This is a genomic window from Chryseobacterium arachidis (assembly GCF_900129245.1).
Lineage (GTDB): Bacteria > Bacteroidota > Bacteroidia > Flavobacteriales > Weeksellaceae > Chryseobacterium > Chryseobacterium arachidis.
Window position 1 is genome coordinate 57,672 of record NZ_FQUT01000005.1, and the last position, 57,671, is coordinate 115,342.

Sequence of the window (57,671 nt, forward strand, 5' to 3'; positions counted from 1 at the left end):
ACATTGCTTTCAAAATATGAGAATGCCCTGAAATAAATAACTTCGAAGCTTTTTCAGCAATTTCCTGTTTTGCCAGCGGTGTATATTTTCCGGGATAGCCACCGATATGAATCATCAAAACTTCTACATTCTCGCAAAAAAAACGATTGACTTCAGGAAATTCAGAACGGATTTTTGCGTTGTCGATATTTCCGTAAACTCCTCTTAACGGTTTTATTTTTTCAAGTTGTTCAATCACTTCCATGCTTCCGAAATCTCCGCCATGCCAAATTTCATCGGCTTGGTTTGCATATTCTAAAATTCTATCATCAATATAAGAATGAGAATCGGAAAGGAGTAGGATTTTGGTCATAATTTTTTATGTTTTGCAAATTTAGGAAGATTTAGTTTTTTATCATCATCATCTAATATTTATTAAATTTGAAAAAATTAAAAATATGAAGAAGAAGTTTTCTTTTTTCCTTTTTCTTTTAACGGTGGGCATCGCAAATGCCCAGGTTGAAGAAAAAAAACTGGACGAATTGGTTCAGAGTACTTTAAAAACTTTCGACGTTCCTGGAATGTCTGTCGGAATTATCAAAGATGGAAAAGTTATTTATTCAAAAGGGTTTGGAGTACGTTCTTTAGCATCTAAACAGCCGATGGATGACAATACTTTGGTCGGAATTGCATCCAATTCAAAAGGTTTTACCTGTACGGCGCTGGCCATTTTAGCAGACGAAGGGAAATTGAACTGGGATGATAAGGTTTCAAAATATATTCCTGAATTTCAAATGTATGATCCGTATGTTTCTCAAAATGTAACGATTAAAGATTTGGTGACCCACAGAGCCGGATTAGGTTTAGGACAGGGAGATCTGATGTTTTTTCCGGAAGGTGGAAATTTAACGGTGAATGATATTGTTCATAATGTAAGATATCTAAAGCCAGAAAATCCTTTCAGAACGACTTTGGATTATAATAATATCATGTTTATTGTTGCTGGAGAAGTAATTCACAGAATTTCAGGTTTGAGCTGGGCAGAATTTATCGAACAGAGAATTATGAAACCTGTTGGGATGACTTCAAGTTTTGGAAGCTATAACAGAGCAAAAGCCATTGCCAATAAAATCGACGCTCACGCTCCGGTTGACGGAAAAGCCATTGCTGTTCCTCACGACTGGAATGAAACAGGCAATGCAGCCGGAGGAATTATGAGTAACATCAAAGATATGACCACTTGGGCGGAATGTCTGATGAATAATTTCACGACAAAAGACGGAAAAAAATTAGTGTCAGATAAAAATGTTCAGCAGCTTTGGAATTTGCAGATTCCAAGTGGTGTGGCGGCGAAAAGTCCTTATGATACGAGTTTTTACGGATATGGATTGGGTTGGTTTTTAAGTGATGTTAAAGGTCACAAGCAAATTCAGCATACCGGCGGATTGATCGGAACAGTGACGCAGTTTACTTTAATTCCCGATATGAAATTAGGAATTGTAGTTTTAACAAATCAGCAATCGGGAGCAGCGTTTAACACGATTACCAATACAGTGAAAGATTCTTATTTGGGTATTGCAGACAGAAACTGGCTGAAAACTTACGGTGACCGGATGAAAAAAATGGAAGAGGGCTTTGATAAACAAAAAAAAGATGCTTTTGCTAAATCGGAAGCTTTTAAAAAAGAGAAAAATCTTCAGCCAAAAGCGGAACAGTTTGTCGGAACTTATACTGATCAATGGTTTGGGGATGTAGAAATTGTTCAACAAGGAAATATCTACAGAATTTCATGTAAAAATTCTCCAAGATTGAAAGGTGAATTATTGCCTTTTTCCAATAATTCTTTCATCATCAAATGGGACGACAGAAGCTATGATGCTGATGCCTACATTATTTTTGATTACGATGAAACAGGAAAAGCTCAATCGGCAAAACTAAAACCAATTTCTGACGTGACGGATTTCAGTTTTGATTTTGATGATCTGGATTTAAGAAAAAAGTAATAGATTTAAGATTATTGGATATAACGATTATCAAGTGAGACGGGTTTAGCCCGTCTTTTCTTTTTTGAATAAAGGAGAAGGTTTTAGCCAAAATCTACAGAATCCACAATTAACCATTAGGTTTAAAATTAACCTTTCATTTTATCAATTTTAAATCTTCTTCTGCTCTCGTAACTTCAGAATTCAAATGATGTTTTTCAAAGAAATTTTTTAATTCATTCAATCGCTTTTTATTATCATAATGCAGGCTTGAATTTAATTTTTGCTGACAAAGCGAACAAGCCCTTGCAAAATGATAATCTGTTTCAGAAAGATGATTGCTGCCGTTCATCACGCAATTTGCATTCAGGCAATGACTAATTCCGAACATGTGTCCAATCTCATGAGAGCCAACTTTCAAAAGTCTTTCTAAACTCCGGTTAAAATTAGCTTTTGTTACATTTCCATTGGAAAATCTGTACATCGAAGTGACACCAACACCGATTTTATATGATGCTAATCCGAAAATATAATTCCAGTCAGATCTTGGAAAAAGGTCTTTTTCTGTAATTCCCATTAAAACAAGGGCGTCTTTAGGTTTTCTTTTAATCAGAATACTGTCTAAAACGTAGCCTGCCAGAATTTGTTCATTTTCGTCCTTTATTCTTCTAATATCTTTCGGAAAAATAGTATTTGGTAAAGCCGGAAGAATTTTTGTTTCCAGTTGAAAGTAAATTTTGAAATAATTTCCAGCCAATTCAACCTGTTTTTTTTGTAAGATATTAAACTCTCCGATAGGTTGTAGATAAATTGTATTTTTTCCAATCTCAGGATGTATCTTTTTTGATTTTTGAAAGCCTTCGAAAGTCTGAAACTTTTCGTTTCTGTTATATCTCCACTCATGTGGCTCAGGATCGGAAAGTTTAACATCATTTGATGCAATTGCTTCAAAATAATTTTTTTCCTTTTTCTGACAGGAAAAAAGAAATATAAAGGCTAAGAAATAAAAGATTTTTGAAATGAAGTTAAATCTTCCCCGGATCATAAAAGAAAAGCAGTTTCTTTTTTGCTCCTTCAAATTCCGACCAGGAATTACAGTCGATTTCAAAACCGGCAACACCACAGGTGGGAAAGTGGAAAATATCTTCGGAAATAGAATTCGCAAAATTGGAAATACCGTTGTTATGGGAAAAGAAAGCGACCGAACTTACATTGTCGTCAAGATCGTAAATTACCGATTCAAAATTACTTTCCGAGGGGTTATAAAGCTTCTCATTCGTTGTAATCGTAAGATGATAGGCCTGATTGAAAATTTTACAGGTATTCAGGGCACGAACCGCAGGGCTCGATACAAAATAATCTATCGCAACATTATTATTTTTCATAAATCGTGACATGTGCATGGCTTCCGCTAAACCTTTGTCTGCCAATGGTCTGTCGAAGTCCTCCGTTTCTTCCGGCCAGTCACTTTTTGCATGTCTTACGAGGATGAGTTTCTTCATATTATAGCTTTTGGAAGATTAAAATTATAAAAAAAATAACGGAATAAAACATGATTTATAAAAAAAACTGTGGATTGAATAAAATCATTAAAATTTACTAAATTTGCAAACTTATGGGACAGGTACTTGCAATAGACTATGGAAAGGCACGTTGTGGCATCGCAGCCACCGATGATATGCAGATTATTGCAAGCGGTCTGGATACCGTTCAGACTCCGGTTTTGGTAGAATTTCTGAAAAAATATTTTACTGAAAATAAGGTAGACGAAGTGGTAATAGGGCTTCCCGTAGATTTGAAAGGAAATATCTCTGAGGTTGAAACAGATATTTTAAAGTTTATAGAAATTTTTGAGAAAGAATTTCCGACTGTTAAAGTGAATCGTTTTGATGAAAGATTTACTTCCAAAATGGCTTCGTTTTTTATTTCCCAAAGCGGGAAAAGCAAAAAACAGAGACAGGAAAAAGGATTGATAGATAAAGTAAGTGCAACGATAATATTGCAGAATTTTTTAGAACAAAGAACAAGATGATTTTACCGATAAGAGCCTTTGGGGATCCTGTTTTGAGAAAAGTAGGTAAGGATATAGACAAAGATTATCCCGAATTACAGGAATTGATTGAGAACATGTTCGAAACAATGAATAGCGCAAACGGAATCGGGTTGGCAGCACCGCAGATTGGTCTGGATATCCGCCTGTTTGTGATAGATGTATCTCCTCTTGCTGAAGATGAAGATTATGAGGATATTAAGGATGAATTGGCAGAATTTAGAAAAGTTTTCATTAACGCTAAAATTCTGGAAGAATCCGGAGAAGAATGGAAGTTCAACGAAGGATGTCTTTCTATTCCTGATGTAAGAGAAGATGTGAAGAGAAAGGGAACAATTCTGATTGAATATTACGACGAAAATTTTGTAAAACATACAGAAACTTTTTCCGATATTAGAGCCCGCGTAATTCAGCATGAATATGATCATATTGAAGGCGTTTTGTTTACCGACCATTTAAGCGCTCTGAAGAAGAAGCTGGTTAAAGGAAAACTGACAAAAATTACACAGGGAGATGTAAGTATTGGGTACAAGATGAGATTTCCAAAATAGTTAAAAGAAGGATTAAAAAATAAAAATATTAAAGCGCAAAAAGCTCACCGCTGCTTGCAGAATTTACAAAAAATAAAATTATGCTGTTAGAAAAAATAATTTCAATTTCCGGAAAACCGGGGCTTTTCAAATTAGTTTCTCAATTAAGAAACGGATTCATTATTGAAGATGTTACAACCAAGAAAAAAGTAAGCATTGGTAATTCCAGCCAGGTTAGCTTATTGGATAATATTGCGATGTTTACGTTTGATAAAGAAGTTCCATTGTTCGAAGTTTTTGAAAATATTGCTAAGAACAACGATTACAAAGAAGCTATTCCTCATAAATCAAGCGATGCTGAGTTGAAAGAATTTATGACAGCTTCTCTTCCAAATTACGATACAGAAAGAGTATATGCTTCTGATATCAAGAAACTGGCACAATGGTATAATATTCTTCAGAAAGCAGGATATATCACTCCCGATAGCTTTGTAAAAGCTGAGCCTGAAACTATAGAAGGCGAACCGGCTGAAGTAGTGGCAGAAGAAAAACCGGCTCCAAAGAAAGCGGCTGCTCCAAAAGCGGAAAAACCTGCAACCCCTAAAGTAAAAGCGACTTCAGCTCCGAAATCGGCTCCAAAAACAACACAATCTAAAAAAGGATAATTCATTCCTTTGAATGTAAATACCAAACCTTGTCAGAAATGACGAGGTTTTTTGTTTTTCATGATTAAAATGATCTGGGAAATAGAGCATTAGAAAAATTAAAATTTAGTCTATTAAGAAATTCCCACTGTTCGAAGCGCAAGACAAAAGTTAAATCAAATGTTGAATTTGCACAAGTTTTGGAAATTTTAGGACTGAATTTTAATTTTTAGCATTCAGACTTCCGGTCTTGAAATAACATTCGCCGACTTTTACGGAGGCAATTTTTCGTTCTTTGTTTCAAGACAAAAGAACATTCAAAAAGATTTACCTTAAATTTGTATCACTTTGAATTCTCAAACTATGAATACCAAACAGGAAAAACTGGAAGCTTTCGGAAGATTATTAGACATCATGGATGATTTGCGGGAAAAATGTCCGTGGGATCAGAAGCAGACCTTGGAATCGCTTCGTCATTTGACACTGGAAGAGACCTACGAACTTTCGGATGCCATCTTGCAGAACGATTTGCAGGAAATTAAGAAAGAATTGGGTGATGTTTTACTGCATTTGGTTTTTTATGCGAAAATTGGTTCAGAAAAAGAAAGCTTTGATATTGCGGATGTCATTAATTCTTTAAATGAGAAATTAATTTTCCGCCATCCTCATATTTACGGAGATACAACCGTGAAAGATGAAGAAGAAGTAAAGCAGAATTGGGAAAAATTAAAATTAAAAGAAGGAAATAAATCCATTTTGGGCGGAGTTCCGAAAAGCTTACCGAGTTTGGTAAAAGCCTACAGAATTCAGGATAAAGTAAAGGGAATCGGGTTTGAATTTCACGATGCGGAAGATGCCTGGAAAAAAGTGGATGAGGAAATTAAGGAGTTTCATGCAGAAACAGATTTAGATAAAAAAGAGCAGGAATTGGGCGATGTATTTTTCTCATTAATCAATTATGCAAGAATCTCTGGAATTAATCCGGATTCAGCTTTGGAAAGAACCAATTTAAAATTCATTTCAAGATTTCAGAAAATGGAACAGCTTGCGACTGAAGCAGATTTAAAATTAGGTGAAATGACTTTGGAAGAAATGGATATCTTGTGGGAAAAAGCTAAGAAAGTTTTAAATGAAAATAAATAATCCGACACAAAACAGATTTCAATATTTATTGGAATTCAAACAGACGGAAAGGAAATGGCATTTTCCTTTTCTTGCTGCGTTGTGCATCGGAAGTTGTCTTTTCATCGGATATTTTTTAGGAAAACCTAATTACGGAGCGCTTTCCAGTCTGGGAGCTTTAACGATTTTATATTTCACATCAGCTCCGATTACACAGAGAATGATCCATTTAGCAATTTGTGCATTTGGAATTATTTTCTCGTTTACAATAAGTTCATTTTTTGGATTTAATATTTATTTTGCCGCTTTTTCTGTTGGAATTATCTCATTTTTAGCCCATTTTATTTCATCATATTTTAAAATTCCGCCGCCGGGAAATTTCTTTTTCATCATGGTTGCGGCGATGGCAAGTACCTATGAATTTGATTTAGAATTAATTCCAACCAGAGTCGGACTTGTTGCGATGGGCGCAATTTTGTCGTGCTCATTAGCGTTCTTATATTCGGTTTTTATCGAAAAAAGTAAAGTGGTAACCGTTCCTAGAAGAGCTTTTAGCAAAAGAAGATATACGAAATTTGTCGAAAGTACAATCATCGGATTTTTTATGGCATTGACATTAATTATCGGTCATCTTCTACAATTTGAAAATACCTATTGGATTTCCATTGCTGCTGTTGCCATTATTCAGGGACGGAATTTCGAACATGTAAGACAAAGAAATATGCACAGAATTTTAGGAACATTTATCGGGATTGGCTTTGCGTGGCTGATTCTTTTATTTGAACCGGAAAAAATTGTCATGATCATTATTATCACGATTTTACAATTCTTTGTAGAATTACTGGTTGTAAGAAATTACGGTTTTGCTGTCGTTTTCATTACCCCATTAACATTGCTTCTGGCAGAAACAGGAAGTGAAATTCATCATAATGTAGAAAATCTGATGCATGCAAGATTGATTGACACCATTATCGGAAGTTTAATCGGTTTGGCGGCAGGATTTTTCCTTCACCATCAGCAGATTATTAATAACTTAGAGAAGAATATCAGATTCTCTTATTTTCAGTTTAAAAAATTAAAAAAATAGATATGTTGCGCATTGTTATTTTATCGGGATTTTTATTGTTGAGTTGTAATCCGAAAGCTCAGGATTCGCCTAAAACAGATGATCTAAAAGTGGAGTTTTCTTTGCCTAAAAAGCTAAAGGAAGTATCCGGGATTGCGATGTCTAAAGATAAAAAAACGATCTGGTCAATTGAAGATCAGGGAAATAAAAATGTAGTCTACGGTCTGGATCTTCAGGGAAATCAGACAACGGATGTATTGGTAAATAATGCGGATAATAATGATTGGGAAGATATTACAGCAGATTCTCAGGGAAATATTTACATCGGAGATTTCGGAAATAACGAAAACGACAGGCAGAACCTTTCTATTTTAAAATTGGATTTAAAAGATGCTTCTCAAAAAACAACGAATGTCATTCAGACTACAACATTTCATTACGAAGGACAAGCGGAATTTCCTCCAAAAAAATCAAATTGGCTGTACGATTGTGAGGCTTTCGTAGAAATGGACGGAAATTTTTATCTGTTTACCAAAAACAGAAGCAAAGGTTTCGACGGAACTTTCCTGGTTTTCCAGGTTCCAAATAAAGAAGGAGATTTTCAGGCAAAATTAATAGGGAAGTTAAAGCTTTCAGGCGGCTTTAGTGATGCAGCGATTACTTCGGCGGCAATTAACAGTACAAAAGATAAAATCGTACTGCTCAATCATAAAAATATTCAGATTCTGACGGGCTTTTCACCGAATGATTTCAGTAAAGCAAAAATTCAGACCCAATCATTAAACCACAATTCTCAAAAAGAAGCTGTTGTTTTCCTTGATGATAAAACGCTCTTGATTGCTGATGAAAAGGATAAAAAAACAGGAGGAAATATTTACCGTTTTCCTTTACAATAAAGTGAAATCCGCAGAAGATCTCTGCGGATTTTTGTATGCATTTGATATTTCATTGTATTTAGAATGTCATTCCCACACCTCCGGAAATTCTTCCGCCATCTGAGCCCTGGAAGTAGTTTAATCTCGCTGAGAACATTTCTACAATGCTTAGCCAGAATCCTGCTCCGACAGACTGATGCCATTTTCTCGAATCCTCATGATCATTCCAGACTCTCCCAATGTCATAGCCGATTAAAATTCCCATGTTGGCAGGAATAATATTATTTTTCACCCTTCCAAAGTCCCAACGGATTTCTGAGTTGTTGGTAAAATAAGATCTTCCGGAAAATCTTTCGTTCCTGAAGGCCCTCATTCCATTGTTACCCCCGATGGCCGCAGCCTGATAGAACTCAAAATTGTTATTGCTGATCCATCTTGCATTACTGGAATTGGCGAATACAAAATTTCCTCTTTTATCGATTCTGTGATCCAAGGAAAGTGTTCCGCTCAGGGTCCAGAAGTTTCTGTCGAAATCTGAAAGATTGGTTTTCCAGTCGGCATTTACTTTAAATTCCATTCCCAAGGTAGGAAAGGCAGTATTATCTAAATTTTTGTAGCTGAAGGTATAGTTTGCCCCACCAAACTGCTGGTTATTAAAGACTTCAGGCCTTACATCAGATGATAGATCAACAAATCGATCTCCATTCCTCTCAACTTTATTATTTTCGAAAGTTAACTGGAACTGATTAAAGAGGTTCGTCCAGCTTTTCTTGGAAATAGACGGAGCAAAATTGAACCTTGAAATTCTTGCCCTGTTGAATTCTCTCTCCATCGTTTCTCTGTCGTATACACTTTCATTGGAAAGTCCGAAGAAGTTTTCTGTAAAGCGAGGCGTCGTAAATCCTGCATCAATATTAAAGTCCCAGCCGGAAATGGCTTTCTTGAAAATACCTTTATAAATGGCATTGAAACCACCGGTTGCCGTATAAAAATTAACCTTCAGGCTGTGTTTCTGCGTAAACGGTGAGCGGATGAAATTATTCAGGGTGTAGTTGGTAAGAACCCCTAAAATAACACCATCGTCAGGATTATAATCTATATTAGGATATCCTGCAAAGAAATTATATTTCGGATGTTTGTAATTATAGGTATTGATATCGTAATCATCTGAAATATTTTTAGTCGCTCCTTTGGTATTGTATGTATTTTTCTGTGATTTAAAATCATAGATTTTTACTTTACTGCCATTGGCCACGTTATAGGTATCGTGGTTGTAGCCACCTACCAGGCGGATATTCATTTTCGGTCTTCCGTCTCCAGACACTTCGTAGATGTCGTCATCTTCCAGACCGTAGATCCAAAGTTCTTTTGTTTTGGAGTCGTCATACGTTTTTTCGAAAACGAGTTGTGGATTTTCTTTGTTTTTATCTAATTGATATTGCTTTACATTAACAGTATTTCCTGTTTTTGTTATAACAAATTTATCAGGATTTACAGTTCCTGCCAGCGGAACTTTTTTCTGTAAAACATCATAATATTGGGAAGCATAAGTTTCCAGTTTTGTTTTTCTCAGCTTCAGCTTTCGTTGAATATCGGCTAAAGTTTCATCTTTTACTTCCTTAGGCAAATTGCTGAAAGCTTCGTCAATATCTTTATCCGTCAGATGTTCCTGAATATATTTTGCCTGGGCAATCCATTCTTCGTGGGTGGATCCTTTCAGGAAAATTAAGTCTAATGGATAAGGTTCCATTGCCAGCCATTTTACGCTTTTAATATCATCTTTAAAAGTTTTCATATGGCGGATTGCCGGGATATTCATAATGATCTTGAAAGCTGCCCCGTCATATTTGCTGAAAGCCTGATCTCTGTCTCGGGGAATCGGCTTGTAGACTACTTTGTCATCTTCCTGATATTCTGCCCATTTCCATTGGTCGGAATGTCTGTCCCAATCGCCAATAAGCATATCAAAAATTCTTGCTCTGATATAAGTTTCCTGATCTACCGAATATTTATAATTTTTACTGAAATTTTTCAATACATCATCCGTTGAAACAATATCTTTTGCATTACCAATGGAGGCTAGTGTTTTCGGGTCTGAAGAAAAACGCTCTTCCACCATATACATTTCATCACCATAGCTCATGTTATAGGCTCCCAAAGCCTGTTGTTTGGGGATATAAAACAATCTCGGATTGCTGTGGATAAGATTAAGCTTATCTGCCATATTTCCTACAGCAAAAGGGGTAAAAGGATGGTTGGTGGTATAAAAATCAAGAAGGAACTTCTCCGGGAATGTATTGTTTAGCTCATTTCCGAAAGTATTTTTTTTGAAAGCCATATTGTTGAGAAAGCGTACAGCACTTTTCTTCACGCCTCTCATTACAAATTCCTGTCCGTCCTGAGCTTTCAGCCTTAAGCTGTTCGATTGGTTTCCTCCGCCTTCACGGAAAGGAGTATAGCCTCCATCCAGTGTAGAAATATTGGCAGTAGGAGCTTCAATCTGCATTCCGTAATATTTCCTGTAGTGTTCTCCCCACAACCATCTGTAAATATTTCCTTTTTTAGTTAGTTTTTCGGGATAAATAGTGGATGATACGGTTGAAGGAAAAGAATTAGGATAATTATTCACAAATTCTTTTGGTTTTTCAGTTACCTGAATATGGGAAATCTTTTCTAGCTGATTATTTTTTGCTGAAAAATATTCGACGTCCGAACTTTGATCTTTTCTGATATTTAAAACGGCAAAACCGCTTCCGCCATAAGAAAAATCTGTTCTTTCACCGATTGTGGCAGGTTCCACTTTAGAGCCGGAACCGCTGATGATCTGTCTTATATTTCTTTCTTTGTGATATTGAAGGTTATGGTCGTGCCCGGAAACAAAAATAATATTTTCTTTTTCCTGAACAATACTTTTCAACCTGTTGGCCAAATCTGCATAATGTTGGTTATTGATATCTTCAGGATTGGCTCCGGAGGAACTTCTCAATACATTGGCAACGGTGGCTATTCCGGGAAGAGGAACTTTGCCGTTGAACGGAAAAAGATGAGATTTTGCAGATGTAAATCCCGCATGACTTGCCGTACTGATAACGGGATGATGCAGGGCTACAATAATCTGTTTGTCCTGGTTTTTATTAACCAGATCTTTAAATTCAGTATAAAGATCTTCTCTGGTTTTAATGTCGCAGTTTTTATTGATTCCCGGATATTTATCCCAGTTTACCAAAGCCCATTCGGTATCAATAACAATAAGTTTGATGTCTTTTGTAAGGCTGATATCGTCTATTGGGCAGGAGTTTTTCGGAAGAAAAGCTTTTTTGTCATTCAGATAATTCTTTACAAAATCTTCCTGAGATTTTAAGCCTTCTAAACCATTGTACCAATCATGATTGCCCGGTATTACCAAAGTTTTCCCTTTGAAATTTTTTACAATAGAGAGCTGATTTTCCAGTTTTTGTTTTGCTAAAAGGTAATCCTTATCAGATTCTTTTGGCATTCCGGAGGGATAGATATTATCTCCCAGAAAGATGAGCATCGAGTTCTTGTCTGCAGATTCCAGCTGGTTTTTCAAAAGATTAAGCGTATTCTGAGATTGTGCTTCATCTGCATTTCCGGCATCACCCACTAAGAAAATTTTAAAATCATTTTCAGAATGTATATCAGAATTATTCAGTTCAGATAAGTTTTTACCCTTTTTTACGTTATATGTTGCGCAGGAATAGAGAACTCCGGCAGACAATGCTACTCTGAGGACAACAGAAGTATTTTTTAGGTGAGTTTTCAAGGATAAATTCATAAATTTACATTAACAAAATTTCGGTGATGAATATTTTACAAAAAGCCAAAGATTATGTCGAAATCTTATTCAAAGATAAGTTATCTTCAGTATATTTTTATCATAATTTTATACATACTACATATACGGTAAATAAAGCCGAGGAAATTATGAGAAACACTCCTGTTTCCGCAGAGGATCAGGAAAAGGTACAGCTTGCTCTTTGGTTTCATGATACAGGATACATAGAATGTGCCAAAGACCATGAGGAAAAAGGAGTGGAGGTACTGAGAGATTTTCTTCAGAAAGAAGGCTATCAGGAAAATTATATTGATGAGGTTGCCAAGCTTATTCTCGCGACTAAAATTACCTATGAACCTCAGAATCTTTTGGAGCAGATTGTAAAAGATGCGGATTGCAGCCATTTTGCAAGCCACGATTACAACGATATTTCCGATGCGTTAAGAAAAGAATGGGAACTTACTAATGTGCGGTGCTTCTCTAATGATGAATGGAATGCCGGAAACCTCGACATGCTGAAGAATAAACATAAATTCTACACAGATTTTGCCAAACAGAACTGGCAGCCTCTGAAGGAAAAAAATATAAAAAAAATCGAAAAGAAATTAGAAAAAGACGAAGGCAAAAAAGAGCCGTCGGAAAATAAAAAAGAGAAGGAAAAGTCGGACAGAAGTGTTGATACTTTATTCAGAGTTACGCTGAGCAATCATACGAGACTGAGTGATATTGCGGACAGCAAGGCTAATATTCTTCTTTCCGTTAATGCAATTATCATTTCGGTCTGTCTTTCTGTTTTGGTTCCGAAATTAGATACTCCGAAGAATTCTCATTTGATTATTCCGAGCTTTATTCTGTTGTTATCGGCTGTTTTAACGATCATCTTCGCTATTTTATCCACAAAACCGAACGTTACCAAAGCAAGATTTACAGAACAGGATATTGCCGACAGAAAAGTGAATCTTCTGTTTTTCGGAAACTTTAATAAAATGATATTTGATGATTATCAAAGTGCCATGAATATCTTAATTAAAGACCGGGATTATATTTATGATTCTATGGTGAAAGATCTTTATTACTTGGGAAAAGTGCTGGATAGGAAGTACAGGCTTCTTTCAGTGACATACCAGATTTTTATGGCCGGAATTGTGATTTCCGTGCTGTCATTCGGGTATGCTTTTCTTTCGCTTTAAGAAACTGTTTTTTAGAAAATGATTATAAGGCAACGCACCAATTGGCTGAGAATGCTCTTTATCTGGAGAGGTTCCGTATTGAAGAAGATTATTGTTCAGTTAAGTATTATTACGTTGTTTTCCTTATTAATTTACTTTTTTAAAGGAAGAATATTCGACTATAAAGTTCATCTTAATCCTACAATTTTTACATTGCTGGGGCTTGCTTTAGCCATTTTTATGGGATTTTGCAATTCTGCAAGCTATGACCGATTTTGGGAGGGAAGAAAATTGTGGGGACTTTTGGTGATTGAGACAAGATCATTAACGAGGCAGATTTTCTCTTACATACACGGACCCTCAAAGGAAGAAAAGCAAAAAATAGTAAAATTAATTTCCGCATTTGGCTGGGCGTTAAATGATCAGTTGAGAGATAAAACTGGCAACGAACATCTTTCAAGACTGCTTTCTCCTGAGCAATTGGAAAAAGTAAAAGGCAAAAAATTTATTCCCAGTATTATTTTAGGTTTCATTGCAGATTGGATTCAAGAACAGCACAAAAAGGGAAATATCGATACCATTGTCATGACTCAGCTCGATCATCAGCTGAATCAGTTTTCTGCTATTTCCGGGGGGTGCGAAAGAATTTATAATACGCCATTGCCTTTTGCCTACAGTGTGCTGTTGCACAGAACAGTTTATCTGTATTGTTTTTGGCTTCCTTTTGGATTGGTAGACTCTTTGGGTTGGATGATGCCTTTGATAGTTCTTCTGATCAGCTATACATTCATTGCATTGGATGCGATAATTCAGGAAATCGGGGAACCTTTCGGCGAAGAGGAAAATGATCTGGCTCTCAACAGCATCTGCAGAACTATCGAATATTCAATTTTTGAGCAGGCTGAAATTCCGCAGGACGAATTGAAGAAGCCAAGCACTTTTTTTATCGATTAATCATTAGCAATCGAAATTCTTAATGCCAGAAGCCCTGTAATTCCTTGGAGATCTTCTACTCTTAAAAATTCAGTATCATTTTTCAGGACACCTTTTTTCTGTAGCTTATTAATGTATTCAAGATATTCTTTCTGGTTTTCCATACCAAAATAAACAATGGTGATTTTTCCCGGACAGGTAATTCTTTCTGTTGAATCTTTTACATGAGCCTTATCCAGACGTTTTTTTATTATTTCATAATAAGAATTGTAAGCTCCGTCTACATCAAACCTTTTTTCATCCATTCGGAAACGGATATCTATCTTTTCGTTATAGACAAAAATTAACGATGCTATTTCCAAAGCAATTGGAAGGTCTTTTTTGAAATTCTGAAATTCCCGTTCCACATTGCACATTGTCTTCAGCTGCCAATATCTAAGCTTATGAACAACTTTTGAATGGTAATGCAGATCCGGAGCAATATTCTGACCGGTGTAAAGATTATGTTCCACACCATCCGACTTGAATCTTTCGTAATAATGCGGGAAAATCTGCTGAGCCTGGATCTGGCTTTCATCCAGCATATCCGCAATTTTACGGTTCAGTAAAGTGATGGAATCATCAAGACTTTTTCTGTTGCCATAAAAAAGGTCACTTTGTGGGAAAACCTGTATAAAATAATCTTTAATTTTTGCTTTTACCTCGCTGGAAGACTTTATTTCAAGCTTAGCCTGCAAAAAAGGATGGATTTCATCTCTTAATAATCTTTGGAAACGCTGTTCGCTGTCAGCTTTAATTTCATTATTCAGCTCATTTTCAAAAATATCCAGTGCCAGTATATATTTTTCAGATTCAGATGTAATCAGTGAAAAAATCCCGTGAAGACAGTCAATCTGCAGATTAAGATCTTCAAGCATAAGATTGTAACGTTTTTCCGATGACGAACGGATATCTGAAAAACCGAAAAGCGGTGTCAGCGTTTTAAACGAAATCTCTTTAAGCGTATATATTTTTTTGGTTAGGGAAGCATTAAAATACCTCTCTGCCTCACTTCTGAACTTCCAGACTACACTGTCGTGGATTGTGGTGTATTCTCTCTGGATGATGGCCTCTATCTGATAATTTTTTTCAAAACTGAAACGGTTCAAAGAAAAGAGAATCATATCCGAAAAAAACTCCATTCTTTTAAGCTTCAAACCATTGAAACTATTCTGAATAGGAGAGGTAAATTCCATAATTGCCAATAGTTCATTATCTTTCATGATCGGAATGACCATAAAACTACTGATTCCGTTACTTTTCAGGATTCTGAAAGAAGGGATGGATTTAACATGATAATCCAAATTATCCACATTGGAAATAACGATAGGCTTTGGATTGTGGTTCAGGCTGTCAAATGTTATTTTTCGTGTTTCTTCATCAAAAGTATTGATCCAGAAATCTAAAATATGATTGGTGAAAACGTTTTCATAAATGGGAAGCTTTTCTAAACGCTGATCTTTTTTGTTGTACAGCATCAGTCCGAAACTAAGCTGAGGAACATCGAAATAAGATTTGAAAATTTCTACCAGATTTTCGTCTGGCGAAAGGTTTTCAGGATCAATCTGAATCATGCTGGATTTGAGATCGGAGAGGGCAACTTCTGTAGTGCAGTCTACCAGAGAAATAATACTGAATCCCTTCATAATCCAAGATTTTGAAGGAAAATATTTTTTCCAGAGGCTGTAATCGTCGAGGTTTTCCAGCAGCATATCAATTACTTCCTCGGATGGTATTTTGGCCTCTTCCGTAGGAAAGATTTCTGTAAAATCTGAATTGACTGTAATTTTATAATGCTTCATGATCCCCTGATGATTGGGAATATCATAATAAAACGGCATTAAACTTTTGATATCCCTTTTAAAATAGCTTTGTAAAATCAGGCAGCAGCAGAATACATAAAATTCGTCGTCATCAATATTTCTAAGCTCTATTTCAAAATCCTGTCCGGCATCTTTCAGAATCTTTTTGAATCTTTCGGTAAAGTTGAACGTAATGTTGAAAAGCGGGATTCCGGCAGCTTTTATTTCGTTATTGGTAAGACCTGTAGGAAAAAGATCGGCCAACAAAAGTTTGATGATATCTTCATATTTTTCCAGTAAAGAAAAGTCCTGAAATCCGTCTTTCAGTTCCTGAAAATTCCTGGTTTTCTCGATCAAAGATTCGGCATAATTGGCACGGTATTCCAAACGGTCGTTGTATCGGATGTGTTCTAACACATCCAGATATTTTTTGAAAGAAACATATACCTGAAATGGAGCGTCTTTTTTGTAAAGATTTGCCAAAAGATGAAATTTAGAGTAAAGTTATGAAAAAACTATAAATTTTTTGTTTTGTATTTACAATAGTTTTTGGCATGATGGCTTATTTGGTGGGGAAAATTATATTGTAGTGAAATTTACTTTGTAATAATCAGTTCTTTATTATGCTTTTGTGTGGATGTATTCTGTTACATCTTTTTTAAGTTTGAACAGGTTCGAGATTAAGATTGGTTTCATTGTTCTTTTAAGTTAAACAATAATTACCTATTCAACTTCATCTCCATACAATATAAGCTTGTTTAGAAAATCACGATTCCAGTTTTCTGTATAAATGTTCTGAAGTTCTGATGACCATCCTGATGTATCCTTTTTTTCATTACCAAAATAACATGAAGAATAATATTTCCCTGTGATAAAATTAAACGACTTAATATATTTGTTTTTATTTTCTTTCGAATAACTGAGATCATACCCAATAACTTGTATTTTCTTATTTTTAGGATTGAATCTGATTTTAATTTTTTCAATTAAATCTTTCTTTTCTCCGGAAATATTAGGTTTTGTAATTTGATTTGCATAATCTATCCGGAGTTCTATAGTTTTATCTTTATCTATGGGATCGTTTAAGAAATAATCTGATTTAATATTATTATATAAAATGCTATTATTTAATACTGGTATTTCAATTATTTTATTTAATGATGATAGTTGTACAGAAAGTATAAAGTTTGAAAGATCATCACTTTTTTTCGATTGAATTTTCACTTCATCTTGTGTGTTATCATCATCAAAATATAATGATTTTGGAGGTTCATACAATGTATCGATAGTGGATTTTGAAGAATTGCTAACTGTATTTTTTTTTTTGACAAGAGATATTAATGGTAAATAGGCATATTATTAATATTTTGTTCATAATCAGTTTTTATATGATTAAAGTTTTGTAGTTTTTTTTAATTTCAGTTTTTAATCCTACTTTTATGTATATATCCCTCTTTGCCTTCATTTATTTTTACTAAAAACCAATCTTCAGAGAAATATGCTCCGTTATTTTGACAACAAATTTCTTAAAAATTCTTTATCAACATTTTCAAACTGAATTGTTCCAAAATCTTTTTTAGTGTTAATTTTTTCCCAATCTTTTGAGCTGTTATCATCATCGAACATTGCTGTAATGCCATATTTATGCAAGTATAATTGTTCTTCTTTAGCATCATAAATAAATGTGGTGTATTCATTTTTTGTAGGATTACCTTCTGTGATATTGTCTTCAAAGGTGATATAATTGTTTTTTGTTACAATTTTCTTTAAACCAATTCCTGTAGAATTAGAGTTTGGAGGAGTTAATAGTTTTTCATTTTTAAATATTATTTTGTTATTTGAGTTTTTGTTTGAAATAGCAATAATAATTGAATAATATTCATTTCCCTTATTCTGTATTATTTGTATTTTATCCTGAATTCCATCCTGATTTATATCGGCGTTTTTTTCTTGTATGATTTCTCCATTACTTTCCTTCAACAAATTATTCTTTCTATCATTCAATAATTGAACTGTTTTATATCGCTTTAGTTCATAATTATTTTTGTTTTCATTTTGTGATATAGAGATTGCTAATGTTTGATTTTTAAAATTCACCTCAAACTTTTTTTCTTCCTTATTTTTTTCTGCATTTTTTACCTCATAATAAATGCTATCATAATATTTCAATGTATTGTTATTGTAATAAAAAATATAGAAAACTGAACCATAATAATCATCACCTTCGACTAAAATTATATGATCATTTGTTCTTTTGAAATTCCAAATATTAATTGAAGCACTTTCTAATACAAGATTTGTATCATAAATATTATGATCAATAGATAGATCGTAGGTGAAATTTTCTGCTTGTACTAATTGGAAGATATTTTCCTTGTATAAATATTTAAAATTATTTTCATCTTTTGAAATTTGTTTTTGTAGGATAAACTCACTGTTTTCATTTTGTGAATATGAGAGTGTGGTTTTACCTTGCAACTCCGCTTTGTTTTCTTGACCATTACAAGAAAACAAAAGTAAAATACTTACACCATAAAATATTTTTTTTACTAATTCCATTCTTTTTCTTTTATTTTATTTTGATATTCGATTTCGGCTTTTGATAGCTCATCTTCTGTTTTGAATTTAAAATATACTGAAGGATTACATTTTCCATTCAGTCCTGAAGCAGAGCCCACATTTGATACCTCAAAATGAAGGTGCGGATTTCTTGTAGTAAAATGTTTACCTTTCCAGCCAGAAACTCCGGTTAACCCTATAACACTATCATGTTCTACAATATCTCCTTCTTTGAAAAAATTGTTTTTGCTTAAATGCCAGAATGTAAGATAGATAGTTCCATTTTCGTCAAAACCCCTTTCCAAAATCTCTCCTTTGTCTTTATATTTAGGCTTATACGAACTGTTTTTTAATGATTTAAAAGTCTTTAAATCTATAACTTCTAAAACAACAACATGACCTGCCATTGAAGATGAAGTATATATCTTATGTACTTTACTTTTTAAACATGCATAAACTTTTGTTCCCGGGACAGCAAGTAAATCATTTCCTGTATGATTCTCACTTTTATCTCGTATTTTTTCACCAAAGGAACCATGCCACGGTTTATGTCCCCCACCTTGTGAATACATGCAAAGCATTGGATTGTCAATTGGATTTCTCCATTTTCCACTTGGTTTTATGTCTTCATTTTGAACTTTAGAACACAAGTTTACTTTAAAAACTGAATAGGTTTTGTTAAAGTTTTCTCTTCTTTCTGCATATGTAGGAGTTCCTTCATTTACTATTTTAGTAATGCTATCAACAATCTCTTTTCCTCCTTTATCGGATTTTAATTGTAAATCTTTCCAGTACCAAAAAGCCATGGAAGAGAGGACACTTTCTTTATGCTTTAGTAAGTTATCCGGATTGTTGACAATATCAAAATTATATCCTTTTTTAATAAGCCTCTTATTAACTTCGGTATAGTTTGTTCTTCCGGTTACTTGAATAATCCCCTTCCCCATAAATTTCCAACCATCACCCTCTTGTATATTTCCTAATCTATATTTTGGATCTCTGTTTTTGTCAGCATATACACGATTGGCAATTTCTTTGCTATTTGCAGCTTGTATACCTTTATCATTGTAACTATTTAGGTCTTTTCTACCATAAAGATTGGCTTCATTATGATGTGTCTTAAAATAATCAAAAGGACTTGCACTCCATGTTCCTGATTTATACTGACCTCCGTTAACTAAATCTTTTACCCAACCTGACCCTTTTGTAAAGTCTCCGTCTTTTAATCTTCGGGCACTGTAATTAAAGCTTTCAGGTTCACTCAATTTCAAATTTGTTCCTACCTCTTCAAGAACTTGAGCAAAGAAATGTGCTTTTCTCAAACAAGTATTAATTTCAAATTTTAGGTTCCCATCATTAAATGCTGTTAGTAAAGCTTTTTTATTATCTTCACTTGCAGAAGTAAAAATTTTATCTACTTCTTCTTTCGTAAGACTTTCACATCTCGGGCATTTCCCATCCTCCTTTTTCCCTTCACTTTTCCCCACACTCGTCGCAGTCCTTGTTTTTTCAACATCATCCCCAATTTTCCCAACTCCTTGGGCAATAATGTCGGTAGCTTTTTCAATGAATCCTGCAGACTTCTTTTTCTTTTCGGCTTTTTGCTGTGGCTGTTGCGGCCGCTGCTGTTGTCCTTCTGTCACAGAAACGGGTGTTTTATTAGTTACCTCTTTTAGTTGGTATGTTGCCGTTACAAAAAACTTTTTTGTAACATTATTATTTCCTGAAAAAAAGCTCATCCACGTTTGTGGTGTTGCATATTCTGCAAGATTAAATTTTATTTTGGCTATTCCGTTTTTGTCAACTTTAGCTGTTTTAGGCTTCTGATATTTTTTTTCTTCTGTCACTCCTTCTTCCCAAAGGTAGAAAGTTATTTCTTTTCCAACTAAATTGGATGTTCGGGCTTCTGCACTCAGACTTTCGTTGAATCTGGCTTTATTTACATCTTCATTATCTCTGTTTAATAAAATTACCCTTCCAATTACAGGTTCTTTTTTTGTTCTTGGCACAACTACTAAGTTCGTGGTCAATTTTTTCTCAATCTGATTAAGAAAATTCTTACTTTCTGTATGCACTTCTATTTTAAACGGAATACCCACCACTTTTTCACCAAATGTATAAGAAACTTTCTCCCCATATTTTATGTTTCCTGAAACCTGTTTCCATTTGTTATTTACCTGTTTATATAAAGTCCAGAAGTATTTTTCATCATCTTTTTTCCCGAATAAAGGATTGCCAAATTTATAAATGAAATCTGATAGTTCATAGTAGGTTTTTTCTTCTGCTTTGGGATTTGTAGTTCCTTTTATAGTTTCCATAATTCCATGTTTTTATTATTCAACTTCAAAAGGATCTTCTCCGTTTATTTCTTCTTTAAACTCCTCAAAATCCACCACAGGATTATACACTTGCTGTTCCTTAGAATCAGCATTGTTGACATTGCTTTTACCTAATTCTGATTGCTGCCCATGCTTTAGAATTGTAATTTTTCCACCGGTGCTGCACATCAATTCGGATATTTCTGTAACACAGCTTTTTCCCATCACTTGTACCTTGTCATAAGTTTTCGTCCATTTTCCGGCTGCTGCATAAGCACATGGGAGGTAACCGCCTGAACTTGGCTTGAGCTTACATTGTCCGAAAGGTTGAGCAGGAGGATCAAATTGTAAATCATCTTCTGTTACGGCGAGATAAGCGGCTTCTCCGTCTGCGTCATTCCAATAATGTTTTTGATGGCTGGTTACTTTAAATTTTGGAAATTTAAACCCTTGATTGCATTGAACCACTCCTTTTTGGATGACGAAATATTTTCTGTCATGTTCAGTTGAAGAATTTTCATTGTTTTTCTGCTTTTCCTGATCTGAAGAATTATCGGTTTCTTTTTCATTGTTTTCCTGAGAGTCATTGTTATACTCAGTTTCTTCTTCATAATTATCATTCATACAATCCTCTTCATCCTCTGATCCAGAATCCTCTAAAAAAAACTGAGGATCATCAGGAATTAAAATAGAAGTTCCGGAAGGTATTTCGTTGAAAATAACTTCACTTTCAGAACAATTCAGATTATGAAAAGTTCTGAGGTAGTTTTCATCTTTAATACTAAACTTTTTTGCAATGCTGGCGAAACTGTCGGTTGGTTGTGTTTGGTAGGCTTTCATCTTAATTTTGTGTTAAGTGTAGTCGGTGTTTTTGAAATAATTCGTTTTGGTGCCAAATACTGACAGAAGATTTTACTTCATGCAGTTGTTTTGTCGTTTTATTTGTAAAATATTCTATATGAATTTCAGCATGGATATTCTCTTCAAAATCTTCATCTTCAATTGGAATTCCTTTCAGTAATTCTCTGAGGCTACATTTTTCTGATAATGTTCCGAATATTTTTGTTTCCACGAAATAAGAGTCATCAAAATTTTGCTCTGCGTTAAAACTAAATTCTAAAGGAAATGAATTGCTGTATATAAAGAATCTTTCCCTCCAGTCGGCCTTTTTATGAAACCATTCCAGATTTATAAATAAAGTTTGATATAATAAGCCGGATTGCATCTGTCTGAAAAAATAATTTTCATCAGATAATTTTTCAACAAAAAAATCAATATAGCTTTTTGAAATATCTCCTATAAAAAAATCTTCGAGTTCGGGTCTCTTTTTGCTAAATTGTTCAACTAAATTATGATGATGAAAACAAGATTCTAATCTTCCGTTCTGTGAAAGTTTGTAAGATATAGGGTAGATCTTATTCATGCAGGCTAAAGAAAGCGATGAAACTTTATCATCATGAACTGCTCCGTTTTTGGTGAAATTTTCTACTACTGTTTCTGCAATAAAACCATCTTTACTATTCTGAATATTGAGGTTAACAGAATAATTAAAGTTTAAACTTTCTTTATAAGATTCTTCAAAAATTTCCGAAACAAGATATTTTGAAGCATGAAAATCTGGAAAATATTCTTTTGATGGAAGCATTTTCTCTTTTCGGATTTCCTGTTGTTCTTTTGAAATATAAAAAGTGGGAATCAATATAAATTCAACTCCGTGAAGATTTCCAAACCAGAGTTTCTCCATCTTTCCACAGTTTTGATTGTGAAATTGCTTCAGTTCTTCTTCAGTTATCCTTAGACGGGAGGCTAAGGATGCGAGATTATCTTGAGGCCGTACTTTGTGCTTTACGAAATTTGGTATCATTTGTGTGTTTTGTTTTGATAAAGCTAAGAAGTTTTCATTAAATATTTTGTAGTAATTCTACGACAAGTGATAAGATTTTAGTATAAAAAAACCTCCCAAATAATCGGGAGGTTTAGATTGTATATTTCAGTTTAGAATTATAATCCGAAAACGCCTGCAAATAAATCCGGAGCAACTCCTAAGATGATTACTGCAGCGATCACAAAAACACCAACAATATTATAAGTTAATGTCACTTTTTCTGAAGATTTGAATGAACTTTCTTTGAAGAAGAACATCGAAATGATCAGTCTTAAATAATAAGCAATAGAAACTGCAGATCCTAAAACCGCTACCAACACCAAGAAAACTCCGTGTGTTGAGTTCATTGCCTGAGAGAATAAAGCAAATTTTCCCATGAAACCAGCCGTTAACGGAACTCCTGCCATTGAAAGCATTGAAATTGCCGCAACCGTTGCCAATAAAGGTTCTGTTTTTGCCAATCCTTTGAAAGCTCCGAAAGACGTTTCTCTTTTTAGTTTTTCAACATAGATCAAACACATGAAAACTCCTACTGTGGATAAAGCGTAAGCGAATAAATAGAACGCTAAATTATAAGTAGAAAGGCTTGTCATTCCGAAGAACACCAACCCAATGTATCCTGCGTGAGAAACTGATGAGTACGCTAACATTCTTTTTGCATTCGTCTGAGCAAGACCCATAACGTTTGCCAAAAGTAACGTAATAATTAAGAATACTCCGAAAACATTGATCCAGTCTTCTGTAACACCACCAAATCCAATCGTCATTAATCTGAATAGGGCAAAGAATCCTGAGATCTTTACAACACTCGCCATGAAAGCGGTGATCAATGAAGGTGCTCCATAATAAACATCAGGACTCCACATGTGGAAAGGCGCTAATGCTACTTTGAATGCCAATGCACAAAGGATCAATAAAACTCCTAAGATGAACATGATATCTTTAGGGTTCGAAACTCCGAAATCCTGGATTTTATATAAATCAAAACTTCCAACACTTCCGTAGATAAATGCAATACCGAACAACAAGAAACCTGTTGCGAATGCACCCATTAAGAAATATTTTATGGAAGCTTCGTTTGATCTTAAATCAGTTTTGTTCGCTCCCGCCATTACATATAAAGGAATAGAAAGGATTTCAACTCCTAAGAATAACGTTACTAAGTTTTGATATCCGAAAAGGATAATTCCACCGCACAATGCGAAAAGCATTAATGCATATAATTCAGATTGGTGGCTTCTGTGATTGCTGAATGCAAAACCTCCCAAAAAGAATAATAATAATGTCGTTACGATTGATATTTTTGTGAATAACGCAGTATTGGCTGTGTAGTCGTACATGTGTCTGTACTGTGCGAAGAAAGCACATTCCGGCATGAAACTTACCCATAATGCGATGATTAATCCCAAAATCCCAATGTATCTTGCGAATTTCCCTTGTTCAAAAACTCCTGAAAATAACGCAACAACTGCCGTTAGGAAAACAATAATTAAAACACTCATTTCTTAAAATATCAAATTAGCTTACCATTGATTGGTAGATAAACTTCAACGAACTATTCACCATTTCGATTATCGGTTGTGGGAAAATACCAAATATAATCACAAAAACCGCGATACTTGCCAGTACAGAAAACTCTACTGAAGATAAATCTTTTGCTGTGCTTAAAACAGCATCATCTCCTTGTCCAAACATTGCTTTTCCGTAGAATCTCAATAAATATACAGCAGCAAGAATTACCGTAAGACCAGCGATTACCGCTGCCAATCCGTTAAAATCATATACAGATTTCAACAAAATAAATTCTCCGATGAATCCATTAGTCAATGGAACTCCCATTGAACCTAATATAATGATCAGGAATAATACGGCGAACTTAGGAGCAACTTTCGCCAAACCTCCCATTTGTCTGATGTCTCTTGATTTAAATCTCTTGTATAAAATATCACAACAGTAGAATAAACCTACCACGTTGATACCGTGAGCAAAAGTCTGTACCAAAGCTCCTTCAGCACCTTCGATGTTGAAAGTTCCTCTTAAAGAAATTACGGCTGAAGCAAAAATACCTGCTACCATCAATCCCACGTGAGAGAAAGAAGAATACGCAATGATTCTCTTTATATCCGATTGAATGATAGCAATTAAAGCCCCGTGTACAATTCCTACAATTGCAAGAATAATTACAATCTGTCCCGAAATTCCTGCAATTGGAAGGGGAGTGATGGGTAATAAATAACGAAGAACTCCATAAACCGCCATTTTAAGCATGATACCCGATAAAAGCATCGATCCTTGAGTCGGCGAATAGGTATATGTATCAGGCTGCCAAGTATGGAAAGGAAATACCGGCAATTTCACTGCAAATGCAAAGAAAATAAACCAGAATACCACAGTCTGTTGTGTTTCGTTTAATTGAGCATTATAAAGATCTGTCAGTGCAAAAGATGCAGAATGATTGTAAACATAAATCAGTCCAGCTAACATGAATAATGATCCAACGAATGTATAGACAAAGAATTTCGTAGTGAATTCAAATCTTTTATTTTCCTGACCCCAAAGTCCGGCAATGAACCAGATCGGAATCAAAGTTACTTCCCAGAAAATATAGAACAACAATCCGTCAAGCGAAGTGAAAACTCCTACCAATCCGAATTGCATCAGCAAAATCAAACCGTAGAAAGTATTTCTGTAGCTTACATTTTCATTAAAAGAAGATAAAATAATGATTGGCGCTAAAATATTAGTCAACAATAAAAGAAGCAAACTCATCCCATCGATACCGAAGTGAAGAGAGCTCTTCATAAATTGTGACCAAGGGTAATTGATCTCGTGCTGTAGTACGCTGTTTACCGTCGGAGTAAAGTCAAAGTCCGCTGTAATATAAAACGTTACAAGCATTTGTACCAATGCAATTCCCAGTGCCAAATATTTGCTGGAACTACTCTTCCAGGCAAAAACTAATCCCGAACCTACTAGAGGTAATAGTAATAATGTTAATAATAAACAAGACATTATTATTGTAATATAAAGTTAACAATCAGTATAATTCCCACAGCTAAAGACATGATCAGAATGTAATTCTCTACATTTCCGTTCTGAATACGCTTCATCGCTTTTCCGCTGTCTTCGGCACCTTCGCCTACGAAGTCTACAAAACGATCAAGAATACCTTTATCAAACATCTTTCCTCCGCGTCCTAATCCTTCAACAGTTTTTACAATTAATGCATTGTAAAGTTCGTCAACATATAATTTTTTAGCAGACAGCTTTTCCCATCCGGTGTATTGCTCTTCAGGAAGTGCTTGTTTTTTCTTGTTCACATAAGTATTTTTAACGATGAACCAAACACAAAAGAACATTAAAACTGTAGCTCCTAAAAGTATCATTTCAGTACCAAACGGAACACCTGAAAGGGTAGCTTCCATTTGCTTAAAGCTTTCCTCAGTAAGAACCGGCTTCAGCCATTCCATTAATTTTGCATAATGACCGTGACCGATGAAGTGAGGAAGGTTAATTAATCCTCCTACAACAGAAAGAATAGCCAATACGATCAATGGTAAGGTCATATTTGACGGGCTTTCGTGTAAGTGGTGTTTTTGATCTTCAGTACCTCTGAACTCTCCGTGGAAAGTTAAATAGTACAATCTGAACATATAGGTTGCAGTAATAGCCGCTAAAATGAATAATAATACCCAATAGATTGGATTTTTAGCGAAAGCTGCTACTAGAATTTCGTCTTTAGAGATCATCCCTGATAATAAAGGGAATCCTGAGATAGCTAATGTTCCGATCAGGAAAGTTGCGTGAGTAATTGGAATATATTTTTTCAAACCTCCCATGAAACGCATATCCTGCTCGTTGCTCATGGCGTGGATCACAGAACCTGCTCCCAAGAACAATAATGCTTTGAAGAAAGCGTGTGTCATTACGTGGAACATCGCTGTTGTATAAGCGCCAAGACCTAAAGCAATGAACATAAATCCAAGTTGTGAAACTGTAGAATATGCCAATACCTTTTTGATGTCGTTCTGACGCAGTGCGTAGAATCCTGCCAAAGCAGCGGTTAAGAATCCGATGAATAAAATTCCTCCCTGAACTGTTGGGGCTAAAGTAAATAAGAAGTTGGATCTTACTACTAAATAGATACCCGCCGTTACCATCGTTGCCGCGTGAATTAACGCAGAAACAGGAGTTGGACCGGCCATCGCGTCCGGTAACCAAGTATATAATGGAACCTGAGCCGATTTACCCGTTGCACCGATAAATAAACTCGCTGTAATAAAGATAATTACTGTTCCGTCTAATTCAAATTTTCCTGCGTTTTGCGCTACAGAAACATAATCTAATGAATTTGTCTGTGCTGCAATCATGAAAATACCGATCAATAACGCAAGGTCACCGATTCTGTTCATGATGAATGCTTTTCTCGCTGCTTTACCGTATTCTTCGTTGGTGTACCAGAATCCGATCAGTAAATAAGAACATAATCCTACACCTTCCCATCCAATGAATAAGATCAGGTAGTTACATCCCATTACCAATAATAACATGGAGAAGATGAATAGATTTAAATAAGTAAAAAACTTATAGAAACCTTTATCGTGGCTCATGTATCCGATAGAGTACAGGTGAATTAAAGATCCGATTCCTGTGATAATCATTACCATCATTAATGAAAGCTGATCGATCTGGAACCCGAAATCAATCTGAACTCCGTTTACTGTGAACCATTTGAAAGCCTTTACGATAACAGCAGGACTTTCAGAATCGAAATTCATGAAAAGACTTACTGCAATACAGAAAGATCCGAAAACCATTGCCGTAGCCAAGCTACCCACAACAATTTTAGGAAGATTTTTGCCGAAAAGCCCGTTAATAAGAAAACCTAAAAGTGGTAAAAGTACTATTGCATATATTAAATTCTCCATTCTTATCCTCTTAATTTATTAAATATACTTACATCAACAGAACGGGTATTTCTATATAGCATAGCAATAATTGCCAAACCAACCGCTACTTCCGCAGCAGCAACCACCATAATGAAGAAAACTAAAAGTTGTCCGTCTCCGTTACCTTTGTACGCAGAAAATGCAGCCAATAAAAGGTTCGTAGAATTTAGCATAAGCTCAACACAACCCAAAATAACAATAGCATTTTTTCTCAACAATACACCCAACACTCCTAAACTGAACAATACAGAAGAAAGAATGATGAAATAATTCAGAGGGATGCTTTGTATAAATGTATTTACTTCTCCCATAATTTTATAAATCTTTTTTACCGATTAATACCGCACCTACAATACCTGCCAAAATAAGGATGGATGCAAGCTCAAACGGTAAAACATATTCATTAAACAAAAGTCTACCCAGATTTTTCGTCAAACCAACGCCTTTGTCTACATTTTCAACAACAACGTGGTTTTGCTGAACACCTCTGAATACGCCCAAAATTCCTGTTAATAAAAGACCTGCTGTAAAAACTCCAATAAATTTTAAAGTATTGTTCTTCTTACTTTCGTCTTGTTTATTAAGGTTAAGCATCATCAGGATATAAAGGAATAATACCATGATCGCTCCGGCGTAAACAATAATCTGGATAATCGCCAGGAATTGTGCATTCAGAAGGATGTACATACCTGCGATAGAAAACATTGTAACAATTAATGACAAAATAGCATATAAAGGATTTCTGGCAAATACGAAATAAACCGCACTTGCCACTGCTAAAAACGCCACCAAGAAAAATAAAAACTGATCCATTATTTTACCGCATTTTTTTGTTTCTCGGATTGTCTTTCAGTGATATCAATCCTTTCATTTATTTTTTCAACCAATTTATCTTTTCCATAGATGAAAGAACCTCTGTTGGTTTCCACGTCTACCAATCTGTCTGTAAGATAGATCGCAGATTTAGGACAAGCTTCTTCACACATACCGCAGAAAATACATCTCAGCATATTGATTTCATATACCGATGCGTATTTTTCTTCTCTGTAAAGATTTCTTTCTTCCTTGGTTCTTTCGGCAGCAGTCATTGTAATTGCTTCTGCAGGACACGCCACCGCACAAAGTCCGCAAGCTGTACATCTTTCTCTGCCTTCCTCGTCTCTTTTCAAAACGTGCTGACCTCTCCAGATATCTGCTCTCGGTTTCTGTACTTCCGGATACGAATATACTGCGGGAGCACCTTTCAATACGGTTCTTACAGCATGCTTAAATGTAATCCCCATTCCTGTAAAAATCGCAGGTAAGTAGATTTTTTCAGCAAGGGTCATTTCTTTGTTAGAAACAACTTTTGATCTGTTCGTAAGTTTCATTTTCTTTTATTATTAAATGTTAGAAGATGGAAGCTGGAAGATGGAAGTTTATCGCATCATCGCATTTTCACATCAGCTCATTTTCAAATTTTCAAATTATTCTAGTTTGCAAACGCTAAAATTACAGCTCCTGTAATTAATAAGTTTACCAATGCCATTGGAATTAACGTTTTCCAACCTAAGTGCATTAATTGGTCATATCTAAATCTTGGAAGCGTCCATCTGATCCACATGAAGATCAAAATTCCGATCACTGTTTTAGCTAAAAATGCTACTATACTCAAGATTCCTGCAGTGTTTTCACCCCAGTTTTGAGTTACCCATTCAATTCCAGGATAGTTGTAACCTCCGAAGAAAAGAACCACCATGAAAGCGTTAGAGATAAACATATTCACGTATTCACCGAACATATATAAACCTAATTTCATGGATGAGTATTCTGTAGAATATCCGGTTACCAATTCAGATTCACACTCAGGTAAATCGAAAGGGTGTCTGTTGGTTTCTGCTAAAGCTGCTACAAAGAAAACAAGAAAAGCAATCGGCTGGTAGAAAATATTCCAGTTAAGACCAGAAACCCATGGAATGAATCCCCAAAGTTTTCCGTTGGTCTGACTTGCCGTAATTTCTTTTAAATCTAAACTTCCTGTCATCATAATGATAGAAAGCAAAGCCAATCCCATCGCCAATTCGTAAGAAATCATCTGAGAAGAAGCACGGATAGCACCTAATAATGAATATTTGTTGTTCGAAGCCCAACCTCCGATCATGATTCCGTAAACCCCAATTGAAGCCATTCCGATGATGAAAAGTACACCAACATCGATGTTAGCCACCTGAAGATCATAAGAAGTACCTGCAATATTTAAACTTTTACCCCAAGGAATAACTGCTCCCGTGATTAATGAAATAAACATTACCAAAGCCGGCCCCAATACGAAAAGGAATTTTTCTGCATTTTGAGGTGTAAAATCTTCTTTAAAGAAAAACTTTCCACCATCAGCAAGAGGCTGCAGCAATCCGAAAGGCCCAGCTCTGTTGGGACCAATTCTATCCTGCATGATAGAGGCAACTTTTCTTTCTGCCCAGGTAGAGTAGGCTGCAATCGTTAACGAAAGCAGGAAAAGCGCTAGTACAAGTATAAGTTTAAATGTAAGTAAATCCATTTTTATTTTTATAGATGTTAGATATTAGAGGTTTGAAGATGGAAGCTGGAGGATGGAAGTTGTTTTCGCCAAACCAGAAGTTTCATTTTCAAATTAACTCATTATCAAATTTTCAAATTATTTTTCGTCTTTTTCACTGATTTCTTTCGCCATCGGATTGTCTAAAACTCTTAGCTCATCCTTTGGTTTTTCATAGTGATTCAATGAAATAACTGAATGTCTGTCGATATGTCTAGGACCTTCGATGTTCCAGTCAGAAAGTTCTTTTCTTTCGAAACGGCAAGTATCACAGATGAATTCTTCAACTTCTCCCCACTGATCTTTTCTTGCAGTAACTCTCACGATTTCGTCACCTTTCATCCAAACTGTAGCTTTTCCTGAACATTTGTCACATTTACAAGTAGCGTTCATTGGTTTTGTAAACCAAACTCTGCTTGCAAAACGAGAAGTTCTGTCTGTTAATGCCCCTACCGGACAAACGTCGATTACGTTTCCGATGAAATCATTATCTAAAGCTTTATTTAAATAGGTTGAAATTTCAGCGTGATCTCCTCTGAAAAGAATTCCGTGCTCTCTTTCTCCAGTTAATTGGTTTGCAGCCAATACACATCTTGCACAAAGAATACAACGGTTCATGTTCAATTTGATGTGAGGACCAAGATCATCTGCTTCGTAAGTATTTCTTTCAAACTCAGTTCTTGTCTGAAGATTTCCGTGCTCATAGCCCAGATCCTGAAGGTGACATTCACCGGCCTGATCACAAACAGGGCAATCTAATGGGTGATTAACCAACAAAAACTCAGTGACAGCTTTTCTACCTTCCTGAGCTTTTTCAGAAGTAAGATTTTTTACTTCCATACCATCCATTACGTTGGTTCTGCAGCTTGCAACCAATTTTGGCATAGGACGAGGATCTGCTTCCGACCCTTTAGAAACTTCTACAAGACAAGTTCTACATCTTCCTCCGCTGGTTTCCAATTTGCTATAATAGCACATTGCAGGAGGTACAGATTTTCCACCGATTTGTCTGGCAGCTTCCAAAATAGAAGTACCCGGCAAAACTTCGGTAGTCTGTCCGTCTATAGTTATTTTGAATTTTTTAACCTCTTCGCTCATATTCTATGCTTTTCGCTTATGCTGTTAAAAGCTTTAGCTATATTTTAATTATACTTTTTTGTATTAAATGTATATCCGATTCCAAAGTTGAATTGCGCATATACAAAATCCTGAGAAGCCTTATCAGGTTTGTTGTTTAAAGTAGTTTTGATATCCGGCATATTGATATAGCCAAATTTACCTTCCACTCTTGCCATTATATGCTTCCAAAAAACGAAATTGATATTCGTTCTGGCATCCGCACCAAATCCTGCTATATGGTATCTGTCGCTTCTTTCGTTTCCAAATAATTTTACATTAGATTTAGGAAACATTACTCCAGCACCACCTCCGTAAGCCCAAAAAATATCAAAATTCTTTTTGCTTAGCAGATTATTATATTTTTCAAGCCCCAAATTCACATAGTTCAAACCATCGGTATGCTCGAAGGTAAGAAATTGCTCATCCGTAACATCTACCTTTCCGTTTTGTACCATTGATGCATATTTAGGATCCGAAATATTTCCGTTAAAATCAATTACTTGATTTTGATCCATCACATATTTCATATGATCCTGAGCAACCACTAAAGCCAGATTATCTTTAATAAAGTAAGCTAATCTGAAATTAAACTGAGGAATAGAAAGCCTTGTAGGATCTATATATGCCATGCTTAATTCTGATGGTCTGTCATGTGCTACAACATTATTTAATGTAAAATCATAGCCATTACCTCTAAATCTGATATCAGATTTGCTAAAACCAGCTCTGTTCCAACCCCAAAAAACAAACATTGCTCCTTTTTTGAAGCTGGGTTTTGCTGCTCTGATTCCATCTCCAAGTTCTACAGTTTTATTAGGATTTTGCTCTTGTCCAAAAATAAAATTTGACAACAATAATCCTACAGCAATAAACTTCTTCATTGATAATTAAGCATTATTTTCAACAGCAGGAATTGGATCTGCATAATGTGCTAATCCGTAATTTTGAGTTTGTGACAACTCTGGGTTTTTAATATGCCATTCGAACTCATCTCTGAAGTGACGAATAGCCGCTGCAACAGGCCAAGCTGCTGCATCACCCAATGGACAAATCGTGTTTCCTTCGATTTTTCTCTGGATATCCCAAAGCAAATCGATATCTTCCATTTTTCCTTCTCCTTTCTCGATTTTCTTTAAAATCTTGTACATCCATCCCGTTCCTTCACGGCAAGGAGTACATTGTCCGCAACTTTCGTGATTATAGAATCTCGCCAAAGTCATGGTGTGTTCTACGATACACTGGTCTTCATCTAACACGATGAAACCTCCTGAACCCATCATTGTTCCGGTAGCGAAACCACCGTCTGCTAATGATTCATAGTTCATGTATCTTGGTTCTCCGTTTACGGTTTTTAATAATAAATTAGCAGGAACGATCGGAACTGAGCTTCCTCCAGGGATACAAGCTTTTAATCTTTTTCCGTCTTTAATTCCTCCGCAATATTCTTCAGAGTAGATAAATTCTTCAACAGTGATGGTCATGTCGATTTCATAAACTCCAGGTTTGTTGATGTTTCCACAAGCAGAAATTAATTTTGTTCCTGTAGATCTTCCCACTCCGATTTTAGCATATTCAGCTCCTGTAATATCAATAATTGGAACAATTGCCGCGATAGATTCAACGTTGTTTACAACCGTTGGTCTTTCCCAAAGTCCTTTTACAGCAGGGAATGGCGGTTTAAGTCTAGGGTTTCCTCTTTTACCTTCAAGAGATTCTAGCAATGCAGTTTCTTCACCGCAGATATAGGCTCCACCACCTCTCTGAACGTAGATTTCCAAGTCGAAACCGGTTCCTAAAATATTTTTACCTAAAAATCCTGCTGCTTTAGCTTCTTCAATCGCTTCTTCTAAAATATCAGGAATCCAGGAATATTCTCCACGGATATAGATATAAGAAACGTTTGAGCCTAAACAGTAAGATGAAATCAACATTCCTTCAATCAATAAATGAGGAAGAAACTCCATCAGATATCTGTCTTTGAAAGTTCCCGGTTCAGATTCATCGGCATTCACAACCAAATGTCTTGGAACGCCTTCCGGTTTTGCCAAAAAGCTCCATTTCATCCCCGTCGGAAATCCAGCTCCACCACGTCCACGAAGTCCTGAAACCTTTACTTCTTCAAGAATTTCGTCCGGTGTCATTTTCAAGGCTTTTTCAGCTGCTGTGTAACCTCCCTGTTTACGGTATGTTTCAAAGTAGCGGATACCTTCTATATGTGCGTCTTTAAGTAAAAGTTTTTTACTCATTGTTATATGCTTTTGGCGAATGGCTACACTACACTTCGGCAAGCTCAGTGTGACAGCTTTTGCGCCTTTTTTAATTAGTTTAAAATTTATTTTAGTCTAAAGCGATTTGTCCTTCTCTGCAAAGATCTAGGATTTCGTCAACTTTTTCTATCGTTAAATTTTCGTGAAAGAATTTTCCTAACTGCATCATCGGAGCATATCCACAAGCACCCAAACATTCTGCAGGCTTTAGTGTGAACATTCCGTCTTCCGTAGTTTGTCCGTCTTTAATGTTCAGTTTAGTTCTGATATGATCAAGGATTTTTTCGCTTCCGCAAACCATGCAAGGTCCCGTTCTGCAAACTTCCAAAACATATTTACCAACCGGCTTCATGTTGAACATCGTATAAAAAGTAGCTACTTCATATACTTCAATTGGCTTAATACTTAATAATTCAGCAACATAATCCATCACAGGAACGTCTAACCATCCTCCGAATTCTTTTTGTGCCAAGTGAAGTACAGGAAGAAGGGCAGATTTTTGTCTTCCTTCAGGATATCTTGCGATAATTTTGTGTACCTGTGCTAAACTTTCCGGTTTAAAAGCTATTGTTTCGCTCATTTTATTTTGTTGTAAAATGTACATTGTACAAAGTACAAAGTATTTATTAACTATTTATATTTTCAAGTACATTGTACATCCTACATTGTACTTTTTACAATTTTATGCGTCTAATTCTCCCGCAATAATATTCATACTACACATCGTTACGATCGCATCAGAAATTACAGAACCTGTAATCATCTCAGGATATGCCTGGTAGTAGATAAAACATGGTCTTCTGAAGTGCAGTCTGTAAGGACTTCTTCCACCATCACTCACCAAATAGAATCCTAATTCTCCGTTTCCACCTTCTACAGCGTGGTAAACTTCACCTTTAGGCACATCAGTTTCTCCCATTACAATTTTGAAATGGTAAATCAAAGCTTCCATTTTTTGATAAACATCAGCCTTTTCAGGAAGATAGAAATCAGGAACATCCGCGTGGAACGGCCCCTCAGGAAGATTTTCGTATGCTTGTTTGATGATTTTAATGGATTCCCAGATCTCTTGTTGACGAACCATGAAACGGTCGTAAGTATCTCCTGATGTTCCCACAGGAATAATAAAGTCGAAATCTTGGTAAGAAGAATAAGGTTGTGCAACTCTCACGTCATAATCTACACCTGTCGCACGTAAGTTTGGACCTGTGAAACCATAGCTTAGCGCTCTTTCTGCAGAAATTGCTCCTGCTCCGATGGTTCTGTCCATGAAAATTCTGTTTCTTTCTAATAAAGTACAGAATTCTTTGAATCTTGGTGGGAAAGTTTTAAGGAAATCCTTTAATAACTCATGGAATTTTGGAGTGAAATCTCTTTCAAAACCTCCGATTCTTCCCATATTTGTAGTCATTCTCGCGCCACAGATCTGCTCGTACATATCATAAATACGTTCTCTTTCGATGAACATATAAGTAAGACCAGTAATTGCTCCGGAGTCCATCCCGGTTACACCATTACAGATAAGGTGGTCACCGATTCTTGCTAATTCCATTAAAATGACACGCATATAATCTACACGCTTTGGAACTTCAACTCCGATTAGCTTCTCCACTGTCATGTGCCAACCTAAATTGTTAATGGGTGCAGAACAGTAATTCATACGGTCGGTAAGGGTGGTGATCTGAGAATAGTTTCTTCTTTCAGAAATTTTCTCAAATGCTCTGTGGATATACCCTACAGTTTGCTCTGCGTGAAGGATTCTTTCTCCGTCCATCGTTAAGATATTCTGGAAAATCCCGTGCGTTGCAGGGTGGGTTGGTCCTAAATTGAGGGTGTATAACTGTCCGTCAATCTGCTCCTTACTGTCGTACTGGTTTAGTATATTAGATAATGAGTTATCTTTCATAATGTTTGCTTTTAGCTATTTGCTTTTGGCTAATTGCCTTCCGCTATTATCTTCCGAACATGCTATCGTTCTTGTCGGTTCTTGTTCCGTCTTCCAAACGATATTCCTTCAACATTGGGTGGTATCCAAGATCTTCCATATTTAAGATAGGTCTAAGATCAGGATGTCCTTTAAATTTAATTCCGTAGAAATCATATGTTTCTCTTTCCATCCAGTTGGCTCCTGCGTATAATTCCACTAAAGAATCCACTTCGATATTTTCTCTGGACATAAAGATTTTCAGACGCAATCTGAAGTTCGTCATCATGTTATGTAAATGATAAACTACTCCGATTTCCTTCTCAGGATATTCGGGGTAATGGATTCCACAAATATCTGTAAGGAAATTGATTTCTAATGATGAATCTTTAAGGTAATGAACGATTTTCTTCAAATCTTCTTTTTTTACCTCAATTGTCAGCATACCATACGGCTCAGAGCTCGCGATGACAGACTCCGGAAATTCTCTTGTGATTGCTTCTAATACAAATTCGTTTGTCATTTCCGTTAGTTGCTTATGTTGTAAGAATCTAATAGTTTCTGGTATTCAGGCATATCTCTTCTTCTGATGCTTTCACTTTCTGCCAAAGCCTGAACCTGCATTACGCCTTCGATAATCTGCTCCGGTCTTGGAGGACACCCCGGAACGTAAACGTCCACAGGAATAATTTTATCGATACCCTGTAATACAGAATACGTATCAAAAATACCACCGCTGGAAGCACAAGCTCCCACTGCTACAACCCATTTCGGCTCTGCCATCTGAGTGTACACTTCTTTTAGGACTGGTCCTAATTTCTTAGATATAGTTCCGCAAACCATCAGCATATCTGCCTGTCTTGGTGAGAAAGAGTTTCTTTCCATACCAAATCTTGAAGCATCATACGTCGGGTTCAGGGTAGCCATAAACTCGATACCACAACAAGAGGTTGCAAAAGGCAACGGCCAAAGCGAAAACTTTCTGGCCATCCCGATTACACTGCTCAGTTTCGTTGCGAAAAACCCTTCTCCTTCAAATCCTTCCGGAGCAGGTGCATCTGTTCTTATTACTGGTTTGTTATCTGACATTTTAGTAGATTTTAGATTTTAAATTTTAGATTCTAAATTATTGTTAATGTTAACCTTAATTAAAAATCACCATCTAAAATTTTAATTTAAAATTTATAATTCCTTATTTATCCCAATCTAATGCGCCGCGTTTCCAGACATAGAAAAATGCCATGAAGAAAATTGCCACAAAGGTAAGTACTGCCAAGAATCCTTCCATTCCGAATTCTCTGAAGTTGACTGCATATGGATAAAAAAATACGATTTCAATATCGAATAGTACGAATAATACCGCTGTCAAAAAGTATTTGATGGAAAACGGCGTTCTTGCATTTCCTTCTACCGGGACACCGCATTCCCAGCTTTGGTTTTTCACAGAATCTCCTTTTTTCTGTTTTGGCCCTAAAAAATGCGCTCCAAGCAAAGAAACGGCTACGAATGCCACCGCAACACCTGCTTGTAATAGGATTGGAATATAACTTTCAGGTAAATTCATTTTTGCATTATTATCTCAATTTGCAAATTTAGCGAATAAACAAGAAAGCATGAAATTTATCAGCTTAAAAGTGGCTTGAAAATGGATAAAACGTATAATTTAGAATCATTAAAAATAAAGCTTATTTTTTCATTTTTCTAAGGAGAGAATACGCCATGAAGGAAATATATGCAAAAAGAATACTTCCATAGAATATATTCACCGCTGTATTTGTTCTGTCATCTGCCAGCTGAAAAAATAAATTGTAAATAATAAATCCGGCAATTAAAATCCCGAAAATGATAAGTTGTGGTCTCATATTCTTAAAACTTACAGATAAGTCTAATTTTTTGATGATGAAATTTATTTAATTTCCATCGAATAGGTTCTTCTTCTTTTATGATTTACGGGGTTATAATCCTGCCATAAAAGCTGAATACTCTTGTTTTCCTCCAGTTCAGGATTTGTTTCCAGGTATTTAACTCCTTTTTTCTTGAAAACATCCCAGATTTCCTTAAAAATAATAGAGGTAACGCCTCGTCTCTGATAATCGGGATGAATTCCGATCAGATAAAAATTAGCCCGGTCATTCTTCTTTCCGGCCTGTAAAAAATGCCACCATCCAAACGGAAGCAGTTTTCCTTTGGATTTCTGTAAAGCTTTTGAATAGGAAGGCATTGTAATGGCAAAAGAAATAAGGTGATTATTTTCGTCCACAATACAAATGATAAAGTCTTTGTTTAAAAGTGGAAAGTATTTTTCTTTATATGTTTTTCTTTGCTCATCCGAAATAGGAGTGTAGGTGGAAAGATGCTTATAGGTTTCGTCCAAAAGATCAAACATGGCATCTGCATAAGGCAGAATTTCTTCTTTTTTCTTAAATCTCAACACCTTCAGCTTATATTTTTCTGAAATTAAAGCGTTGAATTTATGAATCTTTTCTGGCAGGAACTCGGGAAACATGATTTCAAATTCTACCCATTCTTTTTCTTTTACCAATCCTAATTTTTCAAGATGCTTAGGATAGTATTCATGGTTGTAAATGCCGATCATGGTTGCCAATTTGTCAAAACCCAGGGTCAGCATTCCTGCTTTATCCAGATTGGTAAATCCCATAGGCCCTTCAATTTTGTCAATTTTTTTCTCTCTGGCATAATCAATTGCTGTCTGAATCAATGCTTTGGAAACCTCTTCGTCATCAATAAAATCAATCCACCCGAAACGGACTTTTCTTATTCCCAATTCTTTTTCTTCTTTATGATTGATAATCAATGCGATTCTTCCTGCAAGTTGATCATTTTTATAGGCCAGGAACTGCTTAGCTTCAGAATATTTCAGAGCAGGGTTTTCGCCAGACTTCCATATATTGATTTCGTCATTGATAAATGACGGAACATAATTCTGATTGTTCTTATACAAATCCATCGGAAATCTTACGAATTGCATTAGCTGACCCGCAGTTTTTACTTCAATTACTGAAACTTTTGACATAGTGTTTAAGGGGTAATTAGTAAGCAAATATAAATATTTAAATACAATACTTTGGCATAGTTTTTACATCTTGTAGGGTAAAAATTATTATTAAATATACATAAAATGGGTGGTTATTATCTTATTATTATCATATCACTGGCTGTGAGCTGGTATGTCTCATGGAAATTGAAATCGAAATTTGAATATTATTCCAAAGTACACCTTAGAAACGGACTTTCCGGAAAAGAAGTGGCAGAAAAAATGTTGAGGGATAACGGGATTAATGATGTGCAGGTAATTTCAGTTCCGGGACAGTTAACAGATCATTATAATCCTGAAAATAAAACAGTAAATCTTTCCGAAGCTGTTTACATGCAGCGTAATGCGGCAGCAGCGGCGGTTGCTGCCCACGAATGCGGCCACGCCGTTCAGCATAAAGTGGGGTATTCTATGTTGCAGCTCAGATCGAAATTGGTTCCGGTTGTAAGTATCAGTTCAAATCTGATGCAGTTTGTGATCATGGGAGGTATTCTGGTAATGGCGATGAGTGGAAATAAATTGATCTTAATGATTGGAGTTATCATGTTTGCTTTAACGACATTATTTGCTTTTATAACGCTTCCTGTGGAATATGATGCGAGTAATCGTGCGATGAAGTGGCTGAAAGATACAGGAACCGTCACTTCGGAAGAATTTGTTGGGGTTCAGGACAGTTTAAGATGGGCTGCAAGGACTTATTTAGTAGCAGCATTAGGTTCATTAGCACAGCTTCTTTACTTTGTGTCTTTATTAATGGGGGGAAGAAGGGATTAATTTAAATATTTATAAAAATATATGGGCATCTCAGACAGTAAGTTTGAGATGCTCTTTTATTCTGTTGAAATAGCTTTATCGGTCCGATGGAATTTAATATTTTTGATAGAAATATTACCAAAAATTCCATGCAGGAAAAAGATGTCTCAAAACAACAAGTTATCTACCTCGTAAAAATGATTGCTTTTTTCTGGCTTATTACCAAGCTGTGGAGTTATAAAACATGGGTTTCTGACAGACTTTATCCGGTAATTCCACCTTTGGATATTTTAAAAAATATTCCTGAGTTTTGGCATCAGATTCTATTTGGATTGTCTCTTTTAAGTTTATTGATAATAATTTGTTTTAAAGAAAATAGAGGAGTATTAATTACCTTGATTCTGTCAGAGCTTTTAAGTTGCGCATTGGACACTGTGAGGTGGCAGCCGTGGGAATACATGTACTTATGTTTTGTACTTATTGTGATCATTAATTTCTATAAGCCTAAAAACATTCTGTTACTAAGCCACCTATTTTTGGTATCCATTTATCTTTTCAGTGGCATTCACAAAATGAACAGAGGTTTTCTCTCCGAGGTTTGGCTGAATATGGTTCTCGTTAATTTTCTTGGGCTTTCCATGGAATTTATTTTAAAATACAAGCTCTTTTTTGCGGGCTTATTCATTCCGATTGTTGAAGTTATTTTGGCAATGTTGCTTCTTGTATCAAAATCAAAAAAAACAATAAGTTACTTTCTGATGTTTATGCATTTCACGATTTTGATATTTATCGGTCCGTTTGGCTTGAAATACAATTCTGTGATCTGGCCTTGGAACTTAGCAATGATATTTATTCTCATGATTGTTTATTTAAAACCAATCAATTCTTTAGACAAAAAAGTTTTTGTGTATCATTGGTATTGGATGGTTCTGTGGTTTGTGATGCCTCTTTTCAGTTTTTTTGGCAGTTGGTATCAGTATTTTTCATTCAGCCTGTATTCAGGAAAGGGGAATTGCATGTATATCTGTGTTTCGGATAAAGAAATGGAATTATCACCTTATTTTACGCCCGATAAAAATAATTTCTGTACAGGATTGAATTGTATTGATTTACAAAACTGGGCGTTGGAAGAAATTAAGTCAGCGCCCATACCGGAAATTGAGATTTACAATAAGATAGGATTATATCTGAAGCATAAATATAAAAGCAGTCACGTGAAAATTATTCTGTACGATCTTCAAAATCAGAAAAGTATAGAGTTGTAATTCTAAACTCAGATTTTGAATTGTACAAACTGTAAGTTGGATAAGGATTCCAAAATTTCCTCTTTATGTTTTAATTTTATTTTGGCTGAGATAAGCGCTTTTTCTTGAGAATCGAAGTTGATGATTTTAGCATCAAATTTTGATAACAGCGTGAAGATCACATTCTGCTGATTAAAATTGAACTGGATTTCAATCTCTATTTCCAGTTCTTTAGTGATAATATGAGCCTCTTCCAAAGTCATTTTTGCCGACTCTTTGTACGCTTTTACCAATCCTGAAACGCCTAGTTTTGTCCCACCATAATACCGGACAGAAATCACCAGAACATTGGTGATCTCGTGAGCCAACAATTGATTATAGATCGGCAACCCGGCACTTCCTGAAGGCTCTCCATCGTCATTAGCACGATAATTCTCACCATTTAAGCCCATTCTGAAGGCATAACAATGATGCGTGGCTTTCGGATGTTCGGTACGGATTTTTTCCAAGGTATTCTTCAGTTCTTCCTCGTTACTCACGGGGAAAGCAAACCCGATAAATTTGCTTCCTTTTTCTTTTAATAAAGTATTTTCTACCGCAGATTCTATCGTCTTAAAACTGAACATATCTTATAAGGAAACGGATGGTTTGAATTTAGAATTAATTTTTCAAAGTTAAAGCTTTTTAAGAAGATTGCATAAAAAAGAGAACGGTAAAGTTCTCTTTAATTTGATGAGCGAAAAATTTTTGTCAAACAAATTTCTTACATAGCACGACTAAATGATTTTATAAATCGCGCTGAATAATATAAGCCGTTTGATGCTGTTTTTCTGACTGTATTTTTCAGTCTCTTATTTAAAATTTTTAAAGTTCTGGCTGTGGTACGGCGCACATTTGTCCAATTGGTATACACTTGCCATAGCAGTCGCGGTGGGTATGAGGATTACACGGGCAGACTTTTGTTCCGTCTATAAGGTAATAGCACCCTTGAATTCCTCCATTTACTGATTTCAATTCCTTCTTTGTTAATTTTCTTAGATTTTTCATGATATATAATTTTTATTTCATCATGAAGTTAGAATATTAATTTCAAAGTATGGTGAAAAATCATCATTAATTTATTATGTTAAATTTTGATTATTAGGTGATTAGATTGTTTTTAATCTGAAGAATTTAATACTATTTCCTCTGAATTCTTCGGTTTTGTAAGGTTTAATATTGCTTAAAACAGGAGCTTTGGTTCCATTCTCAAGCTTTAGATTTTCATTTTTTATGACGATCGCTTCATCCCAAAGATTTCCATCGATAAATTGTTGCAGCGTAAATCTCCCGCCTTCAATAATTACTGACTGAATTTGTTCCTTATACAAAGCTTCCATAAGATCTTGCAGTAAATTTTCTTTATTAATTTTAATAAAATGAATATTATCCTTAACTTCTTCTTTTACAGAATTGATCACAATCGTTTTTGCCTCTTTATTGAAAATGCTGAAATCCTGCGGAACTTTCAGATCAAAATCAATTAAAATTCTTACAGGATTTTCACCGATTACATTTCTCACTGTCAAACTCGGATTATCATTCAACGCAGTTTGTGTTCCGATTAAAATGGCGTGTTCATCGGCTCTTAATTGATGCACAAACTGGTTCACTAAAGAATTTGAAATCGAAGTCGGTTTGAAATCTTTATCTAAAAATCCATCGCCTGATTCTGCCCATTTCAGAATAATGTAAGGCCTTTTCTTTTCATGATAGGTAAAAAATCTTTTGTTTAACTCAATACATTCTTCTTCCAAAACTCCTGAAACCGCTTCAATTCCTGCATCCTGAATTATTTTTTTACCTTTTCCGTTCACTTTATCATGTGAATCCATTGCGCCGATCACTACTTTTTTGAACCCCAATTCTTTAATTTTCAATGCGCATGGCGGAGTTTTTCCGTAATGGGCACAAGGCTCCAAAGAAACATAGATCATAGATTCAGGAATCAAAGACTTGTCCTTAACAGAATTTATGGCGTTGATTTCCGCATGAGGTTCTCCGGCTTTGTGATGATAGCCTTCGCCAATAATTTTGCCATTGTGAACGATTACGCTTCCCACCAAAGGATTGGGATAGGTTTTACCAATGGCTTTCTGCGCCAGTTCAATGCATCTTTTTATATAAAATTCGTCTTGCATACTGAATGAAAAAAGCGAAGTCAAATTGCTTTGCTCCGCCTTTTTAGATTTTAAAATTATTTTATTCTCCAGCGATGATGCTGTGAAGATTTTGTTTTAAAGTTTCCAAATGAGCTTTTTTCTCGTCGATAGAATCGAAAGTATCTTTCAACAATAGATTTTCTCTGGATGGGTTTTTGAAGAATGCCAAATTGTTTTCCAATTTCACGATTTCAGCCTCGAGATCAGAGATCTGGCTCTTTATTTTTCTTGCCTTGTCTGTTAATTGATTTTCAGATAAACCTTCTTCCTTAAGCTCTAACTCATTAATTTTGTTTAATTTCAATTTTTCTCTCAACGTTTTGTTGAATTCTGTATTGATTGAAATTTTATCTCTCGGAACTTTCCCAATGTTGTTCCATGCTGTTTTTATCGCTTCAATTCTTTCGATGCTTCCTTCCTCATTGCTGATGGTTTTGAGTTCTTCAAGAATTGCTTTTTTATTCTTGTAATTTTCTTTCCAGTTGTCAGTCGAAGCATTACTTTTTTCTCTGTAATTGTTGAAGAAAGCGTTGCAGGCATCACGGAATTCATCCCAGATTTTATTCGTCATGCTCTTGGGAACATGCCCGATTTTCTTCCAGTCTTCCTGAAGTTTTTTGAACAACGGAACAGCGATATCCCATTCTTCATTATTGGCATTGTCTTTTGCAGTTTGGATTAATTTTAATTTCTCCTCCAAATTCGCCTGCTGAGAGCCTTTTAAAGATTTGTAATAGGTATTTTTTGTGGTGTTGAAACCTCTTAAAATAGTTTTAAACTCATTCCAGTTCTGGTTCGAAAGTTTTCTCGGAACACTTCCTGTTTTCAAAAATTCAGAACGGAGATCTTCAACTCTTCGGATTGAGTTTTGCCAGTAATTGTGATTAGGATTTTCTACGGGCTCAGAAAGTTTCTTGATTTCAGCAATGATCTGATTTTTCTTTTCAAGATTTTCGTTTTGCTCCGTTTCAATGGCTGCAGAAAGCTCAGATTTTCTTTCGTGGATTTTGTTGGAGATTTCTTTGAATTCTTCCCACGTTTTTTCACGGAATTCCTCAGCAACGGGCTCCGCTTCTTCTTTCCAAAGTTTATGGAGATACTGTAGCTCGTTTAATGCTTTCTGAATAACCGGCTCATGTTCAAGCTGTTTCGCACGTTCGATGATGTGCTGTCTTTTCTCCAGATTATGGCTGTATTCCTGCTCCAAAAATTCTTTATTTAAATCCAGCATCTGATAAAACTGATTCAAGTGGTGGAAATAATTATTATTAAGAATCTTGAATTCTGATTTTGCAACCTGACCTGCCTTAGACCAATCTTCCTTAATTTCTCTGATAGATTTGAAAAGGTTTATTCCCGGTTCTGAGGTGGTATAAAGATGTTTCAGCCTTTCGATGATACTTTGGCGGTATTCCAGATTTTTTTTCTGTTCTTCTTCCTGTCCTTTTTGGTAAGAATCATGCTTTTCTCTGAAAATATTCACCAAAGCTGAAAATTTTGCCTGAGAAGGGTGTTCATAACTAAAGTTTTCAGGAGCATTTCCGGCTTCTACATATTCATGCTTTTTGTCTTCCACTTCATCATGGATGTAATGACTTGCTTTTTCTTTGAGTTGATTGAATTTTTTGAAATCTTCACCTGCATTCGTCGCATTGATGATTTTTTCCATTTCTTTTAATGCATCGGCAAGAGAAATTTCTACTTCTTCGTGCTCTTCTTCATGTTCCGTCTCTTCATTATGGATGTGTTCATCGTTAGATACGACATTTTCTGATGTCTCTTCCTGAGGTACTTCGTTAGGGTTTTTGTTTTCCTCGTTTTCAGAAAGGTTGTTTTCTGTAATCATAGCAAATCGTTTATGTGAGTGGCATTAATATCCTCTAAATATATAGCTAAAAAGCTAAATATAGTACTAATTTATGTTATTTTTTTTGAAAGTTCCAAATTTCCCAAGCTTTTTCTGCTTGTTGTTCAAGCATATAATATCCATTCACTGTTTTTGCCCCTTTTTCGGAAGCATTAATGATGAATTGCGTGTAGTTGGGATTGTAAATTAAATCTATAATTAAATGATCTTTAGAAATCCCATCGAAAGGAAAATGCAGGCAGTCTTCCACATTCGGGAAAGTTCCGACCGGCGTACATTGAATGATCAATTTATGGTTTTCTACAGTTTCTTTATCTAAGTTTTCGTAATTGATTTCTGTAGTTCTGGAAACTGTAACGGATGGAATCTCATGTTTGTCTAAAACATATTTTACTGCTTTTGCAGCACCTCCGTTCCCTAAAATGATCGCAGAATCGTGATGCGTTTTTTTGTGCAGAAGCAGTGTTTTTTCAAACCCGAAAGCATCTGTATTGTAGCCTCTTTTCTTTCCGTTTTCAATTAAAACACAGTTTACGGCACCAATTTTTTCTGCTTCATCACTTAATTCATCCAAATAATCGATGATTTTTTCTTTGTAAGGAATTGTTACATTAAAACCCAGGAGTTCCGGAGTAGAAAAAAGGTTTTCAACTTCATTGATTTCCTTTAAATCAAAAATGTTGTAAGAATATCCCTTCAACATCAGTTTCTGAAATTTATCTTCAAAGTATTTTTTCGAAAAGGAATAGGAAATGTTTCTTCCGATTAAGCCTAATTTTTTATTGGAATCCATAGTATAAAAATAAAAAAAAGACCGGACAAAACCGGTCTTTCGTATAAAATATTTTTTAAGTTTTAGTCTACAATAAATTTAGTAGAGAAAGCATCTGTTTTCAAGATGTAATTTCCTTTTACTAAACCTTTAAGGTTGATTTTGTTAGAATTTTTAAAAGGATTTTCAATCGTTTCAATCAGCTTTCCTGAGAAATCGTAGATCTGAGCCTTTGAAATTTTGCTTAAGTTTTCACCTTTTACAAATAATTCGTTGTTCTTCACAGGATTTGGATAGACCGTGAATCCTGTTTTTTCTTTTGAAGTTTCTGTTGTTGCCAGAGCTCCTGCATAGCAAGTCCAGCTTAGGTCGTCAATAGAAATTCTTTTTCCGCCTAATGGAGAGAGTAGGCTAATAACAATATTACCAGAAATATTTAAATTACTGATGGTGGTTGTTATGTTTGTCGTATTAAAAGGAATAGTCCCGACATTATTTCCATTAATTTGTAGAGTCAGATTTCCTGCTGTATCGGAAAATGGTAATTTTGTAGTAACCGTTAAGCTGCCAATTCCTCCTGAAATTGTAGAGCTTGTAAGGCTTCCGTTTCGGATGTTAATGGCTTTACCATTTATTGTTTGATCAATTCTGGCATCCGTTGCCGTCCATGTTATACTGTTATTAGTCCAAGTTCTTGTATCGTAAGCAGGAGTAGTTGGTGACGTTGGAATAGTTGAGAAATCTTCAGCACCACAACTTCCGCCAACAGGTCCGTCAAGTGTTGTTTCTACTGCATTGTTACTTTGTGGAGATGGGTTTCCGGCAGCATCTTTAGCGATGACATAGAAGGTATATGTTGTAAGAGGTGATAACCCGTTAACAGTCGTTGAAGTGCCTGTAACAGTAGCTTTTAAGATTCCGTTAGCGTAAACTTCATAAGCTGTTACCCCAATATTATCTGTAGCGGCGGTCCAGCTTACAGCAATAGAATTGGAAGTAGGGTTGTTTGCCACAAGGTTTGTAGGAGCCGTTGGTGCCTGTGTATCAATAACCGGAGTTCCCCAGATTTGGTTAACATACTCAGGATGATCGATGTATGGATTTCTGTTGCCCTGGTAAGTATAAGTCGCATTATTTCTTCTAACTTCAGCAGGAGAAACAGGATCTTGTAAATGCCATATAAGAAGCTGGTCGAGTTCCCAATTCTGTAGGCCAGGAAATGCTGATGTTCCTAACATATTTCCTGTACCATTTGCTGAAGTGAAAGTCTCTAATTGAGTTTCATATCTGGTAACAAAATAGAAAATCATTCTAGCAACATCACCTTTGAATGCATCAATAGGTTCGAAAACAGTACCTGTAAATCCTGGGGATGCAGATGTACCTCTTTTAGATCCATTTAGAGAAGTGTAATTTGCTGATCCAACTTTTCCATAAGGGAGGCTTCCTCTTTCGTTATTTACTTTTCCGTCAGTTGCTCTTACGAAATGAGCATCACCTCTCATAGGTAAGCCTTGGTTGAAAAGGCTTTGAGGTACTATATGCTCTCTGTTATAGCAGTCTCCTTCCTGTGAATAGCTACTACCGCACTGGTTGGTTCCATAAGTGAAATTATAAGGGTCGGCCCCGATAGGATTTTCAGAATAAATATCTAAAATGCTACCATCATTTTCATAATCATAATCACGATCAGTTGTTTGGTAGGCTGTCCAGAGATTGTTATAGCTAAGTCCTGGAGTATGTCCTGTGGTAATGATTTGATTTAAAGCAGTTTTAAGGTTGAAACCTGTAAGACCGGCTGCAGCATTGTAATAACCGGCAGGTGCTTGCGCAAATGCATTAAAAAATGCAAATAGAAGCAAAAAAGGGAATAGAGTACGTTTCATTTTTTAAAAATTGGGGCGTAAAGGTACGAAAAAATGAACGGGTATTGTATTAACTTTTAGTAATGTAGTCTTTGCCGATTTTAGAAAAAGCCCAAGAAATACCGAAGCCGAAAAGGGATGCCGTTACGGCAACAATTAAATAATTTTTTTCAACAATCTTTACAGGAAAAGGCAGAATTTCATTGGCTTTAAAGAATTCTGTATACTGCTGGAAATAGCAAAGCCCTGTTCCCAATATCAAACCTGAGATTATACCTAAAGTAACAATAAGAATTCCGGTATAAAAATAAATCTGTCTTAAATGACTCAGGGGTAATCCTAAAGAAATCAAAGATTTTGCCTGTTCTTTTTTATCTAACTGTAAGATAATGATGGCTCCTGCAAGATTAAATGTAGTGATGAAAATAACCAGAGCAAAAATTAAATAAATAAATAATTTTTCGGTATTGATCATTTTCCAGAACGCTGCATTTTCTTCTTCTTTGGTTTTTATTTCAATGTTTTTTCCTAAAGATGAAAGAAGTTGCTGTTTTACGCTGTCTGTATTACTTGGATCCTTAAGCTTAACAACGATTTGATAAGCTGAATGTTCAGGAAGATTTAGAAGCTCTTCCGTAAGCTCTATCGGAGATATAATATAATTGTTTAACTGGTCTTTTCCTCCAAAAATCCCCGTTACCAATATATCCTTTTTATTGTAAATATCTTCTTCTTTATTAATAATCCCGGTTCCCGGCTTAGGCATAAAAACCGTTGCGTAATCAGAATTAGAAGGTACAGGAATAGCCAATCTGTTATTCAAAGAGTTCTCCATTAAAACTTCATTAGAATATTTGAAGCTGGGATAAACACCGTAGAAAACATCTTTATTAATAGGATTTACTTTGATATACGCGGAATCTACACCTCTCAGATAAGCAATATCACCCTTTCCATTGTAATTGATGTATACTTTTTCCTCAATTACTCTTGAAAAGCTGCTGATTTCATTATTACTTTTTAAAATTCTATTGATTTTATCAAAGTCTTTCAAAGTTTTCCCGGAAGTACTTTTAATCGTAAGATCCGCATGGAGATTAGAAATCAGATCTTTATTAAGATCCTCAAGCCCCGAAAAAACTGAAATAATCACAAACATTGCAGTAACGGCAACCGTCATCGCTCCTACAGCCAGCCACGTAATAAATGTAACAGCAGTACTCCCTTTTTTAGCCAAAAGGTATCTCGATGCGATATAAAATGCAATGTTTTTCAAAAGTTATAAAATGGGATTGTCACCTTCTCCTCTTAGTTCTCTGTCTAATTTTTCAACGTCATCAAGAGTGGTGTCTAAGTAGAAATTAAGATTAGGGATTACACGAACCTGTTTTGCCATTTTCTGGCCGATGAAATTTCTGTATGAAGCTTTGTTTTCCTCAATTTCTTTCATCACGGCTTTACGGTGCTCCTGTGGGAATATGCTTAAATAAATTTTGGCAATTCCAAGGTCTGCAGTTACTTTTACGTCCGAAACAGTTACCAAAATGCTTTGTCTGCTATCTGATGCCTGTTTGCGGAAAAGTTCTGCGAAATCTTCCTGTATAATCTGTGCTACTTTTCTTTGTCTGTTACTTTCCATAATTTATGCAAATTTAGTATTTTTGTTTGAATTGATACTTTGAAATTTCGTTGCTGTATCAAATTTACATTTTTAATTTATTGAGTAATTTTATGAAACTAGAACATATCGGTATTGCCGTAAAATCTTTAGGAGTTTCCGATGAACTTTTTACCAAGCTTTTAGGAAAAAAATCTTACAAAAAAGAATCTGTGGAAAGGGAAGGTGTGATAACCTCATTTTATGCTGCCGGAGAAAGCAAAATTGAACTTTTGGAAGCGAGCAAAGAAGAAAGTCCGATATCAAAATTTATAGGTAAAAAAGGTGAAGGGATCCATCATTTGGCTTTTGGAGTTGAAAATATCATTGAAGAAGTGCAAAGACTGAAAAAAGAAGGTTTTGAATTTATTTCTGAAGAGCCGAAAGAAGGTGCTGATAATAAATTGGTTGTCTTCCTACATCCTAAATCTACCAACGGTGTGTTGATAGAACTTTGTCAAGAAAAGCAATAAAAAGTTTTGTAGTGAAAGAAATTTTGCTATTTTTGCAATCACAAAATTTAACCAAGTTTTGAGGTCCTATAGCTCAGTTGGTTAGAGCACCTGACTCATAATCAGGTGGTCCCTGGTTCGAGCCCAGGTGGGACCACAATAAATCAAGCACTTACAATCTGTAGGTGCTTTTGTTTTGTAAGAAAATCAACTTTATGGTAAGCACGAGTGAACTTAACGATAAAAATAATTTCTGTAAAGACTTTCATCAGATAAGAATTATTGTGTTTCATGCTTGAGTTTGTTTCTTAAAGAGATCCGCAAAAACCATAAATATCTTTTCATTATCTTTACAATACAATTAAAAAACAAAAAATGTCTATAACAAACGAAGCTGAATTAATCGGAATGCAGAGAGTCAGTGAAGCTGTTGCTTATACTTTGAGAGAAATGATGAATTACGCTGAGGCTGGGATGACGACGAAGGATCTTGATGAGTTCGGAGAGAAGATCCTTTCCGGTTTTGGGGCAAAGTCGGCACCACATCTTACTTACGGCTTTCCGGGATGGACCTGTATTAGTGTTGATAATGAATTTTGCCATGGCATTCCCTCCGATCATCGGGTTTTAAAGGAAGGAGATTTAATTAATATTGATGTCTCGGCGGAACTTGAAGGATTTTGGGCAGATAACGGAGGTTCATTTGTCATCGGAAAAGACATCAATCAGCATCAGAAACTGGTAGAAGCATCAAAAGATATTTTGAAAAAGGCGATTAATACGATAAAAGGCGGTGTGAAAATAGCAGACATTGGTTTCATCATGGAAACGGAAGCTAAGAAAAGAGGTTTTAAGGTCATCAAAAATCTTGGCGGGCATGGTGTTGGGCGAAGCCTTCACGAACAGCCGGACGAATTGATGAATTACAGAAACCGTTTCGACACAAGAAGGTTCAAAAAGAATTCTGTGGTAGCAATTGAAACATTTATTTCGACTGATTCCAATATCGCTGTGGAGCTGAATGACGGTTGGACCATGGTAGGAAACAAAGGCGGTTATATGGCGCAACATGAGCATACGATTGTGGTTACCGACGGAAAACCCATTATTTTAACTGAAATGAATAATATTTTAAATTAATTTTTAAAATATTCCTGTCAATATATCAGCTACTTACAGATAAGGTGAGTGGCTTTTTTATTTTTAAATTCAAAAAAAATATATTTTTTCCAACCCTTTTTCAAAATCTGACATCTTGATACATAGAAACATTTGTTGAACCTCAAATTCTGTTTTTATGAAAAATTTATATATAAAGATCTTTCTGTTTTTCCCGATGCTTTGCTTCGCACAGATTCCTACTATTGAAACGGGAGACGGAAAGGGCGGATATGAAAAGAATAATCAGGTTGTCCTGCAGAAACTCAATATCGAAACCAAAATTACCGGGAGAATTTCTACCAATATTGTAACCATGGTTTTTAAAAACTATTCAAACCGACTGCGAGAAGGAAGAGTAACTTTCCCGCTTCCGGAGGGGGTGAATGCGAGCGGTTATGCTTTGGATATCAACGGAAAGCTACGAAATGCCGTGCCTGTAGAAAAAGAAAAAGCCAGGGAGGTTTACGAAACCATCAAAAAAAGGAATATCGATCCCGGAATTCTGGAAAAAGTAGAAGGTAATAATTTCAGGACAACAATTTATCCGATCAATGCCAATGGCGGAGAACGAACGGTTCAAATCACGTATAATTATGAATTGAAGAAATCCGGGAATTCTTATGAATATTTTTTGCCATTGAACTACACTTCAGAAATTCCTGAATTTAATATTAAAACAACTGTTTTTCAGAGTACAAATCCTCCACAATTGGAAGAAAAACCGGACGGAAATTTTGATTTTGTGAAAAATGGAAACGTCTGGGTTGCCGAAACACACAGAACAAAATACAGACCCGGAAATAATTTAAAAATCAATTTTCCTCAGAATAACGACAGTCAAAGTGTTTTGATTCAGAAAGCTTTGGGTGACTCGTCTTATTTTCTTGCAAATATCGCAGTTAATTCAAATGAAAGAGCCAAAAAACTTACTAATAAACTGGCAATTGTCTGGGATAATTCCTTGAGTGGAAAAAAGCGGGATCATTCTAAAGAGTTAAGTTTGTTGGAAGAATATTTTAAAACGAATAATAATCTAAATGTAAAAATTTATTTCCTTAACAACACTTTTGAAGAAGGGCAGGCTTTTAAAATTAATGATGGAAACTGGAACGAATTAAAAGCTTATTTATTAAAAACAACCTACGACGGAGGAACAGATTTCGGCCAATTGAAATCTATAAGAGAAGATGAGATTTTATTCTTCACAGACGGATTGTCTTCTTTTGGAGAATTGAAATTAAGCTGGAACAAACCAACTTACACGATTTCTTCTTCTAATAATGTGAATTTTAATCAATTGAAATTCATCAGCAATAAAACAGGCGGAGAATTTTTAAACTTAAGCGAAAATGATCCTAAAAAAGAAGTGAAAAAGCTTTTGTCCCAACCTTTGAAATTTTTAGGGATTGAAAACAATGCTCAGCTTTCTGAAATATATCCTTCTTTAACACAAACGGTTTCTCAGGATTTTTTACTGACAGGGATTTTAAAGGGAAATCAGACAACGGTAAAAGCAAAATTCGGGTATGGAAATGAAGTGACAGAAACAAAAGTCATTACTTTAAATTCGAACGAACAGACAATTAAAGATTGGGAAATTTCAAAATTCTGGGCTCAAAAGAAACTGAACGAACTGGAAATTTTTGAGAAAGAAAATAAAAATGATATTAAAAGTTTAAGCAAACAATTCGGCTTGGTAAGCAACAATATGAGCTTAATGGTGTTGGAAAATGTGGAAGATTATGTTCGGTATGATATTGCTCCGCCCGCAGAATTGAGAACTCAGTTCAATGAAATCGTAAAAAACAACAGAGCTGCAAAAGATGAACGTGTAAAAGATTTGATGAATGATGCCGAAAGAATGACACAAAATCTTAAAGAATGGTGGAAAAAAGAATATAATCAAAAACAAAAATCAAAACGTTATCCGGAACCCGATTATGATCCTGGAAGAATGGATTCTGCAACAGGAAGAAGAATTAGGATTGAAGAAGTTGTTATAACAGGAGTTGCTCAGGAAGGAGTGAAAGCGCCTGTTTATACTCCGCCACCAGTTGCAAATGCTGCCCCGCCTGCGCAGGTACAGGCTGATAAAGCTGTAGAAATTAATGCATCTTCAGATCGTCAGTCTAATGAGATAGAGGAAGTGGTAATGTATGGTTTCAATAAGGTTGTAAGAAAAGAAGCGCAAACTTCTTCCTCAGTAAGCGCCACTTCTGAGCCACTGATTGCATCGAATAACTCTGTTCGGGTTCTTGAAGGCAGAACTCAGGGAATAGCAGTGAATTCCGGATGGGCTTCGCAAACGGATTCAGTGAGAACTCAGGAAATTTCGGAGGTGGTGAGTTCAGGAAGAATCAACATGATTGAGGTACAATCGGACGCTGATTACATGAAGCTTTTTGAATCGGTAAAAAATGCAGAAACAATTTATCAGATTTATCTTAAAAACAGAAACGATTACGAAAACCTGCCTCAGTATTATTTTGATGTCGCCCAGCTGCTTTTTAAAAATAATGATAAAAAATCGGGGATAAAAGTATTAAGTTCGATTGCAGATCTTGATATTGAAAATGAGGAACTGTACAAATTATTGGCGTATAAATTAAAGCAGGCTGAAGCATATGAAAAAGAACTTTTCGTTACTCAGAAAGTATTGGAATGGCGGCCTTTTGATCCTCAAAGCTACAGAGATTATGCATTGGCTTTGGAAGATAACGGACAATATCAGCTGGCTTTGGATAATTTATATAAAGTTCTTACACAATCTTATACGAGAGAACTGGCAGATCGTGATGATGGAATTGAGGAAACAGTCATCATGGAAATCAATGAACTCATCAGTAAATACAGAAATAAACTCGATCTTAAGCAGATTAATCCAAAAATTATTACAGATCTTCCGGTAAACATCCGAGTGGTCATCAACTGGAATAAAGATGACACTGATATTGATCTTTGGGTAACCGATCCTAATAACGAGCGATGCTACTACAGTCACCCGGAAACTGAAATCGGAGGAAGGCTGAGTAATGATTTCACGAGAGGTTTCGGCCCCGAACAGTTTTTACTTAAAAAAGCGATCAAAGGCAAATATAAAATCCAGACCAATTTCTTTGGAGAAAGACAGGTAGGAATTGCCGGGCCAACGGCTATTATGGCCGAAGTATACATCAATTATGCAACCGGCAGACAGGAAAGAAAAATAGTTGTATTCCAGAATCAGAAAGAAAATGAACGAGGCGGTGACAACGGAATCCTGATCGGGGAATTTGAGTTTTAATTAAAACCATAAACTTGTTTAAACTTTTTATTTAACCACAAAAGACACAAAAGATTTAGATAATGTGTTTAAAGTTTATCATTAAATTGACATAAAAAGAACACATAAGTTTAAAAAAAATCTTTGATTTTTATTCTTTTGAGAGCTTTTATTATCTGATAATAGCTGGAAGAATATCTTTTGTGCCTTTTGTGGTTAAATTTAAAATTAGTTTAAACAGACTTTTAATCATAAAAAATAGGTTGTTAAAAATTTCAAAGTATTTTTCAACCTTTACTGTTAAGAAAAAAATGTTCTACGATTTAGAAACATAAAGATGAGGGTAAAAACACAATAAATTTGAATGTGGAGATGTTAATTTAGTCTATGTATTATGAAGATTGAGGTGGGAGCGTCTGCGTAATGGCAGGCGCTTTCTTATTTTATATGATATTCGTATCTTTTGAAGGATTAAAAGCAAAACAAATGAAACAGATTTTTATTATTTCGGGCATGCTTTTAGGGTTGCAACTAAGTGCCCAGAAAGTTTTTTCCACCCAATATGCCAGTCAGGCAGAGCTTAAGGTTTTTGTATGCCGCTATGAAAGTCAGGCAGACCTCAAAGTTTATAAAGTACAATACGGCAGCCAGGCAGAAGGAAATGAAGGCAGATGGTTTTTTACCCAATATGGAAGTCAGGCCCAAAAGAAAATCTATTTCACAGACACCGAAAGTTCTGCGGATCTCAAAATATTCTTCGTCAAATATTCGAGTTCTGCGGGATGGAGGAATAATGCTAAAAAACATTTGATGTATTAAAGATTTCCTATGTTTTCCAATGGGACACAATGCCAAGTTATGATGGATAATATTACAGATCAATACTTTCTAGCCTTCCAGAAGTATTTTCAAAAGGAAGAAAACCTACAGCCGATACTCCTTGTATCAATCTAATCGGACTCCGTTTGCATTGAATTAAGAAGAGGTAAATTGCTTTTTTATTTTGCATTAAATTTATAATAAAGAGACTTTCAAGTCGTTTATCATACCACATTTATATGATTTTCAAGAATATTATATTATTTTTAAGAAATCAAATGAATTTATGGTAATAAAAGAAGATTTACTCCTTCAATACGGTGGTGAAACTTTACAGTATCGCCCTAATGATTTCATTTTTAAAGAAGGTTCCCATGCAAAGTACTATCTTCAGATAAAATCTGGTACTGTTAAAATGAGTGTAGCCAATATGAGCGGAAAAGAGCTTTTGTATGGCTTACCCTATGAAGGTCACTGTATTGCGGAATCTTATTTATTTACAGATCTAAAATATCCGTTTAATGCTATAGCCATTTCAGACTGCGAAATTATAAGATTGGAAAAATATAAATTGATGAGTCTGCTTGAAAATACACCGGAGTTATTATTATCCCTGTATGCCTATACTGCCAAAAGAATACATTATAAAAATCTTATACTTGCAACACTTGGGATTTCAAGTTCAGTAGATCGGCTCACTATACTGCTTGATTATATTAAGGGGTTTTATACGGATCAGAATAGAGAACGGTTTCAGATTCCATATACAAGGCAGCAGCTCGCTTCATTATCAGGATTGAATATTGAGACCGTAATAAGAGCAATAAAAAAAATGGAATCTCAGAATTTATTACAAATCATCAACGGTAAAATATACTATTAAATATAAATTACTTTTTATTTTCGAAAATTATAAGAGATCCTAAAACAGATTTCTTAAATAATCGATGATGATCATAATACAACTAAAATGATTCAATGTATATTAGAGATAACCATATTAGCAGTGTTTCTACAAAATACAGATTTTTTGAAAGTTTTTTTAACAGAGTTCCTGTTTGGAATGTAAGAGGAGCCAGTAGTCGGTTAATCAACATATATTGTTTAATGAAATCCGTTCTGCATTTTAATTTGTTTTTCGTCGCTTCGAGTAGATTTTTGAAAAAAATCGTATCGAGAAGTTTGTAATTTTGAAAATCAATTTGTTCTCGATACATTTTTTCTTCACTTTGTTACGGAAAAACACTTGGACTGACGGGCCTAATACCAAAATTTTGCAAAATGCACAACGGTTTTTTAATGAAGTAAAATTATAACGTGATATTTCTAGATAATGCGTCCTTAATTTGACACCTTGAAAATAAATTTTGTAAATTGACGGTCATTATCAATCCGTTTCCGGAAACAATCAGGTCTTATGAAAATTCACAACAGGAAAAAGTATCTCAGTTTTTTAAAATTTAAAAGGGATTTTCAAAACTTTGGTTTGGAAAAAGCACGCAGTTATGAACTGATACTTCATTGGCTGAATAACAGATTAAGCCGAAACCAGTTTCTTGTATTATCGGGAATTTTGGTAGGATGCACAGCCGGCTTGGCAGGTGTTTTACTGAAAACCCTAGTTCATAATATTCATCATTTTATTACCACGAAAGTTCATTTCGAATATCAGATTCTTTTTTATATTATTTTTCCTTTTTTGGGAATTGTGTTAACGACGCTTATTGTTTTAACAATATTTAAAGGGCAGGACAGAAAAGGGATCGGTGCGATTTTATATGAAGTAGCACAAAATTCAAGTATTGTTTCTTCGGTGAAAATGTATTCACAGATTGTTCAGAGTGCGGTTACGGTTGGGCTCGGCGGTTCTGCTGGTCTTGAAAGTCCGATTGCGGTAACGGGAGCAGCAATTGGCTCTAATTACGCACAAACGTACCGATTAAGTTATAAAGAAAGAACCTTATTATTGGCCGCAGGAGCCACTGCGGGAATTGCCTCAGCGTTTAATGCGCCCATAGCAGGAATTATGTTTGCCTTTGAAATTTTGTTAACGGGGGTTGTTTTTACAGATTTTATTCCTTTGGTGGTAGCTGCAGTGTGTGGGAGTCTGTTGTCGAGAATATTGTTGCAGGAAGATGTACTTTTCAGGTTTTATACAAGAGAAGCCTTTAATTATAAAAATGTTCCGTATTACCTGATTTTAGGGATTGTAACAGGATTATACGCAAGATATTTTGTGGTGATCTCTCAGAAAGTTGAGCATTTTATTAAAGAATTAAAGCTGTCTCGTTTAAGAAAGGCAATGTTTGGCGGTGCAGTTTTATCTTTACTTTGTGTGCTTTTTCCGCCTTTGTTTGGGGAAGGGTATGAAACCGTTAAAGCTTTTACAAATGGCGATACCCATAGAATTATTGAAAACAGTTTTTTCAGATATTTTGAAATTAAAAATTTTACCATTATCATCTTTTTGGTTCTCGTTCTTTTACTGAAAGCTTTTGCGACATCGTTTACGATTTTCAGTGGAGGAAACGGCGGTAATTTTGCCCCTTCACTTTTTGCAGGCGGAACGGTAGGGTATTTATTTGCAATTATCTGTCAACAGATCGGCTTTACGGAAGTTCCGGTGACCAATCTTGTTTTGGTAGGAATGGCCGGGGCAATGAGCGGTGTAATGTATGCGCCGTTAACAGCCATTTTCCTGATCGCAGAATCCAGTTTCGGGTATGATCTTTTTATTCCTCTAATGATCGTTTCTATTATATCTTATTTAATTGCAAAATGGTTCTCACCTATCTCTCCGGAACTGAAATCATTGGCAGATCAGGGAAAGATTTTCACCAATAAACATGATAAAAATATATTGTTTTCATTAAAAACAGATGAATTTATCGATCGATATTCTCAGACAGTTCATGAAAATGCACCTATTACAGAATTATTTGATAGGGTAAAAAATGGAGACAAAAATATTTTTGCCATCACCGATGAAAAGAAAAAACTG

At 35.4% G+C, this 57,671-nt stretch carries 52 protein-coding genes and 1 tRNA gene (2 of these 53 cut by a window edge); 18 read left to right on the forward strand and 35 right to left on the reverse strand.

Annotated features, from left to right (window positions below):
* On the reverse strand, positions 1-352 hold the 5' portion of the coding sequence (locus tag BUA89_RS11015; protein ID WP_072957346.1) for a metallophosphoesterase family protein. 146 nt of this gene lie to the left of the window's left edge; the window shows 352 of its 498 coding nt (coding positions 1-352); its start codon is at positions 350-352; its stop codon lies off the left edge, out of view.
* Positions 353-437: 85 nt separating this feature from the next.
* Here BUA89_RS11015 and BUA89_RS11020 point away from each other — a divergent pair, with 85 nt between their 5' ends.
* Complete coding sequence (locus tag BUA89_RS11020; RefSeq protein WP_072957350.1) at positions 438-1,982, forward strand: serine hydrolase; 1,545 nt, start codon at positions 438-440, stop codon at positions 1,980-1,982.
* A 136-nt stretch (positions 1,983-2,118) separates the two neighbouring features.
* Here the strand turns inward: BUA89_RS11020 and BUA89_RS11025 are convergent, their stop codons facing one another.
* Together BUA89_RS11025 and BUA89_RS11030 are read right to left on the reverse strand one after the other, a co-directional pair.
* Complete coding sequence (locus BUA89_RS11025; protein WP_072957354.1) at positions 2,119-3,006, reverse strand: archaemetzincin; 888 nt, start codon at positions 3,004-3,006, stop codon at positions 2,119-2,121.
* A complete protein-coding gene (locus BUA89_RS11030; protein WP_072957357.1) occupies positions 2,987-3,463 on the reverse strand; it encodes a SixA phosphatase family protein in 477 nt (158 codons plus the stop codon). The genes BUA89_RS11025 and BUA89_RS11030 overlap by 20 nt, the downstream gene beginning before the upstream one ends.
* 113 nt (positions 3,464-3,576) lie before the next feature.
* Between BUA89_RS11030 and ruvX the strand changes: the two genes are divergently transcribed.
* The 6 genes from ruvX (at position 3,577) to BUA89_RS11060 (ending at position 8,269) form a co-directional block, all read left to right on the forward strand.
* Positions 3,577-3,993 carry a Holliday junction resolvase RuvX gene (ruvX, locus tag BUA89_RS11035; RefSeq protein ID WP_072957361.1) on the forward strand — a complete coding sequence of 139 codons (417 nt, stop codon included), beginning with the start codon at positions 3,577-3,579 and terminating at the stop codon, positions 3,991-3,993.
* Positions 3,990-4,562, forward strand: coding sequence for a peptide deformylase (def, locus tag BUA89_RS11040; protein ID WP_072957364.1), 573 nt, complete (start codon positions 3,990-3,992; stop codon positions 4,560-4,562). The genes ruvX and def overlap by 4 nt, the downstream gene beginning before the upstream one ends.
* An 80-nt stretch (positions 4,563-4,642) precedes the next feature.
* Positions 4,643-5,206 carry a DUF5606 family protein gene (locus BUA89_RS11045; RefSeq protein WP_072957368.1) on the forward strand — a complete coding sequence of 188 codons (564 nt, stop codon included), beginning with the start codon at positions 4,643-4,645 and terminating at the stop codon, positions 5,204-5,206.
* 342 nt (positions 5,207-5,548) lie between these two features.
* Positions 5,549-6,328, forward strand: a complete 780-nt coding sequence (gene mazG / locus BUA89_RS11050; protein WP_072957371.1) for a nucleoside triphosphate pyrophosphohydrolase — start codon at positions 5,549-5,551, stop codon at positions 6,326-6,328.
* Positions 6,315-7,394 carry an FUSC family protein gene (locus BUA89_RS11055; RefSeq protein ID WP_072957374.1) on the forward strand — a complete coding sequence of 360 codons (1,080 nt, stop codon included), beginning with the start codon at positions 6,315-6,317 and terminating at the stop codon, positions 7,392-7,394. Before mazG ends, BUA89_RS11055 begins: the two co-directional genes overlap by 14 nt.
* A gap of 2 nt (positions 7,395-7,396) precedes the next feature.
* Positions 7,397-8,269, forward strand: coding sequence for an NHL repeat-containing protein (locus BUA89_RS11060; RefSeq protein ID WP_072957378.1), 873 nt, complete (start codon positions 7,397-7,399; stop codon positions 8,267-8,269).
* Between the two features lie 58 nt (positions 8,270-8,327).
* On the opposite strand, the gene BUA89_RS11065 is transcribed toward BUA89_RS11060, so the two are convergent.
* Positions 8,328-12,044, reverse strand: coding sequence for a metallophosphoesterase (locus tag BUA89_RS11065; RefSeq protein WP_072957381.1), 3,717 nt, complete (start codon positions 12,042-12,044; stop codon positions 8,328-8,330).
* Positions 12,045-12,070: 26 nt separating this feature from the next.
* Between BUA89_RS11065 and BUA89_RS11070 the strand changes: the two genes are divergently transcribed.
* Positions 12,071-13,234 carry a Pycsar system effector family protein gene (locus tag BUA89_RS11070; RefSeq protein ID WP_072957384.1) on the forward strand — a complete coding sequence of 388 codons (1,164 nt, stop codon included), beginning with the start codon at positions 12,071-12,073 and terminating at the stop codon, positions 13,232-13,234.
* An 18-nt stretch (positions 13,235-13,252) separates the two neighbouring features.
* Positions 13,253-14,167 carry a bestrophin family protein gene (locus BUA89_RS11075; protein ID WP_072957387.1) on the forward strand — a complete coding sequence of 305 codons (915 nt, stop codon included), beginning with the start codon at positions 13,253-13,255 and terminating at the stop codon, positions 14,165-14,167.
* On the opposite strand, the gene BUA89_RS11080 is transcribed toward BUA89_RS11075, so the two are convergent.
* The 23 genes from BUA89_RS11080 to BUA89_RS11185 all read right to left on the reverse strand — a co-directional run bounded on the left by BUA89_RS11080 (position 14,164) and on the right by BUA89_RS11185 (position 38,596).
* The gene (locus tag BUA89_RS11080; RefSeq protein ID WP_072957390.1) at positions 14,164-16,470 is read right to left on the reverse strand and encodes a GAF domain-containing protein; all 2,307 of its coding nucleotides are present in this window, start codon (positions 16,468-16,470) and stop codon (positions 14,164-14,166) included. The genes BUA89_RS11075 and BUA89_RS11080 overlap by 4 nt on opposite strands.
* A 240-nt stretch (positions 16,471-16,710) precedes the next feature.
* Positions 16,711-17,265, reverse strand: coding sequence for a hypothetical protein (locus tag BUA89_RS11085; protein WP_072957393.1), 555 nt, complete (start codon positions 17,263-17,265; stop codon positions 16,711-16,713).
* Between the two features lie 228 nt (positions 17,266-17,493).
* A complete protein-coding gene (locus BUA89_RS11090; protein ID WP_072957396.1) occupies positions 17,494-18,546 on the reverse strand; it encodes a hypothetical protein in 1,053 nt (350 codons plus the stop codon).
* Complete coding sequence (locus BUA89_RS11095) at positions 18,537-20,864, reverse strand: peptidoglycan DD-metalloendopeptidase family protein (RefSeq protein ID WP_072957400.1); 2,328 nt, start codon at positions 20,862-20,864, stop codon at positions 18,537-18,539. The genes BUA89_RS11090 and BUA89_RS11095 overlap by 10 nt, the downstream gene beginning before the upstream one ends.
* A gap of 15 nt (positions 20,865-20,879) precedes the next feature.
* Positions 20,880-21,704, reverse strand: coding sequence for a DUF4280 domain-containing protein (locus BUA89_RS11100; protein ID WP_072957404.1), 825 nt, complete (start codon positions 21,702-21,704; stop codon positions 20,880-20,882).
* Position 21,705: 1 nt separating this feature from the next.
* Entirely contained in the window at positions 21,706-22,608 is a 903-nt protein-coding gene (locus BUA89_RS11105; protein ID WP_072957408.1) for a hypothetical protein, read from the reverse strand.
* Positions 22,609-22,865: 257 nt separating this feature from the next.
* Complete coding sequence (locus BUA89_RS11110; protein ID WP_072957411.1) at positions 22,866-24,251, reverse strand: NADH-quinone oxidoreductase subunit N; 1,386 nt, start codon at positions 24,249-24,251, stop codon at positions 22,866-22,868.
* A gap of 16 nt (positions 24,252-24,267) precedes the next feature.
* Positions 24,268-25,761 (reverse strand): complex I subunit 4 family protein, encoded by a 1,494-nt coding sequence (locus BUA89_RS11115; protein ID WP_072957414.1) that lies wholly within the window; start codon positions 25,759-25,761, stop codon positions 24,268-24,270.
* Positions 25,762-25,763: 2 nt separating this feature from the next.
* A complete protein-coding gene (nuoL, locus tag BUA89_RS11120) occupies positions 25,764-27,677 on the reverse strand; it encodes an NADH-quinone oxidoreductase subunit L (RefSeq protein WP_072957417.1) in 1,914 nt (637 codons plus the stop codon).
* A 2-nt stretch (positions 27,678-27,679) separates the two neighbouring features.
* Entirely contained in the window at positions 27,680-28,009 is a 330-nt protein-coding gene (gene nuoK / locus BUA89_RS11125) for an NADH-quinone oxidoreductase subunit NuoK (protein WP_062652978.1), read from the reverse strand.
* Positions 28,010-28,013: 4 nt separating this feature from the next.
* On the reverse strand, positions 28,014-28,511 hold the full coding sequence (locus BUA89_RS11130) for an NADH-quinone oxidoreductase subunit J family protein (protein WP_072957421.1): 498 nt from the start codon (positions 28,509-28,511) through the stop codon (positions 28,014-28,016).
* Positions 28,511-29,068, reverse strand: coding sequence for a NuoI/complex I 23 kDa subunit family protein (locus BUA89_RS11135; RefSeq protein ID WP_072957424.1), 558 nt, complete (start codon positions 29,066-29,068; stop codon positions 28,511-28,513). Before BUA89_RS11135 ends, BUA89_RS11130 begins: the two co-directional genes overlap by 1 nt.
* 101 nt (positions 29,069-29,169) lie before the next feature.
* Complete coding sequence (nuoH, locus tag BUA89_RS11140) at positions 29,170-30,234, reverse strand: NADH-quinone oxidoreductase subunit NuoH (protein WP_072957427.1); 1,065 nt, start codon at positions 30,232-30,234, stop codon at positions 29,170-29,172.
* A gap of 117 nt (positions 30,235-30,351) precedes the next feature.
* Complete coding sequence (locus BUA89_RS11145) at positions 30,352-31,350, reverse strand: NADH-quinone oxidoreductase subunit G (protein ID WP_072957430.1); 999 nt, start codon at positions 31,348-31,350, stop codon at positions 30,352-30,354.
* Between the two features lie 44 nt (positions 31,351-31,394).
* On the reverse strand, positions 31,395-32,123 hold the full coding sequence (locus tag BUA89_RS11150) for a hypothetical protein (RefSeq protein WP_378158951.1): 729 nt from the start codon (positions 32,121-32,123) through the stop codon (positions 31,395-31,397).
* 135 nt (positions 32,124-32,258) lie between these two features.
* Positions 32,259-33,617 carry an NADH-quinone oxidoreductase subunit NuoF gene (gene nuoF / locus BUA89_RS11155; RefSeq protein ID WP_072957437.1) on the reverse strand — a complete coding sequence of 453 codons (1,359 nt, stop codon included), beginning with the start codon at positions 33,615-33,617 and terminating at the stop codon, positions 32,259-32,261.
* A gap of 91 nt (positions 33,618-33,708) precedes the next feature.
* A complete protein-coding gene (locus BUA89_RS11160; RefSeq protein ID WP_072957958.1) occupies positions 33,709-34,218 on the reverse strand; it encodes an NADH-quinone oxidoreductase subunit NuoE family protein in 510 nt (169 codons plus the stop codon).
* Positions 34,219-34,320: 102 nt separating this feature from the next.
* Positions 34,321-35,544 carry an NADH dehydrogenase (quinone) subunit D gene (gene nuoD / locus BUA89_RS11165; RefSeq protein ID WP_072957440.1) on the reverse strand — a complete coding sequence of 408 codons (1,224 nt, stop codon included), beginning with the start codon at positions 35,542-35,544 and terminating at the stop codon, positions 34,321-34,323.
* Positions 35,545-35,590: 46 nt separating this feature from the next.
* Positions 35,591-36,085, reverse strand: coding sequence for an NADH-quinone oxidoreductase subunit C (locus BUA89_RS11170; RefSeq protein WP_072957443.1), 495 nt, complete (start codon positions 36,083-36,085; stop codon positions 35,591-35,593).
* Between the two features lie 5 nt (positions 36,086-36,090).
* Entirely contained in the window at positions 36,091-36,651 is a 561-nt protein-coding gene (locus tag BUA89_RS11175) for an NADH-quinone oxidoreductase subunit B (protein WP_047397471.1), read from the reverse strand.
* A 103-nt stretch (positions 36,652-36,754) separates the two neighbouring features.
* On the reverse strand, positions 36,755-37,126 hold the full coding sequence (locus BUA89_RS11180; RefSeq protein ID WP_072957447.1) for an NADH-quinone oxidoreductase subunit A: 372 nt from the start codon (positions 37,124-37,126) through the stop codon (positions 36,755-36,757).
* 121 nt (positions 37,127-37,247) lie between these two features.
* The gene (locus BUA89_RS23130) at positions 37,248-37,424 is read right to left on the reverse strand and encodes a hypothetical protein (RefSeq protein WP_178362456.1); all 177 of its coding nucleotides are present in this window, start codon (positions 37,422-37,424) and stop codon (positions 37,248-37,250) included.
* A 44-nt stretch (positions 37,425-37,468) separates the two neighbouring features.
* Positions 37,469-38,596, reverse strand: a complete 1,128-nt coding sequence (locus tag BUA89_RS11185; protein ID WP_072957450.1) for a GNAT family N-acetyltransferase — start codon at positions 38,594-38,596, stop codon at positions 37,469-37,471.
* Positions 38,597-38,701: 105 nt separating this feature from the next.
* Between BUA89_RS11185 and BUA89_RS11190 the strand changes: the two genes are divergently transcribed.
* A complete protein-coding gene (locus tag BUA89_RS11190) occupies positions 38,702-39,391 on the forward strand; it encodes a zinc metallopeptidase (protein ID WP_072957452.1) in 690 nt (229 codons plus the stop codon).
* Between the two features lie 86 nt (positions 39,392-39,477).
* A complete protein-coding gene (locus tag BUA89_RS11195) occupies positions 39,478-40,635 on the forward strand; it encodes a hypothetical protein (RefSeq protein ID WP_072957453.1) in 1,158 nt (385 codons plus the stop codon).
* 8 nt (positions 40,636-40,643) lie between these two features.
* Here the strand turns inward: BUA89_RS11195 and BUA89_RS11200 are convergent, their stop codons facing one another.
* The 8 genes from BUA89_RS11200 to rbfA form a co-directional block, all read right to left on the reverse strand.
* The gene (locus tag BUA89_RS11200; RefSeq protein ID WP_072957456.1) at positions 40,644-41,240 is read right to left on the reverse strand and encodes an IMPACT family protein; all 597 of its coding nucleotides are present in this window, start codon (positions 41,238-41,240) and stop codon (positions 40,644-40,646) included.
* 238 nt (positions 41,241-41,478) lie between these two features.
* Positions 41,479-41,661, reverse strand: a complete 183-nt coding sequence (locus tag BUA89_RS23565; RefSeq protein ID WP_143152328.1) for a bacteriocin-like protein — start codon at positions 41,659-41,661, stop codon at positions 41,479-41,481.
* A 101-nt stretch (positions 41,662-41,762) separates the two neighbouring features.
* Positions 41,763-42,794, reverse strand: a complete 1,032-nt coding sequence (ribD, locus tag BUA89_RS11205; protein WP_072957458.1) for a bifunctional diaminohydroxyphosphoribosylaminopyrimidine deaminase/5-amino-6-(5-phosphoribosylamino)uracil reductase RibD — start codon at positions 42,792-42,794, stop codon at positions 41,763-41,765.
* Positions 42,795-42,855: 61 nt separating this feature from the next.
* A complete protein-coding gene (locus tag BUA89_RS11210; protein ID WP_072957461.1) occupies positions 42,856-44,661 on the reverse strand; it encodes a DUF349 domain-containing protein in 1,806 nt (601 codons plus the stop codon).
* Between the two features lie 76 nt (positions 44,662-44,737).
* Positions 44,738-45,475 (reverse strand): shikimate dehydrogenase family protein, encoded by a 738-nt coding sequence (locus BUA89_RS11215; RefSeq protein ID WP_072957464.1) that lies wholly within the window; start codon positions 45,473-45,475, stop codon positions 44,738-44,740.
* Between the two features lie 62 nt (positions 45,476-45,537).
* Positions 45,538-47,340: an endonuclease gene (locus tag BUA89_RS11220; protein ID WP_072957466.1), complete on the reverse strand. Its 1,803-nt coding sequence runs from the start codon at positions 47,338-47,340 to the stop codon at positions 45,538-45,540.
* Between the two features lie 49 nt (positions 47,341-47,389).
* Positions 47,390-48,595, reverse strand: coding sequence for an ABC transporter permease (locus BUA89_RS11225; RefSeq protein ID WP_072957469.1), 1,206 nt, complete (start codon positions 48,593-48,595; stop codon positions 47,390-47,392).
* Between the two features lie 3 nt (positions 48,596-48,598).
* Positions 48,599-48,958: a 30S ribosome-binding factor RbfA gene (gene rbfA / locus BUA89_RS11230; protein WP_072957473.1), complete on the reverse strand. Its 360-nt coding sequence runs from the start codon at positions 48,956-48,958 to the stop codon at positions 48,599-48,601.
* 92 nt (positions 48,959-49,050) lie between these two features.
* On the opposite strand from rbfA, the gene mce reads away from it, so the two are divergent.
* The 7 genes from mce to BUA89_RS11270 all read left to right on the forward strand — a co-directional run.
* Positions 49,051-49,449: a methylmalonyl-CoA epimerase gene (gene mce / locus BUA89_RS11235; protein ID WP_072957477.1), complete on the forward strand. Its 399-nt coding sequence runs from the start codon at positions 49,051-49,053 to the stop codon at positions 49,447-49,449.
* Positions 49,450-49,511: 62 nt separating this feature from the next.
* Positions 49,512-49,585, forward strand: a tRNA-Ile gene (locus BUA89_RS11240).
* Positions 49,586-49,803: 218 nt separating this feature from the next.
* Positions 49,804-50,568, forward strand: coding sequence for a type I methionyl aminopeptidase (map, locus tag BUA89_RS11245; protein ID WP_072957480.1), 765 nt, complete (start codon positions 49,804-49,806; stop codon positions 50,566-50,568).
* 157 nt (positions 50,569-50,725) lie between these two features.
* Positions 50,726-53,872, forward strand: a complete 3,147-nt coding sequence (locus BUA89_RS11250; RefSeq protein WP_072957484.1) for a VIT domain-containing protein — start codon at positions 50,726-50,728, stop codon at positions 53,870-53,872.
* 465 nt (positions 53,873-54,337) lie between these two features.
* A complete protein-coding gene (locus tag BUA89_RS11255) occupies positions 54,338-54,670 on the forward strand; it encodes a 7(1) septoil knot domain-containing protein (protein ID WP_072957963.1) in 333 nt (110 codons plus the stop codon).
* A gap of 286 nt (positions 54,671-54,956) precedes the next feature.
* Positions 54,957-55,553 carry a Crp/Fnr family transcriptional regulator gene (locus BUA89_RS11260; protein WP_072957487.1) on the forward strand — a complete coding sequence of 199 codons (597 nt, stop codon included), beginning with the start codon at positions 54,957-54,959 and terminating at the stop codon, positions 55,551-55,553.
* Positions 55,554-56,156: 603 nt separating this feature from the next.
* A protein-coding gene (locus BUA89_RS11270) for a chloride channel protein (protein WP_228420555.1) crosses the window boundary here: on the forward strand, positions 56,157-57,671 show its 5' portion. It continues 261 nt past the right edge of the window; the window shows 1,515 of its 1,776 coding nt (coding positions 1-1,515); the start codon lies at positions 56,157-56,159; its stop codon lies beyond the right edge, outside the window.

What these genes read in the sequence shown, in the direction of transcription:
- BUA89_RS11020 (WP_072957350.1), top strand. Translation starts at nt 438, where the DNA reads ATGAAGAAGAAGTTTTCTTTTTTCCTTTTTCTTTTAACGGTGGGCATC.
- BUA89_RS11025 (WP_072957354.1), bottom strand. Translation starts at nt 3,006, where the DNA reads ATGATCCGGGGAAGATTTAACTTCATTTCAAAAATCTTTTATTTCTTA.
- BUA89_RS11030 (WP_072957357.1), bottom strand. Translation starts at nt 3,463, where the DNA reads ATGAAGAAACTCATCCTCGTAAGACATGCAAAAAGTGACTGGCCGGAA.
- ruvX (WP_072957361.1), top strand. Translation starts at nt 3,577, where the DNA reads ATGGGACAGGTACTTGCAATAGACTATGGAAAGGCACGTTGTGGCATC.
- def (WP_072957364.1), top strand. Translation starts at nt 3,990, where the DNA reads ATGATTTTACCGATAAGAGCCTTTGGGGATCCTGTTTTGAGAAAAGTA.
- BUA89_RS11045 (WP_072957368.1), top strand. Translation starts at nt 4,643, where the DNA reads ATGCTGTTAGAAAAAATAATTTCAATTTCCGGAAAACCGGGGCTTTTC.
- mazG (WP_072957371.1), top strand. Translation starts at nt 5,549, where the DNA reads ATGAATACCAAACAGGAAAAACTGGAAGCTTTCGGAAGATTATTAGAC.
- BUA89_RS11055 (WP_072957374.1), top strand. Translation starts at nt 6,315, where the DNA reads ATGAAAATAAATAATCCGACACAAAACAGATTTCAATATTTATTGGAA.
- BUA89_RS11060 (WP_072957378.1), top strand. Translation starts at nt 7,397, where the DNA reads ATGTTGCGCATTGTTATTTTATCGGGATTTTTATTGTTGAGTTGTAAT.
- BUA89_RS11065 (WP_072957381.1), bottom strand. Translation starts at nt 12,044, where the DNA reads ATGAATTTATCCTTGAAAACTCACCTAAAAAATACTTCTGTTGTCCTC.
- BUA89_RS11070 (WP_072957384.1), top strand. Translation starts at nt 12,071, where the DNA reads ATGAATATTTTACAAAAAGCCAAAGATTATGTCGAAATCTTATTCAAA.
- BUA89_RS11075 (WP_072957387.1), top strand. Translation starts at nt 13,253, where the DNA reads ATGATTATAAGGCAACGCACCAATTGGCTGAGAATGCTCTTTATCTGG.
- BUA89_RS11090 (WP_072957396.1), bottom strand. Translation starts at nt 18,546, where the DNA reads ATGGAATTAGTAAAAAAAATATTTTATGGTGTAAGTATTTTACTTTTG.
- BUA89_RS11095 (WP_072957400.1), bottom strand. Translation starts at nt 20,864, where the DNA reads ATGGAAACTATAAAAGGAACTACAAATCCCAAAGCAGAAGAAAAAACC.
- BUA89_RS11100 (WP_072957404.1), bottom strand. Translation starts at nt 21,704, where the DNA reads ATGAAAGCCTACCAAACACAACCAACCGACAGTTTCGCCAGCATTGCA.
- BUA89_RS11105 (WP_072957408.1), bottom strand. Translation starts at nt 22,608, where the DNA reads ATGGAGAAACTCTGGTTTGGAAATCTTCACGGAGTTGAATTTATATTG.
- BUA89_RS11110 (WP_072957411.1), bottom strand. Translation starts at nt 24,251, where the DNA reads ATGAGTGTTTTAATTATTGTTTTCCTAACGGCAGTTGTTGCGTTATTT.
- BUA89_RS11115 (WP_072957414.1), bottom strand. Translation starts at nt 25,761, where the DNA reads ATGTCTTGTTTATTATTAACATTATTACTATTACCTCTAGTAGGTTCG.
- nuoL (WP_072957417.1), bottom strand. Translation starts at nt 27,677, where the DNA reads ATGGAGAATTTAATATATGCAATAGTACTTTTACCACTTTTAGGTTTT.
- nuoK (WP_062652978.1), bottom strand. Translation starts at nt 28,009, where the DNA reads ATGGGAGAAGTAAATACATTTATACAAAGCATCCCTCTGAATTATTTC.
- BUA89_RS11130 (WP_072957421.1), bottom strand. Translation starts at nt 28,511, where the DNA reads ATGGATCAGTTTTTATTTTTCTTGGTGGCGTTTTTAGCAGTGGCAAGT.
- BUA89_RS11135 (WP_072957424.1), bottom strand. Translation starts at nt 29,068, where the DNA reads ATGAAACTTACGAACAGATCAAAAGTTGTTTCTAACAAAGAAATGACC.
- nuoH (WP_072957427.1), bottom strand. Translation starts at nt 30,234, where the DNA reads ATGGATTTACTTACATTTAAACTTATACTTGTACTAGCGCTTTTCCTG.
- BUA89_RS11145 (WP_072957430.1), bottom strand. Translation starts at nt 31,350, where the DNA reads ATGAGCGAAGAGGTTAAAAAATTCAAAATAACTATAGACGGACAGACT.
- BUA89_RS11150 (WP_378158951.1), bottom strand. Translation starts at nt 32,123, where the DNA reads ATGTTTGTTTTTTGGGGTTGGAACAGAGCTGGTTTTAGCAAATCTGAT.
- nuoF (WP_072957437.1), bottom strand. Translation starts at nt 33,617, where the DNA reads ATGAGTAAAAAACTTTTACTTAAAGACGCACATATAGAAGGTATCCGC.
- BUA89_RS11160 (WP_072957958.1), bottom strand. Translation starts at nt 34,218, where the DNA reads ATGAGCGAAACAATAGCTTTTAAACCGGAAAGTTTAGCACAGGTACAC.
- nuoD (WP_072957440.1), bottom strand. Translation starts at nt 35,544, where the DNA reads ATGAAAGATAACTCATTATCTAATATACTAAACCAGTACGACAGTAAG.
- BUA89_RS11170 (WP_072957443.1), bottom strand. Translation starts at nt 36,085, where the DNA reads ATGACAAACGAATTTGTATTAGAAGCAATCACAAGAGAATTTCCGGAG.
- BUA89_RS11175 (WP_047397471.1), bottom strand. Translation starts at nt 36,651, where the DNA reads ATGTCAGATAACAAACCAGTAATAAGAACAGATGCACCTGCTCCGGAA.
- BUA89_RS11180 (WP_072957447.1), bottom strand. Translation starts at nt 37,126, where the DNA reads ATGAATTTACCTGAAAGTTATATTCCAATCCTATTACAAGCAGGTGTT.
- BUA89_RS23130 (WP_178362456.1), bottom strand. Translation starts at nt 37,424, where the DNA reads ATGAGACCACAACTTATCATTTTCGGGATTTTAATTGCCGGATTTATT.
- BUA89_RS11185 (WP_072957450.1), bottom strand. Translation starts at nt 38,596, where the DNA reads ATGTCAAAAGTTTCAGTAATTGAAGTAAAAACTGCGGGTCAGCTAATG.
- BUA89_RS11190 (WP_072957452.1), top strand. Translation starts at nt 38,702, where the DNA reads ATGGGTGGTTATTATCTTATTATTATCATATCACTGGCTGTGAGCTGG.
- BUA89_RS11195 (WP_072957453.1), top strand. Translation starts at nt 39,478, where the DNA reads ATGGAATTTAATATTTTTGATAGAAATATTACCAAAAATTCCATGCAG.
- BUA89_RS11200 (WP_072957456.1), bottom strand. Translation starts at nt 41,240, where the DNA reads ATGTTCAGTTTTAAGACGATAGAATCTGCGGTAGAAAATACTTTATTA.
- BUA89_RS23565 (WP_143152328.1), bottom strand. Translation starts at nt 41,661, where the DNA reads ATGAAAAATCTAAGAAAATTAACAAAGAAGGAATTGAAATCAGTAAAT.
- ribD (WP_072957458.1), bottom strand. Translation starts at nt 42,794, where the DNA reads ATGCAAGACGAATTTTATATAAAAAGATGCATTGAACTGGCGCAGAAA.
- BUA89_RS11210 (WP_072957461.1), bottom strand. Translation starts at nt 44,661, where the DNA reads ATGATTACAGAAAACAACCTTTCTGAAAACGAGGAAAACAAAAACCCT.
- BUA89_RS11215 (WP_072957464.1), bottom strand. Translation starts at nt 45,475, where the DNA reads ATGGATTCCAATAAAAAATTAGGCTTAATCGGAAGAAACATTTCCTAT.
- BUA89_RS11220 (WP_072957466.1), bottom strand. Translation starts at nt 47,340, where the DNA reads ATGAAACGTACTCTATTCCCTTTTTTGCTTCTATTTGCATTTTTTAAT.
- rbfA (WP_072957473.1), bottom strand. Translation starts at nt 48,958, where the DNA reads ATGGAAAGTAACAGACAAAGAAAAGTAGCACAGATTATACAGGAAGAT.
- mce (WP_072957477.1), top strand. Translation starts at nt 49,051, where the DNA reads ATGAAACTAGAACATATCGGTATTGCCGTAAAATCTTTAGGAGTTTCC.
- map (WP_072957480.1), top strand. Translation starts at nt 49,804, where the DNA reads ATGTCTATAACAAACGAAGCTGAATTAATCGGAATGCAGAGAGTCAGT.
- BUA89_RS11250 (WP_072957484.1), top strand. Translation starts at nt 50,726, where the DNA reads ATGAAAAATTTATATATAAAGATCTTTCTGTTTTTCCCGATGCTTTGC.
- BUA89_RS11255 (WP_072957963.1), top strand. Translation starts at nt 54,338, where the DNA reads ATGAAACAGATTTTTATTATTTCGGGCATGCTTTTAGGGTTGCAACTA.
- BUA89_RS11260 (WP_072957487.1), top strand. Translation starts at nt 54,957, where the DNA reads ATGGTAATAAAAGAAGATTTACTCCTTCAATACGGTGGTGAAACTTTA.